The organism is Bordetella holmesii (genome assembly GCF_020735985.1).
Lineage (GTDB): Bacteria > Pseudomonadota > Gammaproteobacteria > Burkholderiales > Burkholderiaceae_B > Bordetella > Bordetella holmesii.
Genome location: NZ_CP085973.1, coordinates 397,730 through 453,565 on the forward strand (window position 1 = coordinate 397,730; position 55,836 = coordinate 453,565).

The window sequence follows — 55,836 nt, forward strand, 5'->3', positions numbered from 1 at the left end:
GCCAGGCGCAGGCGCGCGTACGCTCGGCTCAGAAGGTGGAAAAACGCAAGAGTTCGGGCGTGGCCGTGCTGCCGGGCAAGCTGACAGACTGCGAGGCCAGTGACGCCAGCCGCACCGAAGTGTTTCTCGTCGAGGGCGACTCCGCAGGCGGCTCGGCCAAGATGGGGCGCGACAAAGAATTCCAGGCCATTTTGCCCCTGCGCGGCAAGGTGCTCAATTCCTGGGAGGTCGATCGCGACCGCCTGTTCGCCAACAATGAAATCCACGATATTTCCGTGGCGATCGGCGTGGACCCGCACGGCCCGAATGACCATCCGGATCTGTCCGGTCTGCGCTATGGCCGCATCTGTATTCTGTCTGATGCCGACGTCGACGGTTCGCACATTCAGGTGTTGCTGCTGACGCTGTTCTTCAAACACTTCCCACGCCTGGTCGAAGCCGGGCACGTCTACGTGGCCAGGCCGCCGCTCTTTCGTCTGGATGTTCCCGCGCAGGGCAAGCGGCCGGCGCGCAAGATCTATTGTCTGGACGACGGCGAGCTCGAGGCGGCGCAGGACAAGTTGCGCAAAGAGGGCGTGCGCGAGGCGGCCTGGAGCGTGAGCCGCTTCAAGGGCCTGGGCGAAATGAACCCCGCGCAACTCTGGGAAACCACGATGAATCCGGACACCCGACGGCTGCTGCCGGTGGGCTATGGGAATCTGTCGCCATCGGATACGACACGCATGTTTGACATGCTTATGGGCAAAGGCGAGTCGGCACAACGGCGCACCTGGATCGAAGAGAAAGGCAATCTGGCGGAGCTGGACATCTGATGAGTGAGGTCGACAAGGCTGGCCTGTCCGTGGACCTGAAGGTCGAAGACTACGAGGCTTTCATTACCCACGCCCACACGCGCCGGGAGCTCAAACGCAAACGGCTGCGCAGCCATTTGCGGTTCGCCGGGCTGATGATCGTCGGCTTGTTGCTGCTGATGGTTTCGCGCACCCGTGATGCCGAAGGTCATATGGATTGGGGGGCGGCCATGCCCGCCTTTTTCCAGGCTGCCGTCGTGGCCGCGGTGGCGCTCGTTTTGCTCAGCCTTGTTTTCGAACGGCTCATTCCGGCGCTGGCGCGAAAGAACGTGCGCCGCGCGTTCAAACGCGACCCGGAAAATCCTTTTCTGGGCGAGCATCGCCTGGATTTCAGGCCGGAGGGCGTGACCGACGCCGGTGAGCGAGCCAGCGGCAGCCTGCCGTGGGATCTGGTGCGCGAGGTCGAGGAAACCTCCGACTACCTTTTTCTTTTCATTGCTCCCACGCAGGGCGTCATCGTCCCCAAGCGCGGTCAGAGCGAGCAAGACTTGCGAGCCGTGCGCGACGTGCTGCGCGCCCATGTGCCACGCGCCGTCTTGAGTTATTGATACGACACACACCATGACTGACAGCAATCAAGCGGGGCTGTTCGATGCTCCGTCCGGCGGCGATGATGCCGCCATCACGCTGGGCCTGTATGCCGAGCAGGCCTATCTCGACTATGCCGTCTCGGTGGTGCGCGGTCGTGCGCTGCCCGATGTCGGCGACGGTCAGAAGCCTGTGCAGCGCCGGATTCTGTACGCCATGCAGGCCATGGGCCTGCAAAGTGGCTCCAAGCCCGTGAAGTCCGCCCGGGTGGTCGGCGATGTGTTGGGCAAGTACCATCCGCATGGCGATCAAGCCGCCTATGACGCTATGGTGCGCATGGCCCAGGACTTCTCCTTGCGATATCCCTTGATCGACGGGCAGGGCAACTTCGGGTCGCGCGACGGCGACAACGCGGCGGCCATGCGCTATACCGAAGCGCGGCTGACCCCGATCGCCCGGCTGCTGCTCGACGAGCTCGATGAGGGTACGGTCGACTTCGTTCCCAACTACGACGGCAGCCAGCAAGAGCCGCAGATGTTGCCCGCTCGTCTGCCTGTCATGTTGCTCAACGGGGCTTCGGGCATTGCGGTGGGCATGGCGACTGAGATTCCCTCGCACAATTTGCGCGAGGTGGCGCAGGCATGCGTGGCCTTGATCCGTAATCCCAAGCTGCCCGATGCGGAGATTCTGCAGATCATCCCGGGGCCGGACTTCGCAGGTGGCGGGCAGATCATCACGCCGGCGACCGACATCGCTCAGATTTATGCCAATGGGCGTGGCTCACTCAAGGCTCGGGCTCGATGGCAGTTCGAAGAAATGGCTCGCGGCCAGTGGCAACTGGTCGTGCATGAGTTGCCGCCCGGCACCTCCTGCCAGAAAGTGCTCGAAGAAATCGAAGAATTGACCAATCCCAAGGTCAAGACGGGCAAGAAAGCCCTGACGCCGGAGCAGCAACAGAGCAAGGCCATGATGTTGGCGCTGCTGGATGCCGTGCGGGACGAGTCGGGCAAGGACGCGGCGGTGCGTTTGGTGTTCGAGCCCAAGACATCGAGGGTGGATCGCGACGAGTTCGTCAACACCCTGCTGGCTCAGACCAGCATGGAAAGCAACGTGCCGATCAATCTCGTGTGCATCGGCACCGACAGCCGGCCGCGCCAGAAAGGGCTGCGCGACATCCTCGAAGAGTGGGTGGCTTTCCGCACAGATACCGTTTTGCGCCGCACGCGCTACCGGCTCGATAAAGTGCTGGACCGTATCCATGTGCTGGAAGGCCGCATGGTGGTCTACCTCAATGTCGACGAGGTCATTCAGACCATACGCGAGTCCGATGAGCCGCGTCAGGCACTCATGACGCGTTTCAACCTGACCGAGCGTCAGGCGGAGGACATCCTGGAGATGCGCCTGCGCCAATTGGCGCGGCTGGAAGGCTTCAAAATCGAGCAGGAGCTTGCCGACAAGCGCGAAGAGCAAGTCCGTCTGCAGGACTTGCTGGAGAATCCCAGCTCGCTCAAGCGTACGCTCATCAAGGAAATCGAAAGCGATGCCAAGCAGTTCGGGGACGAACGCCGCACGCTCATCGAAAGCGCCGAACGTGCCGTGCTGGAAACCAAGGTGGTCGACGAGCCGGTGACGGTCATCGTCTCGTGCAATGGCTGGCTGCGGGCCCGGCAGGGGCATGGGCACGATGCCGGCCAATTCAGTTTCAAACAGGGCGATGATCTGTACGGCGCTTTTGAATGCCGCACCACCGATACGCTGATTGCCGTTGGCGACAATGGACGGGTTTACTCGGTCGCCGTTTCGGCCTTGCCCTCGGCGCGTGGCGATGGCCAGCCCGTGACGACCATGATCGACCTCGAGGCCGGCACGCGCATCATGCATACCATCGCCGCCGCCACGGATAGCCGCTGGTTGCTGGCCACGCGCAGCGGCTATGGCTTTGCCACGAAGCTGTCGGATATGAGCAGCCGTCAGCGCGGTGGCAAACAGTTCGTGACGCTGGACAAGGGCGATGCGCTGTTGCGGCCGGTGCCGCTGTTCGAGGGCGCTCGTCAGTTGGCTTTGCTTTCTTCCAAGGGCAAGTTGCTGGTGTTTGGTCTGGATGAGCTAAAGAGCTTGTCCGGAGGCGGACGGGGCACCATTTTGATGGGACTGGAGGCTAACGATCCCTTGGATCAGGCCGTGCCGATCGGCGCGGGTGGCCTGCGGGCAGCCGGCATTTATCGCAACAAGGCCACCGAAGACATTCTGGTGGGCGCCACGCTTGCTCCTTATCTGGGCAAGCGTGCCCGCAAGGGACGCGCGCTGGACGTGCGCCCCAAACAGCCATTGCTCTCGCCTGTGTTGTAAACCGGCGGGGGCGCGCCGCCCCCGCCATCTTTTGCTCTCATGACGTCTTCTCGCCTGCCGTCGCTCGATGCCCTGCGCGGATTCGCGCTGCTGGGCATTGTGGTGGTGAATTACCAAGTTTTTGCCTTGCCATATCTGGGGTCAGGCCTGATGGCTCCCGGATTTGACCGTCCCGTGGACTGGCTGGTCCAGGGGCTGGTCGCCCTGTTTTTCGAAACCAAGTTCTATCTGCTTTTTTCATTCCTGTTTGGTTACAGCTTTGTGCTGCAGATCGACCGCGCACGCATCGAGGGTGCGGATCCGGTCGTGCGCCTGCGGCGCCGTTGCCTTGCGCTCATGGTCGTAGGGCTGTTGCACGCAGTCCTGCTCTACCAGGGTGACATTCTGCTGGCTTATGGCGTGTTTGGCCTCGTATTGCTGAGTTGTCGCGATTGGCCGGCGCGGCGTGCATGGAGGGTGGCGCTGGGGCTCGTCGCCACGGGTTCTGCGTTGTGGCTGGCTGTCGGCCTGCTGGCGCTCGATCAGCCATGGCCGCGCGATGCGCTTCTGGCGCAAATCGCCGGCATCGAGGCCGCTGCGGCGGCTTATCGCAGCGGCGTGCAACAACTCATCGCCCAGCATTGGCGCGACCTGACGGGGGACGTTTGGCGGACGATTTTTTATGTCCAGGGCCCGAATGTACTGGCGATGTTTCTGGCAGGTATGGCTCTGTGCAAACGCCAGGCCCTGACCCATGCGCCTGCCGCTTTGCTGCGGGGGCTGGTTTGGCTGGGATTGCCTCTGGGCTTGGCAGGTGCCGCGCTTTACGCGCTGGGCACTCAGCCGCCCTGGGCGCCGGCCTGGAGCCTGGCGGGGCTGGGTCTTGGACTTTTCACTGCGCCCTTGCTTGCGCTGGGGTATGGCGCGCTCTTTCTACTGGCATGCCGTAAATGGCCGGCCCTTCAAGAAACATTCGCTCCGGCAGGCCGTATGGCGCTGTCCAACTATCTGCTGCAGTCGTTGGTGGGGGCCTGGCTGTACTCGGCGTGGGGGCTGGCGTTGATCGGACATGTCTCGCCGGGTGTGGTGGTGGCCCAAGCGCTGGCGGTATTTGCCGTGCAACTGCCGTTGTCCGCCTGGTGGCTGCATCGGCATGTTTACGGACCGGCGGAGTGGATGCTACGGGCGGTTACCCTCGGCGCTGGCCCGCTTGGCTGCGGGCCTCTTAGCCGGCTGGCAGGTCCCGGGATTGTCTCCAGGCGCTTTGTCGGCCGAGTGTCATCCGGCGATGGCCGCATCGATGGCGCCATGCAACCGCTCAGTGAGCTGATCGAGCTCATCGTCGCTGATGATGAACGGCGGGGCGATGAGAATGTGGTCTCCCTGCCGGCCGTCGATGGTACCCCCCATGGGGTAGACCATCAGCCCGCGGGCCATGGCTTCGCGCTTGACGCGCGCGTGCAGATTCAGCGCTGGATCGAATGCGGTTTTGTCGTCGCGCTCGGCGACCAGTTCTACGCCGACGAAGAGGCCCCGTCCCCGGATGTCGCCCACATGAGGATGCTCGCCCAAAGCGGCGTGCAGGCGTTGCATCAGGCCTTCGCCCTGCAGGCGCACGCGAGCCAGCAATTGATCGCGGCGGATGACGTCCTGCACGGCGAGCGCCGCTGCGCAAGCCACGGCATGGCCCAGATAAGTGTGGCCGTGCTGGAAGAACCCGCTTCCAGTGCGCATCGCCTCGACAATGTGATGCTGCACCATGACCGCGCCTATCGGTTGGAAGCCCCCTCCGAGTCCTTTGGCAATGGTGATCAGGTCGGGCGTGATTGACTCTTGTTCAACGGCATACAGGCTGCCGGTGCGGCCCATGCCGCACATGACCTCGTCAGCGATGAGCAACACGCCGTGACGGTTGCATACCTCGCGCACCTTGCGGAAGTAGCCTGGAACGGGAGGTACGGCGCCTGCCGTGGCACCGACCACCGGTTCGGCCACGAAGGCCATGACGGATGCAGGTCCCAGTGCCTGGAAAGCCTCCTCCAATTCGGCGGCCAAGCGATCGGTGTAATGGTCGTCAGTTTCTCCCGGCAGTTGGTCCCGATAGGCATAGCAAGGCGAGACGTGGCTGACCTCGATCAACAGCGGTGCAAACTGGGCTCTGCGCCACGCATTGCCGCCCACGGCCAAAGCGCTTAGCGTATTGCCGTGATAACTCTGGCGGCGTGCGACGATGTGACGCCGCTCGGGCTGGCCGATCTCCACAAAATACTGTCGGGCCATTTTTAACGCTGCCTCGATGGCTTCGGAGCCGCCGGAGACGAAATAGGCATGGCTGGTGCCCGCGGGCGCATCGGCCACCAGTCGGTCGGCCAGTCTTTCTGCGACGTCCGTCGTGAAAAAACTCGTATGGGCATACGAGATGGCGTCGATCTGCGCATGCATGGCGGCCTGCACATCAGGGTGGTTGTGGCCCAGGCAGGAAACCGCCGCGCCGCCCGAGCCGTCGAGATAGGAGCGGCCTGCGTTGTCGTGGATCCAGACGCCCGACCCCCGTATCGCCACGGAAGGCGTCTGGCGCAAGGACCGGTGCAGTATATGGGTGTTGCTCATGATGGGATGCCCCAGGAACGTTTATGAACTGACATGCTCAGCCTGCCGCCGTGCGTCTGGTCGGCGCCCAATACACGTGCTCTTCGGCCAGCCGGGCCTCGACGTCGCTCAAACGTTGAAGTGCCTGAGGCCCGCCCAGCGTGGCAACGCGCGCGATGACATGCTCGGCCAGGCCCAGCAGCCCTGCCGTAGTGTGAAAGAAAGACCCCTGTCCTGAGTGCGTCGCCGCGTTGTCGGCCTGTTTCGCCGCCGTGAAGCACAAGGTGTGAAGGGCACCGGTGGCCACCGGCGATAGCGGGCTGTCGGTCAGTGCCACCACCGTCACACCTCGGAGGATGCCTGGCGGGCCAGGCGAACGCAGGCCGTGGGGTAGGGCGCTTGGGAGATGACCACAAGTGCGTCGCCTTCCTGCAAGAGGTCTGCCTCCTCGGCTGTCATGCCGCCCAGTCCGTCGAGCAGCAGACCGTTGCTGCGCAGCATCTGAAAGGCATAGCGCATCTGGTAGGCGATGCCAAAAGCGGACCTCGTGCCCAGGAAAACCCAACGTGCGGCTCGTTGCAACTCCGGCGGTAGATGATCGAGGCGGGCGCGCGGCGTCATGGGCAGTTCGGCGGGCAAGCGTGGTTCCTCACGAAACAGAAAACAAATGATAAAACCCCGCCATAGAAAAAACATACGTTTTATCTGACTAGGGGAAATCGCCAATAAACACGTCCCTAATTATTTTTCTGAAATGCCCAAGCTACTGAGATAACGGTATTTTTTGCGATCTTCATGGCATCGGTGTCCATTTAATTACATCGTGCACGGAATTTTGGTTTGACTTGAATAACATCGACCCATATCATTAGTATAGAAATTAATTTTCGAATCATGAATATGAACAGCGTCAACACGACGGATCCCTCGCAGCAGTACGACTTGCGCATCCTGCGCGCCTTGCGCCGGATTACCCGCTCGATCGCATTGCATTCGCGCCAGTTGGCCGCGGTCAGCCATATCACCGCGCCCCAGCTCATGTGCCTGCGCACGGTGATTGCCAATGGCCCCTTGACGGCCACGGCCATCAGCCGCGAGATCCACGTCAGCCCCAGCACGGTGGTTGGCATTCTGGATCGCCTGGAAGACAAGGGCTCCATTCGCCGGGAGCGCGGTCGTGAGGATCGCCGTATTGTGTTTGTCACTGCCACCGACGCCGGCCGAGAGCTGGCGTCCCAGGCGCCTTCGCCGTTGCAGAAGCATCTGGCGGATGCCCTTAACGCGCTGCCCGAACTGGAGCAGGCCACGATCACGCTTTCACTCGAACGCATCGTGGCCCTGATGGAAGAGGAGGGACATGTGGCCGAAGCCCATGGTGATCCTGCCTCACCCATTCTCGAGGTTCCGACGGGGGGAGCGCCGCCGGAATCGGGGTTGGTTGTATGAGAACTATAGACACAGAGACACGCACTACCTCTTCACCTCAATCGGCCGCGCCCGGCGCGGCCCGTCAAACCGAGAGCCATCTGCTGCGGGCCCCCCGCCTGAATGATGGCGCTGCCATCCACCGGTTGGTTGCCGACTGCCCGCCGCTGGATCTCAATTCTCTCTATGCCTATCTGCTCCTGTGTGAGCATCACGGCGCGACCTGCGTACTCGCAGAAAGCGCCGGCGGGAGCATTGATGGGTTTATTTCTGCTTATCAGCCGCCGACCCGGCAGGACGTTCTGTTCGTCTGGCAGGTCGCGGTTCACGAAAGAGCGCGAGGCCAGAAACTGGCCCGCGCGATGCTGAATGCATTGCTGCGTCGCGATGCGCTCAGCCAGGTTCGCCATCTCGAAACCACAGTGGGGCCGGATAACCACGCCTCGCGCCGTACGTTCGCCGGCCTGGCCGCCGAATTGGGCGCCCACATCGCCGAACAGCCGTATTTCGACCGGCAGACGTTCGGCGGCGCGGACCATGATGACGAGATGTTGTTGAAGATTGGCCCGTTTGCACCAGTGTCCAACTAGCCCTTAGCCGGGCAGGGGCCGCACGGTCCTGCAACACCCTCAGGATGTCGATCCCGCTGGTCCCGTAAGGGAGCGGCGCGGGATTTGTCGTCTCTCAACTACAGATAGGGAGGATCACATGGATTTGAAGATTTTTGATCGGATGGAGTCTGAAGTGCGTGGCTACATTCGGTCCTTTCCGGTGATATTCAGCCAGGCCCGCGGGTCGGTGCTGATAGATGAAGAAGGCCGCGAGTACATCGACTTCTTCAGTGGCGCGGGTACGCTGAACTACGGCCACAACAATCCCGTCTTCAAGGAAAAATTGCTCGACTACCTCGCTGCCGACGGCGTGGTGCATGGGCTGGATATGGCCACCAGCGCCAAAAAGCGCTTCCTGGAGACTTTCGAGCGAGTGCTGCTCAAACCCCGCAACTGGAAGTACACGCTGCAATTCACTGGTCCGACCGGCACTAACGCCGTCGAGGCGGCGTTGAAGATCGCGCGCCAGGTCAAGGGACGCTCGAACATCATTTCCTTTACCCATGGCTTTCACGGTGTCAGCGGCGGCTCGCTGTCCGTCACGGCCAACATGAAGTTTCGCGACGCGGCGGGTTACGCGTTGGGCAATACGACCTTCATGCCTTATGACGGTTACTTCGGACCCGACGTCGACACCATCGCCTATCTGGAGCGGATGCTGGACGATCCCAGCAGCGGCCTGGACAAGCCGGCCGGTGTGATTGTCGAGACGGTGCAGGGAGAGGGCGGTGTCAACGTGGCCACCCTGCGCTGGCTCAAAGAGCTGGAAAAACTCTGCCGCCGTCACGACATGCTGCTCATAGTCGATGACATTCAAGTCGGTTGCGGGCGCACAGGCAGCTTCTTCAGTTTTGAGTCGGCGGGCATTCGTCCCGACATCATCACACTGTCGAAGTCTTTGTCCGGGTTCGGCTTGCCCATGTCACTGGTACTCATGAAGCCTGAGCTCGACATCTGGAAGCCGGGGGCGCATAGCGGCACCTTCCGAGGCAACGACCTGGCGTTCGTCACGGCGGCGCAGGCGCTGGACAGCTACTGGGCCAGTGACGCCTTCTCCACCGAGGTTCAGCGCAAGGAGCGCGTCGTTCGCGACTGGCTGGAGAATCTGGCTCACAGCTATCCCAACGCCGGTTTGGCGGTGCGCGGCCGGGGTCTGATTCAGGGGTTGGTGGCCACCACCACGCCGGAGTTGGCCAACGAAATCGCGCGTAAGGCATTTGAGCGCGGCGTGGTCATCGAAACCTCGGGTGCGCACGACGAGGTACTCAAGGTGTTGCCGGCGCTAACCATCGAGGACGACCTCCTCGCCCGCGGCCTGGACGTCATCGAAGCCAGTGTCGCCGAAGCCCTGGGGCAGAAACAGTCCTCGGCCCGTGTTCTCAAATTTGGAGGTAAACGCTAATGATCGTTCGTAACGTAAAAGACGTGATCGGAACCCCCGATGAAGTACGCACCGATACCTGGATGAGCCGCCGAGTGCTGCTCAAGAAAGACAATATGGGCTTCTCGTTTCACGAGACCACGATCTTTCCGGGCACTCGTACGCACATCCACTACAAGAACCATCTTGAAGCGGTGTGGTGCATCGAAGGGGATGGTTCGATCGAGACCATCGCTGACGGCAAACGTTATGACCTTGGGCCCGGCGTGGTCTATGCCCTGAACGAGCACGACGAGCATTGGCTGTGCGGCGGCAAGGAGCCGTTGCGAGTGATCTGCGTGTTCAACCCGCCGTTGACCGGCCAGGAAGTGCATGACGCCGATGGCGTTTACGCGTTGCCGCAAGCCGAGGCGGCCTGACTATATATAGGAGGCTGATGATGATTTCAACTGCGCAGGACCCATACGCGTCGCGGACCGACCGTGCCGCAGCCATCATTGCGCGCCAGGATCCGGTGGTCTACGGAGACGGCTCGTATGCCGATGCGTTGAGCTCGGAGCAGGTTCAGTCGTACGAGAACAATGGTTTTCTGCTGCTCGAGAACCTTTTCTCATCTGAGGAAGTCGCTGCCTTATTGGCCGAAGTCGAGCGCATGACTCGCGATCCGGCCATTGTGCGTCGCGAAGAGGCCATCACCGAGCCCGGCAGCAATGCCGTGCGCTCAGTGTTCATGGTGCACGTGCTCAGTCCCATTCTGGCTCGTCTGTCGCGCGACCCGCGCGTGGCCAATGTGGCCCGCCAGATTCTGGGATCGGAAGTCTATATCCACCAGTCGCGCGCCAACATGAAGCCCGGCTTCAAGGGTAAGGAGTTTTACTGGCACTCCGATTTCGAGATTTGGCATGTCGAGGATGGCATGCCCGCCATGCGCGCGTTGAGTTGCTCGGTGCTGCTGTCGGATAACAACGAGACCAATGGGCCGCTGATGTTGGTGCCAGGCTCGCACCGCCAATTCATTTCATGCGTTGGCCAGACGCCGCGCGAGCACTATAAACACTCGCTCAAGAAGCAGGAGTATGGCGTGCCAGATCCGGTCAGCCTGCAATTGCTGGCCGAGCAGGGCGGCGTGCAGACCATGATGGCGCCCGCCGGCTCGGTGGTGTTTTTCGACTGCAACACGATGCATGGCTCCAACAGCAATATCTCGCCGTGGCCACGTTCGAATGTGTTCATGGTCTACAACAGCATGGAAAACACGCTCACGGCCCCCCGGTACGGGCTCGACCCGCGACCGGAGCATATCGCCACGCGTAAGGCCTTCAAGGCCGTCACGCCGCTGGACGCGCTCAAACTGGTCGAGCGTTGAGCTAGGCACCGCGGGTGTGAGGGCTCGCGGTCGCATTTGACCCCGGCGCTTGGCGTCGGGGATTTTTTTCTACGGGCCAACTGCGACCATTTCCGGGGGCGTGGCACCACGTATCGGCGTGTTCTGGCTCCATGGCCCTCTGCTATGCTTGCGCGGTCCATTCGACTGTCCGCCAGCCATCATGTCGCTTACCGTCCGCAGCCTGCATATCTATCCCATCAAGTCATGTCATGGCATCGATCTGGCGCAAAGCCAGATCGGGCGCGCCGGCCTGGCCCATGATCGTCGCTGGCTGATCGTGACCGCAGCGGGTCAATTCATGACGCAGCGGCAATGGCCCCGGATGACGTTGATACACACGGCATTGACTGGCTCCGCCTTGTACTTGAGCGCACCCGGCATGGACGACATCGAGGTGGCTCTTGATGGCAGCCAGTTGGCCTCGGAGGTCGAACTGGTAACGGTCTGGCGCGACAGCATACCCGCGCGGGCCGAAAGTGCGGCGCTGGCAGGTTGGATGAGCCGCTTTTTGGGGGAGCCTTGCCGCCTCATGAGGGTCGATCAGCAAGCCTGCCGACCAGCCCGCGATGAGTGGGTCAAGGGTTGGCGCGAGCGTCATCCGCAGGCGGCGGACGTATTCGAGGGAGACCATTTTTTTGGCTTCGCCGATGGTTTCCCGCTGCTGGTGACCAACCAGGCATCGCTGGACGACTTGAATCAGCGTTTGGCTGCCAAGGGGCACGCTCCGGTGCCCATGGACCGTTTCCGGCCGAATATCGTGCTCGAGGGGGACGACTGGGCGGCTTTCGACGAAGACCTGACTGTCACGATCGATTTTGGCCACCTGCGGGTGGCGCTGGTCAAACCATGCACGCGCTGCAGCATTCCGGATGTCGATCAGGCCACCGCCGTGGCCAACCCGGAGCCGGGCCAGACCTTGGCCGCCTATCGCAATCTGGACATCGGCGTGGTATTTGGGCAAAACGGCATCGTGGATGTCCGGGCCGAGACGACCTTGCGAGTGGGCGACAGCGCTGAAATCGAGTTGAACTTCTGAGCGCTCAGCCGCTGGCCAGCTTCAGGCCGATCAGGCCCGCGACAATGAGCAGCACGCTAATGACACGCAGTCCGTTGAGGGCTTCCCCGAACAACACGATGCCGGCAACAAACGCGCCGATAGTGCCTATGCCAACCCAGACCGCGTACGCGGTGCCAAGCGGCAGGCTTTTCATGGCCGTCGACAGAAGCCAGAAGCTCACCAGCATGCCGCCCACGGTGATGAGCGACGGCACCAGGCGCGTGAAACCGTGCGTGTATTTGAGACCGACCGCCCAGACGACCTCAAAGAGGCCCGCAAAGACCAGAATGATCCAGGTCATGATGATGCTCGCGAAGACTGGGCAGGCAGGCCGCCCAGGGGGCCGTCCCCGGATGTAACTCAGGCTCAGGGTCGTCCCCAAGCGCAAAGATTATAAAATACCCCCCGGTAGGGAACCAGCCGGAACTCCCCACGGCCGCGGTTGTCCCTTTGGACGACATGGCAACACTCGCGGTCCGGCCCGCATACCCAGGAACATTTTTTATGCAACGCATCATGCTGCGTGCAAAGCTGCACCGCGTCACGGTCACCGAAGCCGACCTCCATTACGAGGGATCTTGTGGCATCGATGAAGATCTTCTCGATGCTGCCGGCATGCGTGAGTTCGAACGCATCGAACTCTATAACGTCACTAATGGCGAGCGCTTCGATACCTACATCATCAAAGCTGCCCGTGGCAGCGGCGCTATTTCCCTCAATGGTGCGGCAGCCCGCCGTGCCCAGGTCGGCGACCTGATGATCATCTGCACCTATGGTCCGATGTCCGAAGAGGATTCGGCTCGTCACAAGCCGACGGTCGTGCTGGTCGGCGACGGCAACCGCGTCAAAGAAATCCGCAAGTTTCCTGACTGATATCGCGGGCGCCCGAAAGGGCGCCTGTTTCATTTCTCCACCGATTCGTATTCTCTATGAGCTTCCAGGTCACCATTGAACCCAGCCAGCATCAGTTTCCGGTCGAGCCGGGCCAGACGGTGCTCGATGCGGCACTGGCCGCCGGCATCGTGCTGCCCTATAGCTGCCGCACCGGCGCTTGTTCGACCTGCAAGGGCAAGGTGGTGACAGGCGAGTTCGATGCGGGCAATACGCCAGCGCAAGTTTTGTCGCCCGAGCAATTGGCCGAAGGGTACACGCTGTTCTGTCAGGCCCGGCCGCAAACTGACCTGGTGATCGAGTCCGCCGAGGTGCGCCTGGCCAGTGACATTCAGATCCGAAAAATACCCACCCGCGTCCAGAGTCTCACGCTGCTGGCGCCGGATGTGATGGAAATCAAGCTGCAACTGCCGGCTTCCGAGCAGTTTCGTTATTACGCGGGACAGTACATCGAACTCATCCTCAAGGATGGCAGACGGCGCAGTTACTCGATGGCCACAGCCCCCCACAAGGGCAGCCCGCTTGAGCTGCACATCCGCCACATGCCTGGAGGCGTGTTTACCGATCATGTTTTTGGCGCTGCCGCCACGCAGATGAAGGAGCGCGAGATTCTGCGCATGGAGGGGCCTTTCGGCTCTTTCTTCTTGCGTGAGGACTCCGGCAAGCCCATCGTGTTGCTGGCCAGCGGCACGGGCTTTGCGCCGGTCAAGGCCATGGTCGAGCACATGGCGCATAACGACATACGCAGGCCGGTGACCTTATATTGGGGCGGGCGGCGTCCACGTGATCTCTATATGTGTGAGTTGGCCCAGGCATGGGCGGCTAGCCTGCCCGATTTCCGCTTTGTCCCGGTCATCTCCAACGCGTTGCAAGAGGATGCCTGGGCGGGTCGGGAGGGTTTCGTTCACGAGGCTGTGATGCAGGATATCCCCGATATGTCGGGCTATCAGGTCTACGCCTGCGGCGCCCCGCCCATGGTCGATGCTGCCCGGCGCGAGTTCAGCTTGCAGTGCGGTTTGCCTGCCGAAGAGTTCTATGCCGATGCCTTTACCTCGGAGGCCGACCTGGCTAAGGGCTGAGCGTTAATATAGGTACGGGAAACAGGGGGGGCTATCCGGGTCGCACGCGACCGGGATGCAACCCTTTTTTTCGAAATATAGGCGCGTCGCGGCGGCAAGAGTAAACTGCCCGACCAGTGTTTAAGCGGGAACCTGGCCGCGAGCACGATGTTGGCGTTTGGCCGGGACACACGGAGTGATTGGCGCATGAAAGTAGCGGTTTTGGGCAGCGGCATCATAGGAATCTCAAGCGCCTGGTGGCTCAGGCAGGCAGGCCATGACGTCGTGGTCATTGACCGCTCCACCGGGCCGGCCCAGGAAACCAGCCTGGCCAACGGTTCGCAGATATCGGTTTCCTACGCCGAGCCTTGGGCCAATCCGCAGGCACCCTTGAAGCTGCTCAGGTGGATGTTCCAGGACAATGCTCCGCTGTTGTTCCGCCCGCAATTGGATTGGCGGCAGTGGATGTGGGGGCTGGCCTTTCTGCGGGAGTGCCTGCCTTCGCGCCTGGCACCCAATATCCGGGCCATGGTCCGGATGGCCGAGTACAGCCGATCGACGCTGCAAGGCATGCGCGCCGAGCTTGGCATTCAGTATGACCACCTCGAGCGCGGCATCCTGAATTTTTATCGCGATCCCCACGAATTCGAAACCTCCCAACGCGCCGCGGGCCTTATGCGTGACTTTGGCGTCGAGCGCCGCGTGGTCAATGCCGATGAGGTCATCGCCATTGAGCCGGCGCTGGCCCCTCAACGGGCCAATATCGTAGGGGGGGATTACACACCTGAAGACGAAAGTGGCGACGTGCACCTGTTCGCCGTGGGGCTGGCGCAGCGATGCGAAGCCGCCGGTGTGGAGTTCCTCTACAGCACACGGGTTACGCGTTTGCTGAGCGAAGGTGGGCAGGTGCTGGGTGTGGAAATCATCCAGCCTGACGGCCGCTATGGCCGTGTGCAGGCCGATGCCTACGTCGTGGCCATGGGCAGTTACAGCCCCCAATTGGTACGGCCTTTAGGGGTTCCTTGCAATGTGTATCCTGCCAAAGGGTATTCGGCGACTTGTCCTATACTGAACCCGGCGGCTGCTCCGACGGCCAGTCTTACTGACAGCAGCCACAAAGTCGTTTTTTCGCGCCTGGGCAATCGGCTGCGCATGGCTGGAACGGCTGAGCTTTCGGGGTACTCCCGCGAGCTCAACTCTAACCGGTGCGTGGCGCTGACCAACTTGGCGCGTGAGCTTTTCCCTGACGCGCTTGATTTCCAGGGCGTCAGTTATTGGTCGGGTCTTCGTCCGTCGACTCCATCGAATGTGCCACTCATCGGCCGTACTCGCATCGCCAACCTGTATTTGAATACCGGGCACGGCACGCTGGGATGGACGATGGGGGTGGGTTCGGGCCGGGCCCTGGCTGATCTGTTGAGTGGACGCCGGCCGGAGCCGGAATTTCCTTTTCTTGGTCTATGAACCTATGAAGAAACTGCAATTTACGGGCGTAGCCCGTGCCATGACCGCCAGCCGGCGCGCGTGGGTGTTTGGCTTGGCCATGGCGGCCGCCGGCGTGGCGCATGCTGACGTCACCCAGATTCAGGTCTGGCATACGTTGGTTGGCGCAAACAAGGCCGAGTTCGAGAAACTGGCCAAGCAATACAACAAAGAACAGAACGAAGTGGAGGTCAAACTGCGCGACTTCCCCACGCAAGCGGCCCTGCAACAGGAGACCGCTGCGGCGCTCAAGGCCAAGAAGGGCCCGAATCTTATTCAGTTGGCCGACAATCATTCGCCCGAAGTCGTGGCCGAACACAAGGCCATCCTGCCGATGTACCAGTTGTTGGCGAAGTATCCGGTCAAGGACCTCAACTGGTTCCTGCCCAATACCTCCAGCTTCACGCGCGACGGCAAGGGCCGCCTGCTGGCCTTCCCCTGGATGGCCGAGGTTCCGGTAATGTTCTTCAACACCGCCCTCTACAAAAAGGCGGGTTTGAACCCCGATCAGCCGGCGCGCACCTGGACAGCCCTGCAGGGCGAGCTGCTCAAGTTGCGTGACGTGGCGGACATCGATTGCCCGTACGCTTCCAGCAACCAGGTATTGGTGCACCTGGAGAACCTGGCTCCGATGAACAACCAGCTCTATGCCAGCAACAGCAATGGTCTGGCAGCAGCCAAGCAGGCCCCTGCCATGCAGTTCGACACGCTGTATATGCGCCACATCTCGTTGATGGTGAGCTGGAAGCGTTCGTTGCTGTTGACCGCGTACGCCAATGACAACAAACCCGACTCTCAGTTTGCCAAGGGTGAGTGCGGTGTGTTGACCGCAGGCTCCTCAGCCTTCGGCGCGCTGAACAACACCCGTGGCTTGTCTTTCGGTGTGGCACCCCTGCCGTACTACGACCAGGTCACGCAAACCCCGGGGCGTCCTTTCGTCAGCGGCTCCGCCCTCTGGACGCTCGAGGGCAATCCGGCTTCGCAGGAAAAGGCCACCGCGCAGTTCCTGGCCTGGCTGTCCAAGCCTGTCGTGGCCGCCGAATGGCATCAGCGCACGGGTTATCTGCCGTTGACCGAGGCCGCTTTCCGGGCCTCCGACGTCTCGTTCTACAACAAGATTCCGGGCGCCCAGCAGCTCGTGGCATCGTTGCGCGCGCAGCAGGTAGCGCCGCAGGCGCGCGGCTTCCGCATCGCCAATTACGATCGCATCGAGAACGTGCTCAACACGCAGTTGACTGATGCACTCGACGGCAAAACACCGCCCGTCTCCGCGCTGAACAATGCCGTGGACCAGGCGCGCAACCTCGCCGCGCAGCGTTAAATCCCGGTTGCGGGCAAGCAAAGCCGCCCTGGCTGAGCAGACCCCTGAAAGTTGGATATGGATCCAGCTTTCAGGGGTTTTTACTTGGTTCCGTACCACGAGCAGACCAAGTTAAAGGTGGTTGCGGGAGTGCCTGACTGGCACTGAGAGTTATTCGCGGTGCACTTCGTGCAGGGCAAGGTGACGTTGAGGGCGAGGCGTGGCTTTGTCCTTGCGTACATGCCGGTCTGGCGGCGCATCGTATGTTTATCGATCATGACTCTGTTCTGCCCTACAGAGTCAACGCGATGTGTCGTCTCCTTCCCTGGATTTTTCTTCTGTTGATAGGGGGCTGCCAGTGACCTGCTCCCCGTGATTAGTACGAAATCGATGTAGAGTCCGTTCCCAAAGGAATGGCAATGAAGAAACGATTTACGGAAGAGCAAATCATCGGCGTGCTCAAGGAAGCCGATGCAGGTGCCAAGCCCGCAGAGTTGTGCCGCAAGCACGGAATCTCCGAGGCAACGTACTACAACTGGAAGGCGAAGTTCGGTGGCATGACGGTGTCGGACGCTCAGAGGCTCAAGGAGCTGGAGCAGGAGAACAACAAGCTCAAGAAGCTGTTGGCCGAGTCGATGCTGGACAAGGCGGCGCTTCAGGATCTGCTAAGCCGAAAGTAGTCAGCCCGCAGGCCAAACGCGAGGCGGTCAGGACATTAATGACCGAGCGCAGCATGGGTGTTACCCGGGCCTGTGGGCTGGTAGGAATTTCGCGGTCGCTGTTTGCCTACGAGAGCACACGCTCAGGCGATGCTGCGCTGACCGAGCGCATGAAAGAGATGGCAGTGGCGAAACGACGCTACGGCTATCGGAGGATCCATGTGCTCTTACGTCGCGAAGGCTGGCAAGCAAATCACAAGCGAATCTGGCGGCTGTACAGTCTGGCAGGGTTAAGCGTGCGAAAACGAAAGCGTAAGCGAATCGCGGCGACCGAGCGCGTGGTTCGCCCAGCGGCAATCGCGCCGAATCAGAGTTGGTCAATGGACTTTGTGGCCGACGGCCTAGCCTATGGCCGCCGATTCCGCTGTTTGACTATCGTCGATGACTACACTCGCGAATGCCTGGCCATCGAGGTCGATACGTCGTTGCCGGGACTGCGTGTTGCCATGGTGCTGCAACGGCTGGCGGAGATGCGTGGCCTGCCGCGATCTATTACCGTGGACAACGGGCCAGAGTTCGCCGGAAGAGCCTTGGACGCCTGGGCCTACCAAGCAGGCGTAAAGCTGTCGTTTATTCGGCCGGGTAAGCCGGTGGAGAACGCTTATATCGAAAGTTTCAACGGCAAGTTCCGCGACGAATGCCTTAACGAGCACTGGTTCTTGTCCCTGCGACAGGCTAAAAGCTTGATCGAAAACTGGCGAGTCGAGTACAACACCGATCGGCCTCACAGCGCGCTCGGATATTTAACGCCGGCGCAATTCGTGCAGGCTCATCAGAAAGAAGGTCTTTTACCCCTGGGCTCTATGTCGGTGCCGTACTAAATCTGGGGGCAGGTCACCAGTCCTCGACGCCTCCGACCTGGCAAGCCGCCGCGCAGCACTTTGATTTCCGCTGGCACCTGAGCGGTGACGCCGAGGTCGCGCCGCTGCAGGTGTTTGCAGGCAGCCACGAGGTCTGGCTGCAATTCGCTTCGGGGCAGGCCTGGCCTGCCATCTTCGGGTTAGGTCCCTCTGGCGAGCAGCCGTTGCCGTACTCGCGCCGCGAGCCCTATGCCGTCGTGGCGGGGCAGTGGCAAACCCTGATCATGCGCGGAGGCCATCACGTCGCTTATGCGCGCAAGGTTTCTCAGGATGAACCCGCCGCCGTCGCTGTGACAAGTGCATCACCGCAGCCCGTCCCGCCCGTCGAGCCCGAGATTCCGGTACCTGCCCCGTCGGCAACCGCTAGCCCCGTGTTCTTTGCCGGCCCACCCGACGGCACCTTGCGTGCGGTGCTGGCTCGTTGGGCAGCTCAGGCCGGATGGACGTTCGCGGCCGAGCACTGGGTGCTCAGCGTCGATATTCCTTTGCAAGGCCAGGCCCGATTCGAGGGCGATTTCAAGACCGCAGTGCGCGAGCTCTTACGTTCCATCGAGCTCGCAGATCGGCCGGCTCAACCCTGCTTCTATGCCAATCAGGTACTGCGGGTGGTGCCTTTGGCACAGAGTTGCGACCGCAGCCGCGGAGCTTCCGCATGAGGGCGGTGTTTTTTCGTTTGCCGGTGTTAGCTTGCTGCCTGAGTCTGAGCGGATGCGCTCTGCAGGCCCAGTGGCAAAGCCTGCGCGAGATGCTCGGGCGGTCGCGTGATGAGGTGCAGGCGCTGCACGAGGCGCAGGCCCGAGCGACGAATGCCGAGGCCGCTCGGAGCCTGCGCGAAGCCGCGCAAGACGTGGGCAAACCCTGGCTTGCCGGTCCGGCCCAGGCGCTGGCCCGTGAGGTGGCCCTGCCCGCGCCACTGCGCGCCCGGGTCGATACGACGCTCATTTTTGCCGAGCGGGCAGGGTTGGCCGTAATTGCCGAGCGGCTGCATAGGGCTACCGGCATTGCCGTGCGCGTTCTGCCAGAGGCCTTGCTGCCGCCTGAACTCTTTCTGCCTCGCCTGGCCGACAATGCCGCGCTGGTGATACCCGCCCAACCGCAGGTTGAGCTGCATGAGGGGCCAAAGCCGTTGGCCGACATTCTGGATGCTCTGGCAGCACGATTGCTTGTCTGGTGGCGATACCGCGATGGCGCCATCGAGTTCTATCGCAGCCAGACTCAGGCTTTCGACTTGCGTATGTTGCCTTTGTCGGTGCAATCCCAGGCCCAGCTGGGGCGGCGCGTGGCCGAGGCCGAAGGATTCGACAACGCCATCCAGGCCAGCGTCGAGGTCAAGCTTCCTTCGCCAACTCAGATGTTGCGTGCCCAGATCGAGCCCTTTCTCTCGCGCTCCGGGGTGGCCTCACTGGCCGGGACAGAGGCTACGCTGGTTGTCACGGACACTCCGGCCGTCCTGGCGCGTATCGAGGCCTTCATCGCGCAACAGAATGCGCGGGCAGGGCGCCGCGTGCGTCTGCTCTTCGAAGAAATCACGCTTCTTATGCACAACAGCGCGGAAGGGGCCATCGATTGGCGTGTCTTGCATGCCAGTGCACGCGCGGCGCTCGAAGGGGTGTTCCCCTCCGTGGCCCGCACGATCTCGCCCGGCCTGAGCGCGGGCTTGCCGCAAGGACCATGGGGCGGCTCGAAAGCACTGCTTAGCGCGTTGGCCCAGTTTGGCGCCGTTCGTCACCATCGCTCGATTCCGTTGCTCACCCTCAACCGTCGGCCTGTGACGTACGCGGTGCACAGCACGTTTTCCTACATTGATCAGGTGCAGAGTTTGCAGGCCGGGCCAGGCAAATCCGAGCTGCCTGCCGTGTCCATCAACCAAAAGCGCGTCACGGTGGGAACCTTCCTGACGCTGCTGCCCGATGCTCAGGACGACGGCAGCATCCTGCTGTCCATCGGGTATGACAATACTTCGGCTCAACCGCTCAAAACACTGGCCTTCGGCGATGACGACCTGCCTTTGCAATTGCAGCAGCTCAATCTCGACGGCAATGGCAGCGTACAACAGGTGCGCGTGCGGCCAGGACAAGCCGTGCTGCTGTCGGGCTTCGACCGCAGTGTAGACAGCTACGATCGACAGCGGTTGACGCCCGATGCTCCCTTGGTGGTTGGCGGCAAAGATCAGGCGCGCCAGGAGCGCCTGCTCACCGTGATCGTGCTCAGCGCCCAGCTGGAGGAAGCCGATGGCTGACCTCTGCCTGCGGCAGGTCGGTGCTCACGGCCAGTGGGTGCACGGCTTGTCCTGGTTTGCCGTAGTGGGCAGCCATGCACGTGCGCTGGCCCGTCTGCGCGCCAGGCAGATGCGGGCCAGCCATTATCTGCTTGGCGGAGATCGCGCCATGACGGCGGGTTGCGCAAGGGTGCCAGGACGTGGGCCGCGCTATTCCGCAGCACAGCAAGTGGCGTCCCGCTACGGTTCAGAAACCTTTGCGGCTATCGTGACGCTGGATCAGGGGCATTGGCTGGTCGCCGTCCAGGATGGCGCCGTACTGGTCGGAGGCGATCAGATGTTCTCCGATAAAACACAGGCGCTTGCGGCGTTGGAGGCATTTGATCTGCCAGAGATCGCTTCGCCTGATGCGATCTCCCTGGCCTTGCAGATTGCGCCATTGCCGGCTGCGCGGTTGCGGGCGTTGCCACCACGGCCTTCGCGCTGGTTGGGAGGGCTGCTCGTAGCGCTCGGCTGCGCGGTGGCGTGGTCGGCCTTCATGGGGGAGCCAGTCAAGCCAGCGCGGCAGGTGGCAAGCGTTTCTGCCGAACGTCCGTTCCGGCCAGCGCTGTGTCTCGGGCCGGTGCTGGGTAGCTTATACCGCTTGCCTATGCGTACGGCCGGTTGGCGGCTTTCCGGAGCGCAGTGCTCGCCACAGCAGCAGTGGCAGTGCCAGGCCCGCTATCAGCCAGAGTCGGCCCAAGCATTGAGCGTGGACTTTCAAAATCGGGTGAGTGACCAATGGCAGGTGGATTTTCCGGGTCTGGACGAGGCGGTTCTGCATTGGACGGCCGGCAGTGTCTGTCGCGCGGATCCGCAGCCCCTGGAGCGACGCTGGATGCAGGCTTTGCAACCTTGGCGCGGCGCGTTCTCCGAAATGCGCATCGGCCCATGGGCCGACACCCCTGATGGGCGGCTGCGGCTTTTGCGCCTGGCCGGCCCGCTGCGCTCTTATTCCTTACCCGTCTGGGAGATTCTGCCCGCGCATTGGCAAGGGCTGCGCTTGCAGGTCGATCTTTCGCAGAGGGTCGATGCCCGGCGCAGCCCTCTGACTCTGCATCTCGAAGGAGAAATTCATGCCGACACATCCCTGCCTTGACGGTTGGTCACGCGTGGTGCTTTTCCGCACAGGGTGCGCGCTGTTGGCTTGCCTGATCATGTCGCCCGCTTCCGGCGCCCATGCCGATGCCTTGAGTCAGAGCGTGCAGCAATGGTTGCAGCAGGAAATCCAGACCCACGCGGGCGCAGAAGCCGAGCCGGAGGCAGGCTCGGACGCCGTGAAGTCGAGTGCTCCCCTGGAGTTGCGGGCCGTCTACGGTGTGGGGTCCAGGTTGACCGCAGAGTTCTTCGCATCGGGCCAGGTTTTTGTCGCGCGTTCTGATGCGCCGCGCCTGCAAGGCTCCACCACAATGGATGAAACGTCAGTGGCGCTGCTTGGCGTGCGCGGCCCCTGCGCCAAGTTGAAACAGGCTTCAGGCGCCCTGATCCAGGCCTGCATCCTGCCGCGGGAAGCAAGTCATGAATGAGGCTGTCGTCTCTCTGCATGCAGTGGCGCAGTTGCAGCCGCCCCTGAAGCGGGTTCTGGATGCCGAGCTCGAACTGGGCGGGCTCAGGGGGCATATTTGCCCTGTTCTGCTGGCTAATGGCCAGGTCGCCGTGCTGGCCCAGGCTCGCTATGTCCGCGGCGCGTGGATGAATGAAATCCTCCGTCAACTTGATGACAAGGGTTATTCGCTTGCCCGTCCGGTCTGCTACCAAGTGGACGCCGCCTTGTTGCTGGATCTGCTGCGTCCCTTCCGCGCCCCAAGTGCTCTGCCGTTGGCGCCGCGCGAGTCGGTGCCACCAGGAGGAAGGCCAACGCTGGCGCTGCTGTTCGAAGACATCGTCCGTGCGGGGCTAGGCGCCGGAGCAAGCGATATTCACCTCAATGTGTTGGGGCAGGATCGCGCCGAAGTGCGCTACAGCATAGACGGACGCTATGTGAGCCTGCCGGAGGTGCGTGCCCTGACACGGGCCACCACGCTGGCCACCCTGTTACGCGGCCTGTCCCGCACCCGAAAAATCATCACCCTGGAGGATCCCGTCGAGATACGCATCACGGATGCGCTGCAGAACACCGTGGGCCGCGGGCTGGACGCCGATCATGATGGTGTCTTCGACGCCAAGCTCAAGACCATCAAGCGCAGCGCAATGAATGATGTCTATCTCGGTGAAGTGCGTGATCGAGAAACCGGACGAGCCTTCATGGATCTCGCGGGCTCGGGAGTGAGTGTCTATACCACCGTACATGCCGGATCCGCGCAAGGCATACCGGCCCGGCTGTCGTCGGACTTCATCGGCATACCCGCAGATTTCCTTCAGATGCGCGGGGTGCTGAAACTGCTGGTCTATTAGGAGTTGTTGCCTCGCCCCTGTCCTCTCTGCGCACGGGGGGTCGAGGTCTTGTTGCGCGGCCCACGGGCCGCAGATTGGGCACGGATATTCGAGGCATTGCCGACCGCCGGCGTGCGGGGCCGCCGCGCCCATGGCTGCCGCCATTGCGCCTGCGGGCCTCGGCTGCTGCACGGCTATAGCGGGCGCAGCGTGGCTGCTGAACTGATTCAGGGGCCGGGGGGCGATGGTATGCCTTGGACCGATGTGCTCATGGCCAAGGTGTTGCGCGGCGACCTCGATCCCCGGCATTGGGCGGTCCAGGCAGGAGGAGTCCGGGCGCTGGCAGCGGCACTGGAGGCTGCGCGTGCGTGAGTCCTGGTGGTTGCTGCGACTGGATGCCTGGCGGTTTCAGCGGTCTCGCGCCGACTACTACGCCTACCTGAGTGCACTGCTGCGGGCCAGCGACGGCCGCCTGGCGTTGCGTGAAGTCTTTGCCAATGACGCCGCGCGCTATGGACGGGGCCACTGGCGCGGACGGTTGGCGTTGCGTTGGGCAAAGGCCAGCGGGGTCTATGGCGGGAATCTGGCTGCGCTATGGGCCGGGGTGGCGCCCGCCCAGGACTGCCTCATGCTGGCTACCGCTCAGGCCGCTGGCAGCGCTGCGCTGGCGCAGGGTCTGCAGGATCTGGCCCAGGCTTGCCAGCTTGCCGAGGCCGCCCGCAAGCAATTGAGCGCCAGCCTGCGAGCGGTGGTCGTGGCACTGGCGGTACTGGTAGGCACGGTGTGGGCGGTGCCGCTGTTCACCGTGCCGCATCTGGCGCAGGTGTTTGGTGATTTGCCCTACGAGTATCACGGCCCGCAGACGCGTCTGCTGTTCTGGTTTGCCGCTCATGTCGTCTGGTGGGGACCGTTGGCTGCCGTGGGGGCGTCAACGGGGTTGACTTTGTGGGTCTGGTCGCTGGCGAACTGGCGAGGACGATGGCGGCGGCACTGTTATGCGATCGGCCCGTGGCGTCTTTATCGGGATGCTCAGGCCATACGGTTCTTGAGCCTGCTGGAGGTGCTCATTCGCGATGGGGCCAGCATGGATACCCGGCTACGGATGGCGCTGACCGCCTTGCGGCAATACGCCACGCCGTGGCTGGCCGGGCACATCACGCACATGCTCGAGCGTGTCGAAGCCGGGCAGGTGGATGCCTCCACGTTCGATACGGGGCTGTTCGATCGGCAACTGTGGTGGTTCATGAGCGACATGATTGCCGCCCACGGTATCGAGGCTGGCATGTCGCGCGCGCGGGAGCGGATCGAGCAGGCTTGGTTGCCGCGCCTGGCCGCACAGGCCTTGTTCTGGCGTTGGGTGTTGTTGTTGTCGACCGTGGCTGCCATGTTGGGGCTGGTGCTGTGGCATTACGGGGTGATCGATGAGCTCAGGCATGGCCTGACACATTTTTATTCCGCGTACTGACGCGTTTTTACGGGAGGTGATCTATGTCTGATTTTCTGCGACCCAGGTGGTCGTGCCAGCAAGGTTTTTCGTTGATCGAGATATCCGTCGTTGCAGCGATTCTGCTTATCGTGGCCGTAATAGGCGTGCCCGCCATTCAGGGGTATGTGGTCGAGAGCCGGGTACCCAAATTGGCTGAGGCTCTGCAGCGCTTCGTGGTACGCGCCAGAATCGCTGGCACGGGAGCACCGGCGCCGTATGCAGGGATGGAAACACCCATACTGGCCGAGGCGCTACGCGAGTCCGGGGTAGTGACGGTGACAGGGCAGGGAGCTGGCGCGCAGGTTCTCCATGGATTGAACGACGGCACGATCAGTCTGGCCGCCGCGGCGCGGCCGGGCCAGGCGGCGGGTTCGGCCTTCACTCTTACGCTTGATCGCGTGCATGCAGCTGCTTGCCCTGGCCTGGCTGCGGCCATGCAGTTGCTGGCTTCACGGGTAAGTGTGCAGGGCAGGGGAGCCGCGGTGCTGGTCAAAAATGCCGACGCCAGTCCCGCGCAAGCCTACGATGGTTTGCGGGCGGCGGCGCAATGCACGGCATCCAATACTTTTGTCTTTACCTTTCCATGAGCCGCAGGCAGCAGGGGTTTGCGCTGCTCGAACTCGTCGTGGCGCTGAGTATCGGGCTGTTGGTGGCCGTATATGCGGCCGGGCAGTGGGCGCGGCAAGCCGAAGAAGCCGCTGCGCGGGCCAGCGGGCAGTGGATGGAGCAGGTGAGGTTGGCCCTGGAGCAGGCGTTAGCGCGCGACCTTGGAGGCTGGGCGGGCGGTACGTCGACGACAGCCTTATTCGCTGATCCGCGTACGCCAACCCTTGATGAGCTAAAAAAACACGGACTGTTACCCGTAGGCTTCCCGGTTCTGTCGCCTTTGGGTTTTGGGGTGCGGATGCTCGTGTTGTCCAGCGAGCAGTGTCCCTCTGAGCATTGCAGGGTGGACGGTCTGGTCGTGGCAGACCGCGCCTTGCGTACGCGTTCCGGGCAGGCAGACCTGATGCGCCTCGGTGCGCTGTTGCAGCCTTTGGGGGCGGCCGGGGGGTACGCCCGGCCAGCCTTGCAGGGAGCGCAGTTCAGCTACCCCAACCCACCCCGCGCGGATCTGCCAGTCGTACCGTTGGGCACGCCCTTGGGGTGGGCCGGCTCGCATGGCGGGCTGGATCCGCGTTATGTCAGAGTGGGCGATGATCGCGATCCGCGCCTGCAGGCTGGGTTGACGGTCGCAGGCTCGATAGTGGCTGGCGATCGTTTGAGCGCGGGCGGATATTTGCAGGCAGGTGCCAGGAGGGTCTTGGGTCGTGCTTGCGGCACTCACGAGACGGGCGCACTCGCCCAGGGGGATCAGGGCGAGCTGCTGCAGTGCCATCGCGGCCGATGGCGCCCCGGCGAGGGCAGTTTCGGGGGCACTTACGGCTATAACAACCGTACCCGGTGCGCCCTGCATACGGGACAGTCCATGCTTAATCCTGTGTCCGGTGGCTGCCACTGCCCGACCGGCTTCAAGGCCGTGCCCGTGTCGTACGGCGGGAAATGGACTGAAACCGAGGGTTGGACGACGGGTTTTGTTTGCGTGCGTCCCGTCGACAGCGGGCCGTGATGCCCGCTTTCCCTGGGCTTTTCTGGCAAGGGCTCGCCTACCCTCTATAATCAAAGATTCGCCCAAATCCCGATTCATCCACGATGAAATCCTCCGAGATTCGCCAGAAGTTCCTGCAATTCTTCCAGTCCAAGGGCCACACCATAGTGCCGTCCTCGTCGCTGGTCCCGGGTAATGACCCTACACTGCTCTTCACCAACTCGGGGATGGTGCAGTTCAAGGACGTCTTTACCGGCAAGGAAAAGCGCCCCTATTCCCGAGCCACTTCGTCGCAGCGCAGCGTGCGCGCCGGAGGAAAGCATAACGACCTGGAAAATGTCGGCTATACGGCGCGGCACCATACCTTTTTCGAGATGCTGGGTAATTTCAGCTTCGGCGATTATTTCAAGCAGGATGCCATCCGCTATGCCTGGGAGCTGTTGACCACGGTCTACAAACTGCCGGTCGAGAAGCTCTGGGTGACGGTATACCAGGAAGACGACGAAGCCTACGACATCTGGGCCAAGGAAGTCGGCGTGCCGGCCGAACGGATCATCCGCATCGGTGATAACAAAGGCGCGCGCTACGCTTCGGATAATTTCTGGCAGATGGGCGATACCGGCCCTTGCGGCCCGTGTACAGAGATTTTCTACGATCACGGCGCAGATATCTGGGGGGGGCCTCCCGGCTCTGCCGAAGAGGATGGCGATCGCTATATCGAGATCTGGAACCTCGTATTCATGCAGTTCGAGCGTGATGCGGCCGGGACCATGACGCGTCTGCCCAAGCCTTGCGTGGATACGGGCATGGGTCTGGAGCGTATTGCCGCTGTGTTGCAGGGCGTGCATTCCAACTACGAGATCGACCTCTTCCAGAAGCTGATCGCCGCGGCGGCCCGCGAAACCGGTATCAACGATCTCGAGGACAATTCGCTCAAGGTCATCGCCGACCATATCCGCGCCTGCTCCTTCCTCATCGTCGATGGCGTGATCCCCAGCAATGAGGGGCGTGGTTACGTGTTGCGGCGCATTGTGCGCCGCGCGTTGCGCCATGGTTACAAGCTTGGACAGACCAAGCCTTTCTTCTATCGTCTGGTGCCGGATCTGGTGGCCGAGATGGGTGAGGCCTATCCCGAACTGGCCACCACGGCACAGCGCGTGGCCCAGGTACTCAAGCAGGAAGAAGAGCGCTTCGGTGAAACGCTCGAGCACGGCATGAAGATCCTGGACGTTGCGCTGGCTCAGGTTCCCAAAGGTGGCCAGCTCGATGGCACGACGCTTTTCACGCTCTATGACACCTACGGTTTTCCGGTTGATCTGACGGCTGACATCTGTCGCGAACGCGAGGTCGAGATCGACATGCCCGGATTCGAGGCGGCCATGGAGCGTCAGCGCGACCAGGCACGCGCGGCGGGCAAGTTCAAGATGGCCGAGGGCTTGAGCTACGAAGGCGCGCAGACGCGCTTCGAAGGCTATGAACAACTCGAACTCAGCGGCGTTCATGTGACGGCGCTGTATGTTGGCGGCACGCAAGTTGATGCGGTGCAGGCAGGTCAGCAGGCGGTGGTCGTGCTTGATGCGACACCCTTCTACGCGGAGTCGGGAGGCCAGGTCGGAGACACGGGCTTGCTGCAGGCCGATGGCCTGCGTTTCGCCGTGGGTGACACGCTGAAGATCCAAGCCGGTGTGTTCGGTCATCACGGCGTACTCGAAGAGGGAACGCTCAAGGTCGGTGCGACGCTATTGGCTCGCGTCGACCCGGTGCGCCGCGGCCGTACGGTACGCAACCATTCGGCCACTCACCTGATGCACAAAGCGCTGCGTGAAGTGCTGGGCTCCCACGTTCAGCAGCGCGGCTCTCTCGTCGACCCCGATAAGACCCGGTTCGACTTCGCGCACGATGCGCCCATGACCGCCGAGCAGATCGCCCGTGTGGAGGGTATCGTCAACGCCGAAGTGCTGGCCAACCAGCCGGCTCAGGCCCGTGTCATGGCGTATGACGACGCGGTCAAGGGCGGTGCGATGGCCTTGTTCGGCGAGAAGTATGGCGATACGGTCCGCGTGCTGGATATCGGCTTTTCGCGCGAGCTCTGCGGCGGCACCCACGTCAGCCGCACCGGTGACATTGGCCTGTTCAAGATTGTGTCCGAAGGGGGCGTTGCTGCGGGTGTGCGCCGCGTCGAAGCCATCACCGGCGACAACGCGCTCGTGTGGGTGCAGGAGCAGAACGCGTTGCTGCAGCGCGCTGCTGGCGTGTTGCGTGCTCCGTCAGCCGAGCTGCCCGAACGTATCGCCCAGGTCCAGGAACAGGTCAAAGCACTGGAAAAAGAACTGGAGCAGGCGCGTTCCAAACTGGCAGCCAGCGCAGGCAATGATCTGGTCGATAAGGGCACGGTCGAGATCAAGGGTGTCAAGGTCTTGGCCGCGGCCATTGCCGACGTCGATCCGAAGGCGTTGCGTGGCATGGTCGATAGTCTCAAGGATAAGCTCAAGCCCGCTGTCGTGTTGCTGGCGGCCAGTGCCGACGGCAAGATCAGCCTGGCCGGTGGTGTGACCGCCGACCTGACCAGCAAGGTCAAGGCCGGAGATCTGGTTGGCTTCGTTGCCGCTCAGGTCGGTGGCAAGGGTGGTGGCCGTCCCGATATGGCCATGGGCGGAGGTACAGACGCTTCGGCATTGCCAGCGGCTATCGCCAGCGTGCAGGGTTGGGTCAATGAGCGACTCTGATTTCGCCGCGCTGCCCGTTGCGTCGGAGCTCGATGTCAGCGGGCTGACGTGCCCGTTGCCGATTCTGCGTGCCAAGAAGGCCTTGACGCAGTTGGAAAGCGGCCAGACCCTGCGGGTCATCACGACCGATCCCAAGGCTGAGCGCGATTTCCAGGCGTTCTGCCAGCAAAGCGGGAATCTTTTGCTCGGTCAGGACGTGCAGGGCGATAGCATCGCCCACTATGTGCGGCGGCGCTGAGTTCGATCGATCGGGCTCGGCCTAGCAAACAGGGCAGCCGTCAGGCTGCCCTGTTTACGTCGGTCTCGGGTAATGCGGGTTCGCGTGCTGTGCAGAACCTGCAGAACTGGGGGAAAGCCCCGCGGTTCGCCGATGTCTTAGCCGGGGTAGGGGTAGATGGCTCGCGGGGGTTTCCGGATCGGGGTGCGCTGGCCGGCTGCCTTGAAAAAGCCAGACGGTGTATGCTTGCGCCTAGCCGAGCAGGTGTCATGCACCCACTCGTCATACATCCGGCCAGCATCGCATGGGCCGGTACCGGTCTTGCGATCCATCCGCGTGGCATTTGCCCCGTGAAGCGATTGCGGTGCCTATGGTGGAACATGAGCCGAAATGCCCCTGCGGGAGGCAATGCGCCGCGCCAGCACCTTGTATGTCGCTAAAAAACGGCAGGCTATTTGCCAGGGGCCGCGTATGGATGCTAGAATTTCCCGTTTTTCACATCTAATTCAAGGGATTACCTATGGTGGTGATTCGTCTGGCCCGTGGAGGCTCGAAGAAGCGTCCGTTTTACAATCTGGTGGCAACTGACTCGCGCAATCGCCGCGACGGCCGTTTCGTCGAGCGTGTGGGTTTTTACAACCCCGTCGGCGCTGATGGCTCGGAAAACCTGCGCATTGCGCTGGACCGCGTCAAATACTGGACCGACAACGGCGCCCAGCTCTCGCCTGCTGTCGAGCGTCTGGTCAAAGGTTACTCGGCCAAGGTTTCGGCTGCTGCCTAAACCGGATTTGGCTTGCCTGCTCCATGAGCTGGGTCAAGCCCTGATCCAGGGTTGGCATTGTTGCCGATCCTATAAAGCTTAAAGCACGGATATTGCCAGGACGCCGGTCGAAGGCCAGTTCTTTGTCGCGTCTTCGCTTGTCTGGCCTCTCTGAGGCCGCATGGTTTCCGTGCTGTGGACTCGGCCACGCCTTGTGCGTGGCTTTGTCTTCTGCGCCGTTTGCGTACATGCGCCGCGCCTTGCCATCGGGCAGGGCGCTTGGGCGCGAATATTGATTTCTAGGATCTGCTCATGTCCAAACACGCGGACGCGCTGCCTGACGACCTGGTCGAGCTCGGCCGTGTGGTGTCGGCTTATGGCGTCAAGGGTTGGGTCAAAGTCCAGCCGCACTCCGCTCAGGCCGATGTGCTGCGAGCCGTCGCTCGTTGGTGGCTGGTTGCTCCCGGGCCTGCGGGGCGCCCCAGTGCCGCCGCGCGCGCTTTTTCGGTGCAGCAGTGCCGGGTGCATGGTGCCAGCGCCGTTGCTCAGATCGAAGGGATAGCAGACCGTGACCAGGCCGAAGCGCTCAAGGGCTGCTCGGTGTGGGTGTCGCGCTCGGCCTTTCCGAAGGCTGCCGACGACGAGTATTACTGGGTTGATCTGATCGGTTGCGCTTTCTTCAGCAAAGCCGAGGGTCAGGCGCGCCGCGTGGGTGTGGTCGAAGATGTGCTGGAGAATGCGGCCCACGCGATTTTGCGGGTGGCTTGCCAGACCGAGGATGGTCAACCGTTGCTCGACCTCAAGGGTCGGGCGCGCGAAATGCTAGTGCCTTTCGTGCGGGCCCACGTTCATGCGGTGGATCTGCAGGCGCGCCGTATCGATAGCGACTGGCCGCTGGAGGACTGATGCGTATCGACGTCATCACCCTGTTTCCCGAAATGTTCGGGGTGGTGCGTGATCTCGGCGTGACGGGGCGCGCGCATGGTCAAGGTCTCTGGTCATTGCATACCTGGAACCCGCGCGATTTCACGACGGATGTGCACCGCACGGTGGACGATCGCCCTTATGGCGGTGGTCCGGGCATGGTGATGATGGCGCCGCCGCTTGAGGCAGCAGTGTGTGCCGCACAGGCGCAGCGCCAGGAACAGGGTCTGGACAAGGCGCCGGTGGCGCTGCTGGCCCCGGTTGGCCGGCGCTATGATCAGGCTGCGGCTCAAGGAATCGCGGCCAGCAGCGGGCTTATCCTTGTCTGCGGCCGCTACGAGGGGCTGGATCAGCGCTTCATCGATCGTTGTGTCACCCTCGAAATCTCCCTAGGCGATTTTGTGCTGTCCGGCGGCGAGATCGCCGCCTTGGCCGTCATCGACGCCGCCGTGCGGTTGTTGCCGGGCGCGCTGGGTGATAGCGACTCCGCATTGCAGGATTCGTTCAACGACAGCTTATCCGGCTTGCTGGATAGTCCGCACTACACCCGCCCCGAAGCGTATGAGGGTCAGGCCGTGCCGGCCGAACTGCTCAGTGGCCACCATGCGCGCATTGCACGCTGGCGGCGTGATCAGTCCTTGCGGCTTACGTTGGCCCGGCGCCCAGAGCTCATTGGGCAGGCTCGTGCCAACGGTTGGCTGGATCACGCCGATGAGTGCCAGCTCGCGCTACTGCAGGGGCTGGAGCCGCCAGTCGATCCGCGCAAGCGCCGGCGCCGCAAGCCCACAGGCATGATCCATGCGAAAAAAAAGGTTCATCGCGGAATAGCGTGGAGCCGTGCTTGATTGCCGTTACGCTTGATCCTTGATTTTTCAAGGATCAAGGCCGGGATCATGCTGGACCGCAAGACGATCGAGAGGTTGGATGGGTGGGAAGGTTATCGGGTGGAGCGGGTCGTGTGGCCTGAAGGTGAGAGCCGGACGGTCACGATTTACCTGAAGCCTTCAGCGCGAACGATGCACTGCGAGCACTGCGGCAACCGATGTCGGCAGGTGCATGAGACGACCACGCGCCGGGTGCGGGATCTGCCGCTAATGGCGCTGCGAGTGACGCTGGTAGTGCCGCGTCGGCGGGTCTGGTGCGAGCAGTGCGGTGGACCGCATCTGGAGAGGCTGAGCTGGCTGGGCCGTTACCAGCGAGTGACCGACCGGCTGGCCGAGGCGGTCAGCCAGTTGCTTGAGTCCAGCAACATTCTGGCCGTGGCGCGCTTCTTCCAACTGGGTTGGCACACGGTCAAGGCGCTGGACAAGGCCCTGCTGCGACGGGCGATCCAAGAGCCGGACTGGAGCCAGATCCACTACCTAGCGATGGACGAGTTCGCTCTACACAAGGGCCATCGTTATGCCACGGTCGTTGTCGATCCGATCCGCCGTCAGGTGCTATGGATCGGTGATGGCCGCTCGCGCGAGACGGCCAGAGCCTTCTTCGAACAACTGCCAACTGGGGTTGCCCAGCAGATCCGGGCCGTAGCGATCGACATGACGACGGCCTATGAGCTGGAGATCCAGGCCAACTGCCCCAACGCCGAGATCGTCTACGACCTGTTCCACGTCGTGGCCAAGTACGGCCGTGAAGTGATAGACCGGGTGCGTGTAGACCAAGCGAACCAGTTGCGGCACGACAAGCCGGCCCGCCGGGTGATCAAGTCCAGTCGCTGGCTACTGCTGCGCAATCGCAAAAACCTCGATCCGTGCCAATCGGTAAAGTTGGACGAGTTGCTCCAGGCCAACCAGCCCTTGCTCACCGCTTATCTGATGCGCGATGAGCTCAAACAGCTGTGGTTCTACCAACACCCCGGCTACGCCCGCCAGGCATGGGATCACTGGCTGCAACAGGCTCAGGGCAGCGGCATCGCCGCCTTGGCTCACTTCGCGCTCAAGCTAAAAGCCTATCTGCACGGGATTCTGTCTCGCTGTCGCCACCGGCTCAACACCAGCATCGTCGAGGGCATCAACAACACCATCAAAGTCATCAAGCGCCGCGCCTACGGCTACCGCGATCAGGAGTACTTCTTCCTCAAGATCCGGTCTGCATTCCCCGGTATTCCTCGATGAACCAAAAAAAATCCCCCGTCTGATTGCCAGCGGGGGATTTTTCATTGGAGCGCTTAATTACCCAGCTTGCCGCGCTGGTCGCGCACCTTGGCCAGCGTTTCGTTGAACTGGGCCACGCGGGCCTTTTCTTGTTCAACCACGGCGGCTGGCGCCCGTTCGACAAAACTGGGGTTGCTCAGTTTGCCGGCAGCTTTGCCGATCTCGCCCTCCAGGCGGGCGATCTCCTTGTCCAGGCGCGCGCGCTCGGCCACGACGTCGACTTCGACATGCAGCATGAGCCTGGCCTTTCCCACCACCTGCACAGGGGCTCCGGCGTCGGGCAGCGTGTCGGCAACATCGACCTGGCTGAGTTTGGCAAGCGCCGCGAGATACGGCGCATTGCGGCGCAGCAGGGCGGCGTCACCCTGCGCGATCAGCGGGACGCGCTGCGCCGGCGACAGGCCCATCTCGCCGCGCAGCGCGCGCACGGCTTCGATCTGGGCCTTGAGTTCAGCGACTTCGGCTTCCGCCTCGAGGTCGATCGCGGCGGGATTGGCGCGCGGGTAGGGCTGCACGCTGACGCTGTCGGCGTGGCCGGCGATGCGTTTGCCGGCGACGACCGAAACTTTCTGCCAGAGCTCTTCCGTAATGAATGGGATGATGGGGTGAGCCAGGCGCAGGACGACTTCCAGCACGCGGATGAGCGTGCGGCGAGTGCCCAGTTGCTGGGCAGGGGTGCCGGTCTGGATCTGAACCTTGGCCAGTTCGAGATACCAGTCGCAGTACTCATCCCAGACGTAGCGATACAACGCATTGGCGATATTGTCGAAGCGGTAGTCGTCAAAGCCGCGCGCAATGTCTGCTTCCAACGCTTGCAATTGGCTGACGATCCAACGATCCGCAAAGGACAGCTCGCCTTGCTCGGTGCCATGCAGAGCGTGGCCTTCCGTGTTCATCAGCACGAAGCGGGTAGCGTTCCAGAGCTTGTTGCAGAAGTTGCGGTAACCCTCGCAGCACTTGAGGTCGAAATTGATATTGCGGCCCAGCGTGGCGTAGGCCGCCATGGTAAAGCGCAGTGCGTCCGTACCGAAAGCCGGAATGCCATCGGGGAACTGGCGGCGCGTGGCCTTTTCAATCGAGCCGGCCTGCTTTGGGTTCATCAAGCCATAGGTGCGCTTGGCTACGAGCTGTTCCAGGTCGATGCCGTCGATGAGGTCGACGGGATCCAGCGTGTTGCCTTTGGATTTGCTCATCTTATGGCCGTCGGCATCGCGGATCAGTCCATGCACGTAAACGTGCTTGAACGGAATGTTGCCGGTCATGTGCATGGTGAGCATCACCATGCGCGCGACCCAGAAGAAAATGATGTCAAAGCCCGTGACCAGCACGCTGGACGGCAGATAGCGGGCCAGGTCTTCGGTCTTCTCGGGCCAGCCAAGCGTCGTAAACGGTACGAGGCCGGAGGAAAACCAGGTGTCCAATACATCCGGGTCACGTGTCAGCGGACCGGTCACGCCAGCGGCGCGGGCCAACTCCAGTGCCTCTTCTTCGGAGTGGGCCACAAAGCAACGGCCGTCCTCGGCATACCACGCAGGAATCTGGTGGCCCCACCACAACTGGCGGGAGATGCACCAATCCTGGATATTGTTGAGCCACTGGTTATAGATAGTGGTCCAGTTCTCGGGATAGAACTGAATACTACCGTCGGCCACGGCCTGCAATGCCACCTCGGTGATGCTCTTGCCGGGATTGAACGTGCCCTCCGGGGCCGGTTCGCTCATGGCGACGAACCACTGATCGGTCAGCATGGGTTCGAGCACCACACCAGTGCGATCGCCCTTGGGCTGCATCATCTTGTGCGGCTCGACCTTGACCAGGTATCCTTTTTGCTCAAGCTCGGCGACGACGGCCTTGCGGGCTTCGTAGCGCTCCAGACCCTGGAATTGCGTGGGGCCGTTTTCGTTGATGTGAGCGTCGAGCGTAAAGATGACGATCAACGGCAGTTTGTGGCGCAACGCGCAGGCGTAGTCGTTGAAATCATGCGCCCCGGTGATCTTCACGCAGCCGGTGCCGAATTTCGGATCGACGAAGTCGTCTGCGATGATGGGGATGTTGCGGTCGCACAGGGGCAGTTCGACCAGCTTGCCCACCAGGTGCTTGTAGCGCGGGTCGTCGGGATGCACGCACAGGGCCCCATCGGCGAGCATGGTCTCGGGGCGGGTGGTCGCGATGGTCATGCCGCGCAGGGTGACCGGATTGCCTTCCTCGTCGATGATGGTTTGCGGGCCGTCGACGAAGGGGTAGAGGATGTGCCACATGTGGCCATCGGTCTCCTCGGATTGCACCTCGAGGTCGGAGACGGCGGTCAGCAGCTTGGGATCCCAATTCACCAGCCGCTTGCCGCGGTAGATAAGGCCCTGGCGGTAGAGCTCAACGAACGTCTGGACGACGCCGCGCGACATGCGGTCGTCCATCGTGAAGTACTCGCGTGGCCAGTCCGCCGAGGCGCCCAGGCGGCGCACTTGGCTGGTGATGGTGTTGCCGGACTGTTCTTTCCATTCCCACACTTTCTCGACGAAGCGCTCGCGCCCCAAGTCGTGGCGCGAGAGTTTCTGCGCGTCCAGTTGGCGTTCGACCACGATCTGCGTGGCGATGCCGGCGTGATCGGTGCCAGGGATGAAAACGGTGTCATCGCCCGTCATGCGGTGGTAGCGGATCAGGCCATCCATGATGGTCTGATTGAAGGCATGGCCCATATGCAGCGTGCCCGTCACGTTCGGCGGCGGGAACTGGATGCAATAGGGCTGAGGGTCGGTCCCTGTTTCTACGTGGCGGCCTGCCTGGAAGTAGCCGCGAAGGTTCCATTCGTCATACCAGCGTGATTCGATATCGGTGGGCTCGAAGCTCTTTGAGAGCTCCGCAGTGTCGTTTTTGGGGTCGGCAGCTTGAGTCATTACGGGGTTCCGGCAGACAGGGGGCCAGCAAAAGCCGGCCAGGCAAACCACTGATTTTAAGATGTAATAGGTTTTTGTCGCCGTGCTAGAATGTTGGGTTACTGTAAACCTTTTAGAAGTCCCTGTTTTTATTGGAGAAATCTGACTGGTTGGCAGTGCCGAATCCGGGTTTTGACGAGTTCGGGCGCGTGATTGCGTCCTTGCCTGCGCAAAACGGCCAGGCGCAAGAGATGCAGCGAAGCCATTCGCGGAACGCTTTGTCCGGACTCGCGTCAAATTCCCTCAGCATAAAACTGTCTCAGCAGACTTTGGAGTTTCCATGTCGATTCAACGTACCCTCTCGATCATCAAGCCTGATGCCGTCGCCAAGAACGTCATCGGTCAGATCGTTGCCCGCTTCGAGCAGGCCGGCCTGAAGGTCATCGCCGCCCGCTTGCAGCAACTGTCGCGCGCCGATGCCGAGCGCTTCTACGCCGTGCACAAAGAACGCCCCTTCTTCAAGGACCTGGTCGACTTCATGGTCTCCGGTCCCGTGTTCATCCAGGTTCTCGAAGGCGAAAACGCCATCCAGACCAACCGTGACCTGATGGGTGCCACCGATCCCAAGAAGGCCGCCCCGGGCACCATCCGCGCCGACTTCGCCGACAGCATCGATGCCAACGCCGTGCACGGTTCGGATGCTCCGGAAACCGCCGCCGTGGAAGTCGCGTTCTTCTTCCCCGAGATCAACATCCACAGCCGTTGATATTCGATAGCTGCTTTACTCTGTAAGTCATGGACAACGCCGAATCAATCAATCTGCTGGGCATGGATGCCAAGGCACTGGCCGACCTGGTTGGCCAGTGGGGTGGCAAGCCTTTTCGCGCCCGGCAGTTGCAGCGCTGGATACACCAGCGCGGCGTGGATTCGTTCGACGCCATGAGCGACCTTGCGCGCGATTTTCGCGCGCAATTGACAGAGCGATGCGTCATCGAGGCGCTGCCGGTAAACATCGAGCAGCGCTCGGCCGACGGTACGCGCAAGTGGCTGTTCGACGTCGGGCAGGGCAATGCCATCGAGACCGTGTTCATCCCCGAGGATGATCGCGGCACGCTGTGCATTTCCAGCCAGGCAGGTTGTGTGGTCAATTGTCGTTTCTGTTCGACTGGACACCAGGGCTTTAACCGTAATCTCAAAACCAGCGAGATCATCGGGCAGCTCTGGTGGGCCAAGCGTGTGCTCGAGGCCGACGTCGGCAGCGCGCGGCTGGCACAGGCCAGTGGCGAAGATACGCGCGTCATCAGTAACGTGGTCATGATGGGCATGGGTGAGCCCCTGCTCAATTATGATCAGGTTCTGCCGGCGCTGCGCATGATGCTCGACGACAATGGCTACGGCCTGTCGCGCCGCCGGGTCACCGTCTCCACCTCGGGCGTCGTGCCCATGATGGACCGCCTGTCGCAGGACTGCCCCGTGGCGTTGGCCGTCTCGCTGCATGCGCCGAATGATGCGCTGCGCGACGACCTGGTGCCGCTGAACAAGAAGTACCCGCTGAAAGAGCTGCTGGCCGCCTGCGAGCGTTATCTTGCCCATGCACCGCGCGATTTCATCACTTTCGAATACTGCATGTTGGACGGCATCAACGATACCGACCAGCATGCGCGGGAGCTGATCCAGTTGGCCCGCCAGGTGCGCTGCAAGCTGAATCTCATTCCCTTTAATCCCTTTCCCGCTTCCGGTCTGAAACGTTCGCCGGCGCCGAGAGTAAGGGTTTTCGCCCAGCGCCTGATGGACGCGGGCATCATCACCACCGTGCGCAAGACGCGGGGAGACGACATCGACGCCGCCTGTGGTCAATTGGCCGGTGAAGTCAAAGATCGCACCCGCATCACTGAACGTAACGCCGCCGCCCGTTCCATTCCCATCAGACAGGTGCATGCATGACGCAGGATCTCGCTTCGGCTGTTCAACCCTCAGCGGCAACGCCCGCGCAAGGCGGCAGCGTCGGGGCGGCCCTGCAAAGTCTGAGGCAAGCCAAGGGCTGGTCGCTCGAAGAGGTTTCCAGTCGGATCAAGTTCTCCACGCGTCAGCTCGAGGCCCTTGAGGCCGAACGTTGGGATGAGCTGCCTACGGGCGTGTCCTTGCGTGGTCTGATTCGTAATTATGCCCGTCTGCTGGGTGCCGACCCGACGGCCATCGTCGGTTCGCTCGACGGTCAGGTGCGTGCCACGGCTCCCGCCAGACTAGGTGCCAGCCGCTCCCTGCATGGCAATGGCCTGGCGGTGGATGAAGAACGGACCGCCAGCTCATGGGGCTGGATAGTCGTCATCATCGCTTTGCTGGCCGTGGGGGTTGCTTACGCATTCTGGCAAGGCTGGCTGCCGCAGCACTGGCTGCCATCCCAGTGGTTTTCCAAGTTGAGCCAGTAACTCCGGACCAACATGCAAGATTTGCCCAATCCCTGCGAGGACACGCCGCCACCGGCCGCGGGTTCTTTGCCGCGTCGCGCCACGCGTGCGGTCCAAGTCAAATGGGGTGAACGGGTCGTCACCGTCGGTGGCGGCAATCCGGTCGTCGTGCAATCCATGACGAATACCGATACCGCCGACCCCATTGCCACCGCGATCCAGGTCAAGGAGCTGGTGCAAGCCGGCTCCGAGATCGTGCGCATCACGGTCAATACACCCGAAGCGGCACGCGAAGTCATCGCCATCCGCGAGCAGCTCGACCGCATGAATGTGTCGGTGCCGCTGGTGGGCGATTTTCACTATAACGGGCACAAGTTGTTGACGCAGTTTCCCGACTGCGCTCAGGCTTTGTCCAAGTACCGCATCAACCCCGGCAACATGGGCGGGGGCAAGCGGCGCGACGATAACTTCGCGCAAATGATTGACGTGGCCTGCCGTCACGACAAGCCGGTACGCATCGGCGTGAACTGGGGTAGCCTGGACCACGAACTCATGGCCCGCAAGATGGACGAGAACAGCCGGCGCGCCCGTCCTTGGGAGGCGCAGGCGGTGATGCGCGATGCGTTGGTGATTTCAGCTATCACCAATGCGCAACGCGCCCAGGAGCTGGGTCTGCGCGGCGACGCCATTATTCTGTCGTGCAAGGTCAGTCACGTGCAGGACCTCATCGCGGTCTACCGTGATCTGTCCTCGCGATGTGACTATCCGCTGCATCTGGGCTTGACTGAGGCGGGCATGGGCAGCAAGGGCATCGTGGCCTCCACTGCCGCCCTGGCCGTGCTGTTGCAGGAAGGTATCGGAGATACCATTCGCATATCGCTCACCCCTGAGCCGGGCGGAGATCGGGGGCGTGAATCCATCGTGGCGCAGGAAATCCTGCAGACCATGGGCTTGCGTGCGTTCACGCCCATGGTCGTGGCCTGCCCCGGTTGTGGCCGCACCAGCAGCACGTTCTTCCAAGAGTTGGCCGACAGCATCCAGACTTTCTTGCGCCGCCAGATGCCAATCTGGCGTAGCCGCTATCCCGGTGTGGAAAGCATGAACGTCGCTGTCATGGGCTGTGTGGTCAACGGTCCCGGAGAAAGCCGTCATGCCGATATCGGCATCAGCTTGCCCGGCACCGGTGAAGTGCCCGCGGCGCCCGTTTTCATCGACGGTGAGCGCACGGTTACGCTCAAGGGCGACCATATCGCCGAAGAGTTCCAGGCCATTGTCGAAGACTACGTCGCGCGCCGTTATGGCGCCGCTGTTTCCCATTAAGTACAAGGACAGGCGGGTGGTTCGCCGCCGGCATGACAGAAATGACGCAAGCTTTTCAGAAAGTCTCCGCGATTCGCGGGATGAATGATGTATTGCCTGACACGAGCGCCCAATGGGAGCGTTTCGAGGAGATCGTGCGCGATTGGTTGCAGGGCTACGGCTACCGCAACGTGCGAACACCCATTCTCGAGCAGACCCGGTTGTTTACGCGTGGTATCGGCGAAGTGACGGACATCGTCGAAAAAGAGATGTACACCTTCACCGATGCGCTCAATGGCGAGTCGTTGACGATGCGTCCGGAGATGACGGCTGGCGTGGTGCGCGCCGCCATCGAGCACAACTTGCTCTATGATCGCCCGCAGCGCGTCTACTCGATCGGTCCGGTCTTTCGCCATGAGCGTCCTCAGCGTGGCCGTTATCGCCAGTTTCATCAGATCGATGTCGAGGCGCTGGGTTTCGCCGGCCCGGATATCGACGCCGAACTTATCGTCATGTTGGCGCGCTTGTGGAAAAAACTGGGCCTGACGGACATCCGCCTTGAACTCAATTCACTGGGCCAGCCCGCCGAACGCGCCGCCCATCGCGCCGCGTTGATCGAATACCTGGAAAAGCACGCCGACATCCTGGATGAGGATGGCAAGCGGCGCCTCTACACCAATCCGCTGCGAGTGCTGGACACCAAGAATCCGGCGCTGCAGGATATGGCTAATGGCGCGCCGCGACTGTTCGATTTCCTGGGTGAGGAGTCGCGCGCGCATTTTGACGGCGTCTGCCAGCGTCTGGACGAAGCCGGCATCGCCTTTCGCCTGAATCCGCGTCTGGTGCGCGGTCTGGATTACTACAATCTCACGGTGTTCGAGTGGGTGACCGACCGTCTCGGTGCCCAGGGCACGGTGTGCGGCGGCGGACGCTACGACGGGTTGATCGAGTTGTTGGGTGGCAAGGCGGCGGCTGCCGTCGGGTTCGCCATCGGCATGGAGCGTCTGCTGGATTTGTGGGAGCAAAGCGCAGGTGTGCAGGTGCGCGCCGAATGCGAGGTCTACATCGTGCATCAGGGCGAGCAAGCTCAGCGTCTGGCCGCGAAGGTGGGCGAAGACTTGCGCGATGCAGGGCTGTCGGTCGTCGTGCATGCCGGAACGGGCAGTTTCAAGTCCCAGTTCAAACGTGCTGATGCCAGCGGTGCCCGCGTTGCGGTTATTCTTGGCGACGACGAAGTGGCCACCCAGACCGCAAGTGTCAAATATTTGCGCGCCGATGCCGGTGGTGAAGGCGCTCAGGAAAAAGTCTCGCTGGCGATGCTGGCTGGCGTGTTGGAATCCAAGGGTTAACGCATGGCATACGATCTCGAAGAACAGGAAAAACTGGACGCTCTCAAGGCATGGTGGTCGCGCTACGGCACGCTGCTGCTGTCGGTGGCGACCGTTGTCGTGGTGGTCTGGGGCGGCTGGAGCGGCTGGAAGGCCTATCAGACCTATCGTGCCAATCAGGCCATGGGCTATTTTGAGGCGCTCGAGGATGCTGCCCGGCTGGGCGGTACCGATTCTGCGGCGCGCATCAAGGCTGCGGTCAACACGCTGCGTACCGATTACCCTCACACCGGATATGCTGGGCGTGGGGTGCTGATCGCGGCCAATGCGCTGGCCGAGCAAAAGGATGTCGATGGCGCGCGTCAGCAGCTGGAATGGCTGGCCGCCCAGGACAAGCAGCCCGCTTTGCAGCCGGTGGCGCGTCTGCGTCTGGCTGGCCTGCTGCTGGAGCAGAAGCAGTACGACGCGGCGCTGGGGCAGTTGAACAATCCTCCGGCGGCCTTCGCGGCGTTGTTCGCAGACCGCCGTGGCGATATTCTTGCAGCGCAAGGCAAGCGCGAGCAGGCTCGCGCTGCTTGGCAACAGGCTATTGACGGCCTGGGTACCAACAACCCGTTGACCCAGGTCGTGCAACTGAAACTCGATGCTTTGACCGGAGCTTGAACGCGATGCGCATTTCCCTTTCCGGCCGCGCCCGACGCGGTGCAGTGGTGGTCTGCGGACTGTTGGCCCTTTCCGGGTGCTCACTTTTTTCCAGCTCGGACACCCGCTATGATCCTGCCCCGCTGACGGAGTACGTCGCCGGCATGTCGGTGCGCACCGTCTGGTCGCAGTCGATCGGCAGCGGTTCGGGCCTGGGCTTTGCGCCAACGGTTCTGGGCGATGCGGCGTACGCCGCATCGCCCGATGGTTCCGTAGCCAAACTGGATCTGCTTAGCGGCCGCATCCTCTGGAAGGCCGCCGCCGGATCTTCGTTGTCGGCCGGCGCCGGCAGTGATGGCACCACGACCGCCGTTGCCTCCCCGGGCGGCATGATCATCGCCTTTGATGAGACGGGCAAGGTCAAGTGGCGCGCTCAGGCAACCAGCGATGTGGCGATTCCTCCGGTGGTCGGGTATGGCGTCGTTGTCGTGCGTAGCGGCGACTACCGTATCCAGGCGTTTGATGCCAATAGCGGCGAACGCCTCTGGAGCCTGCAACGACCCGGTCCGGCGCTCGCCTTGCGTAGCGTCTCCGAGATGATAATGGCCGAAGGCATGGTCATCACCGGTTTGCCGGGCGGCAAACTTTTGGCCATCAATGCCGCGTCGGGCAATGTCCAATGGGAAGGCACCGTTGCTACACCCAAGGGTGCCAGCGACCTGGAGCGCCTGACCGATGTGGTTGGCTCGCCCCGTATCGCGGGCCCGTTGCTGTGCGCCGTTGCCTATCAGGGGCGTATCGTCTGCTTTGATGTGACGCAAGGCGGCCGGCCGGTATGGGCCAAGGATTTCTCCAGCTCCACTGGCATGAGCATCGACCAGCGCTTTGCCTTTGCGTCCGATCAGTACAGCGTCGTGCACGCTTTCGATCTGACCAACGGCAACAATGCCTGGAAACAGTCCGCCCTGAAGAATCGCGGACTGACTGCGCCGGCCTTCCTCGGTGAAGGCATGGCCGTGGGTGACAATGAAGGTTACGTGCACTTCCTGTCGCGCAGCGACGGCCATCTGCTTGCCCGTTTGTCCGTGGGTGGCGGAGCCGTCCTATCGCCGCCGCAATCGACGCCCCAGGGTGTCCTGGTCCAGACCGGCAACGGCAATCTGGTCCTCATCGGCACTAACTGAACCTCTTAGAGCAAGCCTTACACCGTGTCCTTCAAGCCTGTTGTTGCCCTGGTGGGCCGACCCAATGTGGGCAAGTCCACCCTCTTTAATCGCCTGACGCGCTCCCGCGCGGCGTTAGTGGCCGACTATTCCGGCCTCACCCGCGATCGGCATTATGGTGAGGGCAGGGTGGGCGACATTCCGTTCATCGTGATCGATACGGGCGGTTTCGAACCGGTTGCCAAGGATGGGATTCTGGCCGAAATGGCACGTCAGACCCGTCAGGCGATTGCCGAAGCCGACGTCGTGGTCTTTCTGGTCGACGCCCGTGCCGGTCTTAATGCCCATGATCATGAAATCGCCCGTTTGCTGCGTAAGTCCGGTCAGCAGCGTGTGCTGTTGGCGGTCAACAAGGCCGAGGGCATGAATGAAGGCAAGGCCATCTCCGAGTTCTACGAGCTGGGCCTGGGCGAGCCACATCCCATCTCGGCTGCGCATGGCGACGGCATCGGCGACTTGATCGAGGTTGCGCTGCAAGACTTGGCTGCACCCGAGGAAGAGGTCGAACCGAGCGAGCAGGACGGAGTCGAACACCGTATCAAGCTGGCCATCGTCGGTCGTCCCAATGTGGGCAAATCCACATTGATCAATACCTTGATGGGCGAAGAGCGGGTCATTGCCTTTGACCTGCCGGGTACCACCAGGGATGCCATCGAGATCGATTTCGAGCGCGATGGGCGCAAGTACACCCTCATCGATACCGCCGGCTTGCGCAAGCGCGGCAAGGTGTTCGAGGCGGTCGAGAAGTTTTCGGTCATCAAGACACTGCAAGCCATCGAGGCTAGCAATGTGGTGCTGTTGATGCTGGACGCCCAATCCGAGATTTCCGAGCAGGATGCCCACATCGCCGGCTTCGTGCTGGAGACCGGGCGCGCGGTCGTCGTGGCCATCAATAAATGGGATGGCCTGGACGACGAGCAGCGCGAACGCATCGAACGCGAGTTCCAGCGCAAGCTGCGCTTTCTGTCGTTTGCGCGCATGCACACGATTTCCGCGCTCAAGGGCCAGGGCATTCGTCCTTTGCTCAAGTCGGTCAATGCGGCGCACGCCGCGGCCTTTGCCAAGCTGTCCACGCCCAAGCTTACGCGCGAGCTGCAGGCGGCGGTCGAGCAGCAGCAGCCGCCGCGCAAGGGAATTTTCCGCCCCAAGATGCGCTACGCGCACCAGGGTGGCCAAAACCCGCCGCTTATCGTCGTGCACGGCAGCGCGCTGGATGCCATTCCCGATTCTTATCGCCGCTATCTGGAGACGCGTTTCCGTAACGCCTTCGATTTGGCCGGCACGCCATTGCGCATTGAGTTCAAGGCTTCGCGCAACCCTTATGCCCAGGATAAGGAATGAGCCAGTACTGGAGTCCCGTGGTCGCCACGCTGAGCCCCTACGTACCCGGCGAGCAGCCCAAGTTGCAGAACCTGGTCAAGCTCAACACCAACGAAAATCCCTATCCTCCCTCACCGAAAGTGCTGCAAGCCATCCGGGCTGCCGCTAGCGATGCGCTTCGACTCTATCCGTACCCTACGTCCGAAGGGTTGTGTCAGGCCGTAGCCCGGGCACTGGCCGTGGAGCCGGATCAGGTATTTGTGGGAAACGGATCCGACGAAATTCTGGCTCACGCCTTCCAGGCTTTCTTCAAGCATGATGGCCGTCCGCTGCTGTTTCCGGACATAAGCTACAGCTTCTACCCCGTTTATTGCGGGCTCTACCAGATCGAGCATCAGACGATCCCGCTGGATGAGTCATATGGTGTGGTGGTTGACGACTACTTGCCGCGCGCGGGCTGCCAGGCAGGCGGAGTAATCCTGCCCAATCCCAATGCGCCTACCGGCCGCGCGTTGTCTTTGACCGACATTGAGAGGCTGGTTACGGGCAATCCGCAGTGCGTAGTGTTGATCGATGAGGCCTATGTCGATTTCGGTGCCGACTCTGCTGTCGCGCTGGTGGGCCGGCACCCCAATCTGCTGGTCGTGCAGACGCTGTCCAAATCGCGCTCCCTGGCCGGCTTGCGGGTGGGTTTCGCTATCGGTCATCCGGCACTCATCGATGGCCTCAAACGCGTCAAGGACAGCTTTAATTCCTACCCGATAGACCGAATTGCTGCCGTGGGCGCGACCGCCGCCATGGATGACAAGGCTTACTTCGAGCGCACTCGCCAGGCGGTGATGGCCAGCCGGCAGCGTCTGGTTGCCGGGTTGGAAGAGTTGGGTTTTGACGTGCTGCCGTCCGCAGCCAATTTCGTGTTTGCGCGGCATCCCGCGCACGATGGGGGCCAACTGGCCGCGCAACTGCGCGAGCGCAACATCATCGTGCGGCACTTCAAACGGCCGCGCATAGACCAGTTTCTACGTATTACGGTGGGGACGGACGCTGACTGCTCCAGTTTGATCGCAGCGTTGAAGACCCTATTGAATTGACACTGCCCCGGAATCGCGCCGCCCGTGGTGATCTTTGTTTTTTAAAGATTTCCATCGGTCCGGGGAGTTGAAATCTCTCGTGGCAATTCCATTTTTGGCCAAGTGGCACGGGCCGGGAAAACCCTGTAGAGTACACATTTCGGCGTTTGCCACCACTCAAAACAAACAAATGGAGCCTGGCCAATGAGCAATAAAGGGCAAACTTTGCAAGATCCGTTTTTGAACACACTGCGCAAGGAACACGTGCCGGTGTCGATCTATCTGGTAAACGGCATCAAGCTTCAGGGGCAGATCGAATCTTTTGATCAATACGTTGTGCTCTTGCGCAACACTGTCACGCAGATGGTATACAAGCATGCCATCTCCACGGTTGTGCCGGCCCGTGCCGTCAACTTTCAGGTGGAAGTTCCCGCTGAATAAACGTCTCGCTCCAGCTTTACCTCTTGCTGCCCGCCGCACGTCACGTGCAGGCGGGCATTTTCGCTGTGGTTCCAAAATGGAGCATCCATGCGCGCATTGATCATCAGTGTTGACCTCGGAGATCCTGATCATCAGGCGCACGCCGATGAGTTTCTCATGCTGGCCGAAGGCGCCGGCGCCGAGATCGTCGGGACGCTGAATGCGCGTCGCGACAGGCCTGACGCCAAATACTTCATCGGTTCCGGCAAGGTGGAGGAGGGCGTGGCGCTGGCGGGGGCCGCTCTGGCCGACATCGTTCTTTTCGATCAACCGCTTTCCCCTGCGCAGCAGCGCAACCTCGAACGCGAGTTCAATCTGCGCGTGGTCGATCGGGTCGCGCTCATTCTCGATATCTTTGCGCTCAGAGCCAAGAGCCACGAAGGCAAGTTGCAGGTCGAGCTGGCCCAGTTGCAGCATCTGTCTACCCGCTTGACCCGGATGTGGAGTCACCTGGAGAGGCAGCGCGGCGGCATAGGTATGCGTGGCCCGGGCGAGTCCCAGCTGGAAATGGATCGCCGCATGATCGGGGCCAAGGTCAAAATGCTGCGCGAGCGCCTGGATCGTGTCGAACGCCAGCGCGTCACCCAGCGACGCGCCCGAGCCCGCGGTGGTGCATTGTCCGTGTCGTTGGTCGGCTATACCAACGCCGGCAAGTCGACGCTGTTCAACTCCCTGACGCGTGCCGGCGCCTATGCTGCCGATCAGCTTTTTGCCACGCTCGATACGACCACACGGCGCATCTGGATCGAGGGGGCGGGTTCGGTAGTGCTCTCGGACACGGTGGGGTTCATTCGTGATCTGCCGCCCAATCTCATCGCGGCGTTTCGGGCCACTCTTGAAGAAACCGTGCATGCCGATCTGCTATTGCATGTCGTCGATGCTGCGAGCCCGCAGCGCGACGAACAGGTTTTCGAGGTCAACAAAGTCCTTGCGGAGATTGGTGCAGCAGAGGTCCCGACAATTCTGGTATACAACAAGATTGATCGCGCCGGCCTCGAACCTCGGGTCGAGCGAGATGCACATGGTACGATTGCGCGAGTATTTGTAAGCGCGACCGAGCGCGCTGGTCTGGATGCGTTGCGCGGGGCAATTGCAGAGATCAGTCAGATTGCGGGAAACAATGCCTCGAATCACCAAACTCTTCAATCTGAATGACCCCGGTTGGGGTCGTGGAAACAACAATGGCTCCGAGCCGCCGAAGCGGCCGCAGGGCAACGGAGACGGTCCGCCGGATCTGGACGAGGTCTGGCGCGATTTCAATAATCGCCTGGGTTCATTGTTCGGGCGCAAGGGCGGGGGCGGCAATCGTCCGAATCCGCCGCGTGGCGGTGGTTTCTCCGGGCCATCTCCCAAGGGAGCTCGCATCGGCTTAGGGGTCATCGCCCTGGTGCTGGTTGCGCTTTGGTTGGCCAGCGGCTTTTTCATCGTGCAGGAAGGCCAGGTTGCCGTCGTGACCCAGTTCGGCAAGTACAAGAGTACTGCGCCTGCTGGTTTTCAGTGGCGCCTGCCTTATCCCATTCAGAGCCAGGAGCTCGTCAATATCTCGCAGTTGCGCACCTTCGAGGTGGGCTTTCGCGGCGGCTCACGCAATAAGGTGCTGCCAGAGGCGCTGATGCTCACCACCGACGAGAACATCGTCGATATGCAGTTTGTGGTGCAGTATCGTCTGCGCGCCGACGGAGCACCGGACTATCTGTTCAAGATGCGGGATCCGGACGAAGCCGTGCGTCAGGCCGCCGAAACCGCCATGCGCGAAATCGTCGGCAGAAAGCCCATGGATTTCGTGCTGTACGAAGGCCGCACCGAGGTCGCCGGCGAAGTGCAAGCGCTGATGCAGCAGATTCTTGATCGTTACAGTGCCGGCATTCAGATCAGCACGGTGGCCATCCAGAACGTGCAGCCGCCCGAGCAGGTTCAGGCCGCCTTCGATGACGCCGTCAAGGCCGGTCAGGACCGCGAACGCCAGATCAACGAGGGTCAGGCTTATGCCAACCAGGTTGTGCCATTGGCCAGTGGTCAGGCCTCGCGCATGCTCGAGCAGGCCGAGGGCTACAGGGCCAAGGTAGTGGGCGATGCGCAAGGTAATACCGCGCGCTTTTCCTTCATCCTGGGGGAGTATCAGAAGGCGCCGCAAATCATGCGCGATCGCATGTATCTCGAGACGATGCAAGAGATCTTCGCGCGCTCGAGCAAGGTCATGGTCGATGCCGGCAAGTCCAACAATATGTTGTATTTGCCCTTGGACAAGATCATGCAGCAAGCCGCGCAGGACGCAGGCTGTCCGGGTAATGCGCTGAGTGTCCCGGGGGCTGCTCAGCCCGCGGTGCCGTCGGCCCCCACCCGCGCCAGCACGCCCGCTAGCTCATCCGGCAGTAGCGGCAGCGCAACGAGCAATACGCTGCCTCGCGACCGCATGTCGCGCTAACCGGAGGAGTCCAGATCATGCAACGTTTCATGCCCTACCTGGTCGGCCTTCTCATCATTCTGGCCGTCTTGTCATCTTGCGTTTTCGTCGTACGCGAACGCGATTACGCCTTGCAGTTCACCTTGGGTGAGGTCCGCAAGGTCATCAGCGAGCCGGGTCTGTATTTCAAGGCCCCCCCGCCGTTTCAGAATATCGTCACCTTGGACAAGCGCATCCTGACGATTGAGTCGAGCGATGCCGAGCGCATCCAGACTTCCGAAAAGAAGAACCTGCTGATCGACTCCTACGTCAAATGGCGTATTGCTGATCCGCGTCTGTTCTACGTGACCTTCGGAGGCAATGAGCGCGCCGCTCAGGAGCGTCTGCAGGCGCAAATCCGTGATGCGCTCAACGCCTCGGTCAACGTGCGCACGGTCAAGGATGTGGTCTCGACTGAGCGCGATAAAATCATGTCCGAGATCCTGGCTAACGTGGCCAAGCGCGCCGAGCCGCTGGGTGTGCACATCGTCGACGTGCGCCTGCGCCGTATCGAGTTCGCACCCGAGATTTCCGAGTCGGTATATCGCCGCATGGAAGCCGAGCGGACCCGGGTAGCCAACGAACTGCGCTCCATCGGTGCAGCGGAAAGCGAGCGCATCCGCGCCGAGGCGGATCGTCAGCGCGAAGTCATCGTGGCTGAGGCGTATGCCAAGGCCCAGGGTGTCATGGGGCAGGGAGATGCTCAGGCCAGCGCGATCTATAGCGACGCCTACAGCAAGAACCCCGATTTCTATCAGTACTACAAGAGCCTTGAAGGCTATCGCGCGGCGTTCTCCAAGCCAAGCGATGTGTTGCTGGTAGACCCCTCTTCGGACTTCTTCCGTTTCTTGAAAGGGCCGCAAGGCCAGCCCGCAACGGCCAAGTAATCGTGAAAACCACATCGGCGCCCTCGGGCGCCGATGTGGTTTCCGCCCATCAAAAAATGGTTCATCGAGGAATACCGGGGAATGCAGACCGGATCTTGAGGAAGAAGTACTCCTGATCGCGGTAGCCGTAGGCGCGGCGCTTGATGACTTTGATGGTGTTGTTGATGCCCTCGACGATGCTGGTGTTGAGCCGGTGGCGACAGCGAGACAGAATCCCGTGCAGATAGGCTTTTAGCTTGAGCGCGAAGTGAGCCAAGGCGGCGATGCCGCTGCCCTGAGCCTGTTGCAGCCAGTGATCCCATGCCTGGCGGGCGTAGCCGGGGTGTTGGTAGAACCACAGCTGTTTGAGCTCATCGCGCATCAGATAAGCGGTGAGCAAGGGCTGGTTGGCCTGGAGCAACTCGTCCAACTTTACCGATTGGCACGGATCGAGGTTTTTGCGATTGCGCAGCAGTAGCCAGCGACTGGACTTGATCACCCGGCGGGCCGGCTTGTCGTGCCGCAACTGGTTCGCTTGGTCTACACGCACCCGGTCTATCACTTCACGGCCGTACTTGGCCACGACGTGGAACAGGTCGTAGACGATCTCGGCGTTGGGGCAGTTGGCCTGGATCTCCAGCTCATAGGCCGTCGTCATGTCGATCGCTACGGCCCGGATCTGCTGGGCAACTCCTGTTGGCAGTTGTTCGAAGAAGGCTCTGGCCGTCTCGCGCGAGCGGCCATCACCGATCCATAGCACCTGACGGCGGATCGGATCGACAACGACCGTGGCATAACGATGGCCCTTGTGTAGAGCGAACTCGTCCATCGCTAGGTAGTGGATCTGGCTCCAGTCCGGCTCTTGGATCGCCCGTCGCAGCAGGGCCTTGTCCAGCGCCTTGACCGTGTGCCAACCCAGTTGGAAGAAGCGCGCCACGGCCAGAATGTTGCTGGACTCAAGCAACTGGCTGACCGCCTCGGCCAGCCGGTCGGTCACTCGCTGGTAACGGCCCAGCCAGCTCAGCCTCTCCAGATGCGGTCCACCGCACTGCTCGCACCAGACCCGCCGACGCGGCACTACCAGCGTCACTCGCAGCGCCATTAGCGGCAGATCCCGCACCCGGCGCGTGGTCGTCTCATGCACCTGCCGACATCGGTTGCCGCAGTGCTCGCAGTGCATCGTTCGCGCTGAAGGCTTCAGGTAAATCGTGACCGTCCGGCTCTCACCTTCAGGCCACACGACCCGCTCCACCCGATAACCTTCCCACCCACCCAACCTCTCGATCGTCTTGCGGTCCAGCATGATCCCGGCCTTGATCCTTGAAAAATCAAGGATCAAGCGTAACGGCAATCAAGCACGGCTCCACGCTATTCCGCGATGAACCATAAAAATTGGGTTGACCTGCTCCCCGTGATTAGTACGAAATCGATGTAGAGTCCGTTCCCAAAGGAATGGCAATGAAGAAACGATTTACGGAAGAGCAAATCATCGGCGTGCTCAAGGAAGCCGATGCAGGTGCCAAGCCCGCAGAGTTGTGCCGCAAGCACGGAATCTCCGAGGCAACGTACTACAACTGGAAGGCGAAGTTCGGTGGCATGACGGTGTCGGACGCTCAGAGGCTCAAGGAGCTGGAGCAGGAGAACAACAAGCTCAAGAAGCTGTTGGCCGAGTCGATGCTGGACAAGGCGGCGCTTCAGGATCTGCTAAGCCGAAAGTAGTCAGCCCGCAGGCCAAACGCGAGGCGGTCAGGACATTAATGACCGAGCGCAGCATGGGTGTTACCCGGGCCTGTGGGCTGGTAGGAATTTCGCGGTCGCTGTTTGCCTACGAGAGCACACGCTCAGGCGATGCTGCGCTGACCGAGCGCATGAAAGAGATGGCAGTGGCGAAACGACGCTACGGCTATCGGAGGATCCATGTGCTCTTACGTCGCGAAGGCTGGCAAGCAAATCACAAGCGAATCTGGCGGCTGTACAGTCTGGCAGGGTTAAGCGTGCGAAAACGAAAGCGTAAGCGAATCGCGGCGACCGAGCGCGTGGTTCGCCCAGCGGCAATCGCGCCGAATCAGAGTTGGTCAATGGACTTTGTGGCCGACGGCCTAGCCTATGGCCGCCGATTCCGCTGTTTGACTATCGTCGATGACTACACTCACGAATGCCTGGCCATCGAGGTCGATACGTCGTTGCCGGGACTGCGTGTTGCCATGGTGCTGCAACGGCTGGCGGAGATGCGTGGCCTGCCGCGATCTATTACCGTGGACAACGGGCCAGAGTTCGCCGGAAGAGCCTTGGACGCCTGGGGGCCTACCAAGCAGGCGTAAAGCTGTCGTTTATTCGGCCGGGTAAGCCGGTGGAGAACGCTTATATCGAAAGTTTCAACGGCAAGTTCCGCGACGAATGCCTTAACGAGCACTGGTTCTTGTCCCTGCGACAGGCTAAAAGCTTGATCGAAAACTGGCGAGTCGAGTACAACACCGATCGGCCTCACAGCGCGCTCGGATATTTAACGCCGGCGCAATTCGTGCAGGCTCATCAGAAAGAAGGTCTTTTACCCCTGGGCTCTATGTCGGTGCCGTACTAAATCTGGGGGCAGGTCAGGGTAGCGCAAAGGTAAACAGATAAGACGTGCCATTGAAGCTGGGCTGCAATGCGCCTAGTTTGATGGTGATGGTCCGGCCTTCGGCGCCATCGAACTTCTCTGGCGCGACGCTCTTGATGTAGCGGATGGTGTCGGCAATGCGTGTGCGCAGCGCGTCCAATGTGGTTTCGGTGTCAGCAAAGCTGGGGGCGGCCACGCCGCTCAGTCGCTGGACGGCGAATTTGGAGGTGTCGCTTGCCCGCTGTATCTGCCCGGCCAGCGGGTACATATCGTCGGCCAGTCCGGCTTGTACGAGGGCGGCCGCATCCAGCCCGGCAGCCTGGGCATGGGCTTCGGCCTTGTCCAGAAGCGCAACCAGCGTGTTGAGGCCGCGCACGAAAACGGGCACCGAAGCTTGATAAATCGAAATGGGCATATAGTCTCCTGGACCCCTGTTGGCTATACCATCTTAGCTCTAGTCCTAGCCCCGGCAACGATGTGGCCGCCGCGGGCAAGCGGCGGGGCGCAGGCCTCGTGATCAGATTGAAGGAAGAAGAATGAAGCTCAAGCAGATAATGCGGGGCCTATGCGCCGCTGCAGCGCTCGCGCTCGGTGCCGCACAGGCCGCCACAGAGCGACCTTTGGTGCTCGTCGTACCTTACCCGCCGGGAGGCAGCACGGATATTCTGGCGCGCATCATGCAGCCGCGTCTGTCGCAGGAACTCGGCGGGCGCCCCGTCGTGGTGGAAAACCGCGTGGGTGCGGCCAGCCAGATCGCTTCGGCGTTCGTGGCGCGGTCCGAGCCAGACGGCAACACGCTGTTGGTCAGTTTTGATAATCACGCCATCAACCCCGCCGTCCGCAACAATCTGCCTTATGACACCTTCAAGGATTTCAAAGGCATCAGTCAAACGGTGCGGTTTCCGCTGGTCATCGGTGCCAACCCCAAGGTGCCGGGGAAAAACCTGGCGGAGTTTCTGGCTGTCGCCGGCAAAGAGCCCGCCAATAAATACAACTACGCCTCCACGGGCGTGGGTTCGTTGAATCACCTCGCGCCCGAGGAGCTCAAACAGCGCTCCAAGGTCGATTTGCTGCATGTGCCCTATAGCGGCGCCGGTCCGGCGGTGCAGGCCGTGGTGGGCGGGCAGGCCGATATGACCTGGCTGAGCTTTGCTGCCCTGCGCGGACAGATCCAGGCGGGCAAGATCAAGCCGCTGGCCGTGGCCGGTGAAAAGCGCCTGCCCGATTTACCTGACGTCCCCACGCTGGGCGAATCGGGTTTTCCGGGCCTGGTGGCTTACTCGTGGAGTGGCATGTTTGCACCGGCCGGCACGCCCGAGCCGGTCATCAAGACGCTGACCACGGCGTTTCAGACCGTGCTCAAGGACAGCGAGGTCCGCCACAAGCTGGAGGAAGCCGGCTTTGAGGTGGTGGGATCGGATGGGCCGGCCCTGGATGCCTACGTCAAGGGTGAGTTTGAGCGCTGGGATGCATTTATCAAGGACAGCAAGATCAGTCTGGAGAACTGATCGCCGCTTCGGTGTCGGGCTGAGTCGCGGCCGGCGGCACCGTGATGTTGACGCCGGTGGCGATGTCCGCTTGCGGCACGCCATAGATATGAAGCGAGATGGCGGTCTGCGGGTCGGCGTTGCCCAACTGATGGATCTGCTGCAGGCCAGGCATGGCCGTGACAATCTCGCCGGGGCGGCGGCGTTTGCCGCCGGCAGGCTGTGCCAGGCCGCTGCGGGCGTCCCAACGGAAGTGCCGTTCGTTGAGCTGGCCTTGCAGCACGCGGTAGGTACACCATGTCTTGTGGCCGTGTACGGGGCTGAACTGCCCTTGCCGTCAGATGAGATAGGCGATGGTGTAGCGGCCATGCGGATCCGCATAGGCGATATGGCGGGTATAGCTGTCGGGCCGGCCCTGGCGCAAATCGATGGGCAGATGAGCCAACATGCCATCGGTTGTCGCGACGCCCTCGGCCAGTTCGGCCAGCAGGCTGGCAGCGGCCTTTTGCGCGGCAAGGTCGACGAGACGACAGCGTTCGCCTAGAGGCGAAGCGGTGCGGGTCTGAGGCATGGGATAGGACGGGGACGACAGCATGGCCTCTATCCTAGGCAGGCTGGCCGAGTATGGTTTTGCCAATTGCAGGCCGGGCAGCGACTTTTTTAGAAATTTTTTCCCGCTGCGCGACCGGTGAGCGCTTGTGCCGATGGACTCGGCGGCGGGGAACGTGCAAGATGGGTGCGGTGCGCGGGGCGCGCTGATAGCCCGGTCAGGCGGCAAAGTATTTGGGAAAGGGTGCAGTGGACCAGACCGACATCAAGATTCTGAGCTTGCTACAACAGGATGCCACCCGTTCGGTGGCGGAGATCGCCGATCAGGTGAATCTGTCGGTTACCCCTTGCTGGCGGCGCATCCAGAAGCTCAAGGACGACGGCGTCATCGCCCGCAACGCCATTCTTCTGGATCCGGCCGCGCTGGGTTTGAATCTCACCGTGTTCGTCACCATCAAGACCAGCCAGCACAACGCAAAATGGACACAGGCCTTGATCGGCGCGGTGATGGCGCTGCCCAATGTGGTGGAGTTTCATCGCATGGCGGGCGATATCGACTATCTGCTCAAAGTCGTCGTCGAAGACATGGCCGCCTATGACCGCTTTTACCTCCGGCTGATCGACGCCGTGGATCTGCTCGACGTCAGCGCCAGTTTCTCGATGGAAGTCATAAAAAGCACGACCGAACTGCCGCTGCCCGGCATCTGAAGGGGCGCTTGAGAATTTTTTTTCAGCCAGGAAGGCTCGCGCGGATGAGATTTTTATTTCAATGGTTTGCGCAGTGCCCAGGTGGCAATCCATTTGCGCCAGTGCCGGCTTAGCATATCTCCCATTCTGACCCGGTTGCCGCCGCTACGCACTTCCCGCCATGATGTTCCCGCCCTCGGCCTTCTGCGCCGAACCTGCTTCCGTCGACGATCTGCTGCGCGGCTGGAATCGCTCCGAAGATCTCTGGGTCTTTGCCTACGGATCGCTCATATGGCGACCGAGCTTTAACTGGGTTGAGCGGCGTCTGGCTACGGTCCGGGGCTACCACCGCTCGCTTTGTTTATGGTCGCATGATCATCGCGGCTCGCCGGACCTGCCCGGGCTGGTTTTCGGTCTGGATCGTGGAGGCTGTTGCCGCGGCGTGGCCTATCGGATCGCCGCGGCCGACGTGGCCGATACGTTCGAGATGTTGTGGGCGCGCGAGATGCCGCGCGGCGCCTATGTCCCGCGCTGGCTGAGTTGCGAAACCGACGCGCACGCCGTGCGCGGACTGGTGTTTCTGCTCAACCGCCGTTGCGGCGATTATGCGCGTGGCATCTCCGAAGACCTCTTGCTGGACTCGGTACGGCGCGCCGTGGGGCAATCCGGGCGTTGCCTGGATTATGTGGTGCAGACGGAGCAGGCGTTGCGCGAAAGCGGCATCGACGATGGGCGGCTGGGCGCGCTGGTGCGCCGGCTGGTGCAGGCGGCAGGCTGAGCCAGCCGGGGCTCAGAAGTGCCAGCGTCCGAAAACGAACAAGACGTTGCCATTGCCCTTGCCGCCGGGGATGTAGGTGGCGTAGAGCATGGCATCTTTGTAGCCGGCGCCCACCAGAGGAAGAATCCCCGGGAAGGGCACGTAGCTCATGATGTCGTGGCGTGCCGTCATGAAAACCGTGTAGCCCGTGCCCAGGCGGAAGTTTTCGCTGACCTTGCCGATTTTCAGAAAGCCATAGCCCGCGATGGGCTCGACCTTGCGATGCGAATCCAGAAACGCCATGGCGTACAGGCCCTGCCAATCGCCGTCTTCGTCGTACAGACTGCGCCCCCCAGCCGCCACCCCAGGCTTTTTCGTTGAAGGAGCGGATCTTGGAGGCGCTGTACATCGAACGGTTATGCCAGGCGTAGCCCGACACATACAGATCGTCGCCGCCTTCAGTCCAGATCTGGTCCAGCCGCTGACAGGCGGATTGCGCCCAGGAGGGCAAGCTGTCACAGGCGTGGGAAAGGGCGGGCAGGCAAAGAATAAGCCCGATGAAGAAACGACGAAACACGGTTGGCACGGCAGCAATACACCAAACAGATGACAAAATTACTGCTGTAAATGTACACCGATTACGTCTTTTCTCCTGTCGCGTTTTTACAGCAGAAAGATGGTGGCTAAGCCCAGAAAAATGAAGAACCCCAGCGAGTCGGTCGCGAAGGTCAGCAAGACCGAGGAGCCGATGGCAGGGTCTTTGCCAAAGCGTGCGCGCACCATAGGCACGAGCACGCCGACGCCGGCGCCGACCAGCATGTTGCAGATCATGGCCGCCATCATGACCAGCGCGA

54 protein-coding genes and 4 pseudogenes (2 of these 58 only partly in view) are annotated in these 55,836 nt (G+C 61.7%); 47 read left to right on the forward strand and 11 right to left on the reverse strand.

Features of this window, described 5'->3' with window-relative positions; translation table 11 throughout:
• The 3 genes in view from parE to parC are tightly spaced (at most 13 nt apart) and all read left to right on the forward strand, a layout consistent with a single transcriptional unit that may run on beyond the window.
• On the forward strand, positions 1 to 812 hold the final stretch of the coding sequence (gene parE, locus LK440_RS01830; protein ID WP_050427738.1) for a DNA topoisomerase IV subunit B. 1,201 nt of this gene lie to the left of the window's left edge; 812 of the gene's 2,013 nt are visible here — the last part of the coding sequence; the start codon falls outside the window, past its left edge; it ends in the stop codon at positions 810 to 812.
• The gene (locus LK440_RS01835; RefSeq protein ID WP_005015967.1) at positions 812 to 1,399 is read left to right on the forward strand and encodes a YcxB family protein; all 588 of its coding nucleotides are present in this window, start codon (positions 812 to 814) and stop codon (positions 1,397 to 1,399) included. Before parE ends, LK440_RS01835 begins: the two co-directional genes overlap by 1 nt.
• Positions 1,400 to 1,412: 13 nt before the next feature.
• A complete protein-coding gene (gene parC, locus LK440_RS01840) occupies positions 1,413 to 3,728 on the forward strand; it encodes a DNA topoisomerase IV subunit A (RefSeq protein ID WP_005015965.1) in 2,316 nt (771 codons plus the stop codon).
• 237 nt (positions 3,729 to 3,965) lie between these two features.
• Here parC and LK440_RS01845 read toward each other — a convergent pair whose 3' ends face one another.
• Positions 3,966 to 4,349: a hypothetical protein gene (locus LK440_RS01845; protein ID WP_227944849.1), complete on the reverse strand. Its 384-nt coding sequence runs from the start codon at positions 4,347 to 4,349 to the stop codon at positions 3,966 to 3,968.
• 81 nt (positions 4,350 to 4,430) lie between these two features.
• Here LK440_RS01845 and LK440_RS01850 point away from each other — a divergent pair.
• Positions 4,431 to 4,847 (forward strand): annotated as a pseudogene (locus tag LK440_RS01850) (DUF418 domain-containing protein); the annotation flags it as partial.
• Positions 4,848 to 4,985: 138 nt separating this feature from the next.
• Here LK440_RS01850 and LK440_RS01855 read toward each other — a convergent pair.
• The 3 genes from LK440_RS01855 to LK440_RS18030 are packed head-to-tail and all read right to left on the reverse strand — an operon-like array spanning position 4,986 to position 6,935.
• Positions 4,986 to 6,317 carry an aspartate aminotransferase family protein gene (locus LK440_RS01855; protein WP_005015961.1) on the reverse strand — a complete coding sequence of 444 codons (1,332 nt, stop codon included), beginning with the start codon at positions 6,315 to 6,317 and terminating at the stop codon, positions 4,986 to 4,988.
• 37 nt (positions 6,318 to 6,354) lie between these two features.
• Positions 6,355 to 6,633, reverse strand: a complete 279-nt coding sequence (locus LK440_RS18025; protein ID WP_370510741.1) for a MurR/RpiR family transcriptional regulator — start codon at positions 6,631 to 6,633, stop codon at positions 6,355 to 6,357.
• A gap of 5 nt (positions 6,634 to 6,638) precedes the next feature.
• A complete protein-coding gene (locus tag LK440_RS18030; RefSeq protein ID WP_370510740.1) occupies positions 6,639 to 6,935 on the reverse strand; it encodes a MurR/RpiR family transcriptional regulator in 297 nt (98 codons plus the stop codon).
• Positions 6,936 to 7,196: 261 nt separating this feature from the next.
• Between LK440_RS18030 and LK440_RS01865 the strand changes: the two genes are divergently transcribed.
• The 6 genes from LK440_RS01865 (at position 7,197) to LK440_RS01890 (ending at position 12,136) form a co-directional block, all read left to right on the forward strand.
• Positions 7,197 to 7,742 (forward strand): MarR family winged helix-turn-helix transcriptional regulator, encoded by a 546-nt coding sequence (locus tag LK440_RS01865; protein WP_025341229.1) that lies wholly within the window; start codon positions 7,197 to 7,199, stop codon positions 7,740 to 7,742.
• Positions 7,739 to 8,311: a diaminobutyrate acetyltransferase gene (ectA, locus tag LK440_RS01870; RefSeq protein WP_005015956.1), complete on the forward strand. Its 573-nt coding sequence runs from the start codon at positions 7,739 to 7,741 to the stop codon at positions 8,309 to 8,311. The genes LK440_RS01865 and ectA overlap by 4 nt, the downstream gene beginning before the upstream one ends.
• A gap of 118 nt (positions 8,312 to 8,429) precedes the next feature.
• Positions 8,430 to 9,734 carry a diaminobutyrate--2-oxoglutarate transaminase gene (gene ectB / locus LK440_RS01875; RefSeq protein ID WP_005015949.1) on the forward strand — a complete coding sequence of 435 codons (1,305 nt, stop codon included), beginning with the start codon at positions 8,430 to 8,432 and terminating at the stop codon, positions 9,732 to 9,734.
• Positions 9,734 to 10,132, forward strand: a complete 399-nt coding sequence (locus LK440_RS01880; RefSeq protein ID WP_005015948.1) for an ectoine synthase — start codon at positions 9,734 to 9,736, stop codon at positions 10,130 to 10,132. Before ectB ends, LK440_RS01880 begins: the two co-directional genes overlap by 1 nt.
• 20 nt (positions 10,133 to 10,152) lie before the next feature.
• A complete protein-coding gene (thpD, locus tag LK440_RS01885) occupies positions 10,153 to 11,079 on the forward strand; it encodes an ectoine hydroxylase (RefSeq protein WP_005015944.1) in 927 nt (308 codons plus the stop codon).
• Positions 11,080 to 11,260: 181 nt separating this feature from the next.
• Complete coding sequence (locus LK440_RS01890; protein WP_005015940.1) at positions 11,261 to 12,136, forward strand: MOSC domain-containing protein; 876 nt, start codon at positions 11,261 to 11,263, stop codon at positions 12,134 to 12,136.
• A gap of 4 nt (positions 12,137 to 12,140) precedes the next feature.
• On the opposite strand, the gene sugE is transcribed toward LK440_RS01890, so the two are convergent.
• On the reverse strand, positions 12,141 to 12,458 hold the full coding sequence (gene sugE, locus LK440_RS01895) for a quaternary ammonium compound efflux SMR transporter SugE (protein ID WP_005015938.1): 318 nt from the start codon (positions 12,456 to 12,458) through the stop codon (positions 12,141 to 12,143).
• A 203-nt stretch (positions 12,459 to 12,661) separates the two neighbouring features.
• On the opposite strand from sugE, the gene panD reads away from it, so the two are divergent.
• The 20 genes from panD (at position 12,662) to LK440_RS01990 (ending at position 32,912) form a co-directional block, all read left to right on the forward strand.
• Positions 12,662 to 13,030, forward strand: coding sequence for an aspartate 1-decarboxylase (gene panD / locus LK440_RS01900; RefSeq protein ID WP_005015934.1), 369 nt, complete (start codon positions 12,662 to 12,664; stop codon positions 13,028 to 13,030).
• A gap of 56 nt (positions 13,031 to 13,086) precedes the next feature.
• Positions 13,087 to 14,127, forward strand: a complete 1,041-nt coding sequence (locus LK440_RS01905) for a CDP-6-deoxy-delta-3,4-glucoseen reductase (protein WP_005015933.1) — start codon at positions 13,087 to 13,089, stop codon at positions 14,125 to 14,127.
• A gap of 186 nt (positions 14,128 to 14,313) precedes the next feature.
• On the forward strand, positions 14,314 to 15,570 hold the full coding sequence (locus LK440_RS01910; RefSeq protein ID WP_005015930.1) for a D-amino acid dehydrogenase: 1,257 nt from the start codon (positions 14,314 to 14,316) through the stop codon (positions 15,568 to 15,570).
• A gap of 4 nt (positions 15,571 to 15,574) precedes the next feature.
• Positions 15,575 to 16,909 carry an extracellular solute-binding protein gene (locus LK440_RS01915; protein ID WP_005015928.1) on the forward strand — a complete coding sequence of 445 codons (1,335 nt, stop codon included), beginning with the start codon at positions 15,575 to 15,577 and terminating at the stop codon, positions 16,907 to 16,909.
• Between the two features lie 398 nt (positions 16,910 to 17,307).
• Positions 17,308 to 18,428 (forward strand): IS3 family transposase gene (locus LK440_RS01920; protein WP_101557886.1). Its coding sequence is split into 2 segments (ribosomal slippage): positions 17,308 to 17,560 and positions 17,560 to 18,428, totalling 1,122 coding nucleotides; the frame shifts between segments, so codons are not numbered across the junction.
• A gap of 2 nt (positions 18,429 to 18,430) precedes the next feature.
• On the forward strand, positions 18,431 to 19,123 hold the full coding sequence (locus LK440_RS01925; RefSeq protein ID WP_080601050.1) for a TcpQ domain-containing protein: 693 nt from the start codon (positions 18,431 to 18,433) through the stop codon (positions 19,121 to 19,123).
• Positions 19,120 to 20,706 carry a pilus assembly protein gene (locus LK440_RS01930; protein WP_005015920.1) on the forward strand — a complete coding sequence of 529 codons (1,587 nt, stop codon included), beginning with the start codon at positions 19,120 to 19,122 and terminating at the stop codon, positions 20,704 to 20,706. Before LK440_RS01925 ends, LK440_RS01930 begins: the two co-directional genes overlap by 4 nt.
• Entirely contained in the window at positions 20,699 to 21,823 is a 1,125-nt protein-coding gene (locus LK440_RS01935) for a type 4b pilus protein PilO2 (protein WP_005015916.1), read from the forward strand. The genes LK440_RS01930 and LK440_RS01935 overlap by 8 nt, the downstream gene beginning before the upstream one ends.
• A complete protein-coding gene (locus tag LK440_RS01940; protein ID WP_005015914.1) occupies positions 21,801 to 22,250 on the forward strand; it encodes a hypothetical protein in 450 nt (149 codons plus the stop codon). Before LK440_RS01935 ends, LK440_RS01940 begins: the two co-directional genes overlap by 23 nt.
• Positions 22,243 to 23,118 (forward strand): ATPase, T2SS/T4P/T4SS family, encoded by an 876-nt coding sequence (locus LK440_RS01945; RefSeq protein ID WP_005015912.1) that lies wholly within the window; start codon positions 22,243 to 22,245, stop codon positions 23,116 to 23,118. The genes LK440_RS01940 and LK440_RS01945 overlap by 8 nt, the downstream gene beginning before the upstream one ends.
• 228 nt (positions 23,119 to 23,346) lie before the next feature.
• A complete protein-coding gene (locus LK440_RS17820) occupies positions 23,347 to 23,469 on the forward strand; it encodes a hypothetical protein (protein WP_256374644.1) in 123 nt (40 codons plus the stop codon).
• Complete coding sequence (locus LK440_RS01950; RefSeq protein WP_005015906.1) at positions 23,462 to 24,562, forward strand: type II secretion system F family protein; 1,101 nt, start codon at positions 23,462 to 23,464, stop codon at positions 24,560 to 24,562. The genes LK440_RS17820 and LK440_RS01950 overlap by 8 nt, the downstream gene beginning before the upstream one ends.
• 23 nt (positions 24,563 to 24,585) lie before the next feature.
• Entirely contained in the window at positions 24,586 to 25,170 is a 585-nt protein-coding gene (locus LK440_RS01955; protein ID WP_005015904.1) for a pilin, read from the forward strand.
• Complete coding sequence (locus LK440_RS01960) at positions 25,167 to 26,192, forward strand: PilW family protein (RefSeq protein WP_005015902.1); 1,026 nt, start codon at positions 25,167 to 25,169, stop codon at positions 26,190 to 26,192. The genes LK440_RS01955 and LK440_RS01960 overlap by 4 nt, the downstream gene beginning before the upstream one ends.
• Positions 26,193 to 26,275: 83 nt before the next feature.
• Positions 26,276 to 28,897: an alanine--tRNA ligase gene (gene alaS, locus LK440_RS01965; protein ID WP_005020050.1), complete on the forward strand. Its 2,622-nt coding sequence runs from the start codon at positions 26,276 to 26,278 to the stop codon at positions 28,895 to 28,897.
• On the forward strand, positions 28,884 to 29,135 hold the full coding sequence (locus tag LK440_RS01970; RefSeq protein WP_005015899.1) for a sulfurtransferase TusA family protein: 252 nt from the start codon (positions 28,884 to 28,886) through the stop codon (positions 29,133 to 29,135). Before alaS ends, LK440_RS01970 begins: the two co-directional genes overlap by 14 nt.
• A gap of 499 nt (positions 29,136 to 29,634) precedes the next feature.
• Entirely contained in the window at positions 29,635 to 29,895 is a 261-nt protein-coding gene (rpsP, locus tag LK440_RS01975) for a 30S ribosomal protein S16 (protein ID WP_005015897.1), read from the forward strand.
• 291 nt (positions 29,896 to 30,186) lie between these two features.
• Positions 30,187 to 30,780: a ribosome maturation factor RimM gene (rimM, locus tag LK440_RS01980; RefSeq protein ID WP_005015895.1), complete on the forward strand. Its 594-nt coding sequence runs from the start codon at positions 30,187 to 30,189 to the stop codon at positions 30,778 to 30,780.
• A complete protein-coding gene (gene trmD / locus LK440_RS01985; RefSeq protein WP_005015892.1) occupies positions 30,780 to 31,643 on the forward strand; it encodes a tRNA (guanosine(37)-N1)-methyltransferase TrmD in 864 nt (287 codons plus the stop codon). The genes rimM and trmD overlap by 1 nt, the downstream gene beginning before the upstream one ends.
• Positions 31,644 to 31,691: 48 nt before the next feature.
• The gene (locus LK440_RS01990; RefSeq protein ID WP_005015889.1) at positions 31,692 to 32,912 is read left to right on the forward strand and encodes an ISL3 family transposase; all 1,221 of its coding nucleotides are present in this window, start codon (positions 31,692 to 31,694) and stop codon (positions 32,910 to 32,912) included.
• A 53-nt stretch (positions 32,913 to 32,965) separates the two neighbouring features.
• Here the strand turns inward: LK440_RS01990 and LK440_RS01995 are convergent, their stop codons facing one another.
• Positions 32,966 to 35,845, reverse strand: a complete 2,880-nt coding sequence (locus LK440_RS01995; protein ID WP_005015887.1) for a valine--tRNA ligase — start codon at positions 35,843 to 35,845, stop codon at positions 32,966 to 32,968.
• Positions 35,846 to 36,164: 319 nt separating this feature from the next.
• On the opposite strand from LK440_RS01995, the gene ndk reads away from it, so the two are divergent.
• The 13 genes from ndk to hflC all read left to right on the forward strand — a co-directional run bounded on the left by ndk (position 36,165) and on the right by hflC (position 48,924).
• The gene (gene ndk, locus LK440_RS02000) at positions 36,165 to 36,590 is read left to right on the forward strand and encodes a nucleoside-diphosphate kinase (protein ID WP_005015883.1); all 426 of its coding nucleotides are present in this window, start codon (positions 36,165 to 36,167) and stop codon (positions 36,588 to 36,590) included.
• Positions 36,591 to 36,619: 29 nt separating this feature from the next.
• Positions 36,620 to 37,768, forward strand: coding sequence for a 23S rRNA (adenine(2503)-C(2))-methyltransferase RlmN (gene rlmN, locus LK440_RS02005; RefSeq protein ID WP_005015881.1), 1,149 nt, complete (start codon positions 36,620 to 36,622; stop codon positions 37,766 to 37,768).
• Positions 37,765 to 38,253, forward strand: a complete 489-nt coding sequence (locus tag LK440_RS02010) for a helix-turn-helix domain-containing protein (RefSeq protein WP_005015878.1) — start codon at positions 37,765 to 37,767, stop codon at positions 38,251 to 38,253. The genes rlmN and LK440_RS02010 overlap by 4 nt, the downstream gene beginning before the upstream one ends.
• Positions 38,254 to 38,265: 12 nt before the next feature.
• On the forward strand, positions 38,266 to 39,552 hold the full coding sequence (gene ispG / locus LK440_RS02015) for a flavodoxin-dependent (E)-4-hydroxy-3-methylbut-2-enyl-diphosphate synthase (RefSeq protein WP_005015875.1): 1,287 nt from the start codon (positions 38,266 to 38,268) through the stop codon (positions 39,550 to 39,552).
• Between the two features lie 41 nt (positions 39,553 to 39,593).
• On the forward strand, positions 39,594 to 40,880 hold the full coding sequence (hisS, locus tag LK440_RS02020; protein WP_017685512.1) for a histidine--tRNA ligase: 1,287 nt from the start codon (positions 39,594 to 39,596) through the stop codon (positions 40,878 to 40,880).
• Between the two features lie 3 nt (positions 40,881 to 40,883).
• Complete coding sequence (locus LK440_RS02025) at positions 40,884 to 41,522, forward strand: YfgM family protein (protein ID WP_005015870.1); 639 nt, start codon at positions 40,884 to 40,886, stop codon at positions 41,520 to 41,522.
• A 5-nt stretch (positions 41,523 to 41,527) separates the two neighbouring features.
• Positions 41,528 to 42,685, forward strand: a complete 1,158-nt coding sequence (gene bamB, locus LK440_RS02030) for an outer membrane protein assembly factor BamB (protein WP_005015868.1) — start codon at positions 41,528 to 41,530, stop codon at positions 42,683 to 42,685.
• A 24-nt stretch (positions 42,686 to 42,709) separates the two neighbouring features.
• The gene (der, locus tag LK440_RS02035) at positions 42,710 to 44,065 is read left to right on the forward strand and encodes a ribosome biogenesis GTPase Der (RefSeq protein WP_005015867.1); all 1,356 of its coding nucleotides are present in this window, start codon (positions 42,710 to 42,712) and stop codon (positions 44,063 to 44,065) included.
• Positions 44,062 to 45,135 (forward strand): histidinol-phosphate transaminase, encoded by a 1,074-nt coding sequence (gene hisC, locus LK440_RS02040; protein ID WP_005015866.1) that lies wholly within the window; start codon positions 44,062 to 44,064, stop codon positions 45,133 to 45,135. The genes der and hisC overlap by 4 nt, the downstream gene beginning before the upstream one ends.
• A gap of 183 nt (positions 45,136 to 45,318) precedes the next feature.
• Complete coding sequence (gene hfq, locus LK440_RS02045; protein ID WP_003810707.1) at positions 45,319 to 45,555, forward strand: RNA chaperone Hfq; 237 nt, start codon at positions 45,319 to 45,321, stop codon at positions 45,553 to 45,555.
• An 87-nt stretch (positions 45,556 to 45,642) separates the two neighbouring features.
• A complete protein-coding gene (hflX, locus tag LK440_RS02050; protein WP_005015862.1) occupies positions 45,643 to 46,749 on the forward strand; it encodes a GTPase HflX in 1,107 nt (368 codons plus the stop codon).
• Positions 46,715 to 48,019: an FtsH protease activity modulator HflK gene (hflK, locus tag LK440_RS02055; RefSeq protein ID WP_005020041.1), complete on the forward strand. Its 1,305-nt coding sequence runs from the start codon at positions 46,715 to 46,717 to the stop codon at positions 48,017 to 48,019. The genes hflX and hflK overlap by 35 nt, the downstream gene beginning before the upstream one ends.
• A 17-nt stretch (positions 48,020 to 48,036) precedes the next feature.
• Positions 48,037 to 48,924, forward strand: a complete 888-nt coding sequence (gene hflC, locus LK440_RS02060) for a protease modulator HflC (protein ID WP_005020040.1) — start codon at positions 48,037 to 48,039, stop codon at positions 48,922 to 48,924.
• 61 nt (positions 48,925 to 48,985) lie between these two features.
• Here hflC and LK440_RS02065 read toward each other — a convergent pair whose 3' ends face one another.
• Positions 48,986 to 50,206: an ISL3 family transposase gene (locus tag LK440_RS02065; protein WP_005011985.1), complete on the reverse strand. Its 1,221-nt coding sequence runs from the start codon at positions 50,204 to 50,206 to the stop codon at positions 48,986 to 48,988.
• Positions 50,207 to 50,361: 155 nt separating this feature from the next.
• Here LK440_RS02065 and LK440_RS02070 point away from each other — a divergent pair.
• A pseudogene (locus tag LK440_RS02070) lies at positions 50,362 to 51,484 on the forward strand (IS3 family transposase).
• A gap of 13 nt (positions 51,485 to 51,497) precedes the next feature.
• On the opposite strand, the gene LK440_RS02075 reads toward LK440_RS02070, so the two are convergent.
• Positions 51,498 to 51,917 (reverse strand): DUF1993 domain-containing protein, encoded by a 420-nt coding sequence (locus tag LK440_RS02075; RefSeq protein WP_005015849.1) that lies wholly within the window; start codon positions 51,915 to 51,917, stop codon positions 51,498 to 51,500.
• Positions 51,918 to 52,038: 121 nt separating this feature from the next.
• Between LK440_RS02075 and LK440_RS02080 the strand changes: the two genes are divergently transcribed.
• Positions 52,039 to 53,010 (forward strand): tripartite tricarboxylate transporter substrate binding protein, encoded by a 972-nt coding sequence (locus LK440_RS02080; protein ID WP_005015847.1) that lies wholly within the window; start codon positions 52,039 to 52,041, stop codon positions 53,008 to 53,010.
• Here LK440_RS02080 and LK440_RS02085 read toward each other — a convergent pair.
• Positions 52,994 to 53,584, reverse strand: a pseudogene (locus tag LK440_RS02085) (cysteine dioxygenase). The gene LK440_RS02080 and the pseudogene LK440_RS02085 overlap by 17 nt on opposite strands.
• 203 nt (positions 53,585 to 53,787) lie before the next feature.
• Here LK440_RS02085 and LK440_RS02090 point away from each other — a divergent pair.
• Together LK440_RS02090 and LK440_RS02095 are read left to right on the forward strand one after the other, a co-directional pair.
• Positions 53,788 to 54,246: an Lrp/AsnC family transcriptional regulator gene (locus LK440_RS02090; RefSeq protein ID WP_005015844.1), complete on the forward strand. Its 459-nt coding sequence runs from the start codon at positions 53,788 to 53,790 to the stop codon at positions 54,244 to 54,246.
• A 160-nt stretch (positions 54,247 to 54,406) separates the two neighbouring features.
• Positions 54,407 to 55,003, forward strand: coding sequence for a gamma-glutamylcyclotransferase (locus LK440_RS02095; RefSeq protein ID WP_005015841.1), 597 nt, complete (start codon positions 54,407 to 54,409; stop codon positions 55,001 to 55,003).
• 12 nt (positions 55,004 to 55,015) lie between these two features.
• On the opposite strand, the pseudogene pagP reads toward LK440_RS02095, so the two are convergent.
• Positions 55,016 to 55,559 (reverse strand): annotated as a pseudogene (gene pagP, locus LK440_RS02100) (lipid IV(A) palmitoyltransferase PagP).
• 86 nt (positions 55,560 to 55,645) lie between these two features.
• Positions 55,646 to 55,836 carry the 3' portion of a magnesium transporter gene (gene mgtE, locus LK440_RS02105; RefSeq protein WP_005015836.1) on the reverse strand. The gene runs 1,267 nt beyond the window's last position, so the window shows 191 of its 1,458 coding nt (coding positions 1,268–1,458); its start codon lies beyond the right edge, outside the window; its stop codon occupies positions 55,646 to 55,648.

What these genes read in the sequence shown, in the direction of transcription:
- LK440_RS02010 (WP_005015878.1), top strand. Translation starts at nt 37,765, where the DNA reads ATGACGCAGGATCTCGCTTCGGCTGTTCAACCCTCAGCGGCAACGCCC.
- LK440_RS02075 (WP_005015849.1), bottom strand. Translation starts at nt 51,917, where the DNA reads ATGCCCATTTCGATTTATCAAGCTTCGGTGCCCGTTTTCGTGCGCGGC.
- hisC (WP_005015866.1), top strand. Translation starts at nt 44,062, where the DNA reads ATGAGCCAGTACTGGAGTCCCGTGGTCGCCACGCTGAGCCCCTACGTA.
- hisS (WP_017685512.1), top strand. Translation starts at nt 39,594, where the DNA reads ATGACGCAAGCTTTTCAGAAAGTCTCCGCGATTCGCGGGATGAATGAT.
- thpD (WP_005015944.1), top strand. Translation starts at nt 10,153, where the DNA reads ATGATTTCAACTGCGCAGGACCCATACGCGTCGCGGACCGACCGTGCC.
- LK440_RS01880 (WP_005015948.1), top strand. Translation starts at nt 9,734, where the DNA reads ATGATCGTTCGTAACGTAAAAGACGTGATCGGAACCCCCGATGAAGTA.
- LK440_RS01955 (WP_005015904.1), top strand. Translation starts at nt 24,586, where the DNA reads ATGTCTGATTTTCTGCGACCCAGGTGGTCGTGCCAGCAAGGTTTTTCG.
- ectA (WP_005015956.1), top strand. Translation starts at nt 7,739, where the DNA reads ATGAGAACTATAGACACAGAGACACGCACTACCTCTTCACCTCAATCG.
- alaS (WP_005020050.1), top strand. Translation starts at nt 26,276, where the DNA reads ATGAAATCCTCCGAGATTCGCCAGAAGTTCCTGCAATTCTTCCAGTCC.
- LK440_RS01890 (WP_005015940.1), top strand. Translation starts at nt 11,261, where the DNA reads ATGTCGCTTACCGTCCGCAGCCTGCATATCTATCCCATCAAGTCATGT.
- LK440_RS01940 (WP_005015914.1), top strand. Translation starts at nt 21,801, where the DNA reads ATGCCGACACATCCCTGCCTTGACGGTTGGTCACGCGTGGTGCTTTTC.
- LK440_RS02065 (WP_005011985.1), bottom strand. Translation starts at nt 50,206, where the DNA reads ATGCTGGACCGCAAGACGATCGAGAGGTTGGGTGGGTGGGAAGGTTAT.
- LK440_RS01930 (WP_005015920.1), top strand. Translation starts at nt 19,120, where the DNA reads ATGAGGGCGGTGTTTTTTCGTTTGCCGGTGTTAGCTTGCTGCCTGAGT.
- rpsP (WP_005015897.1), top strand. Translation starts at nt 29,635, where the DNA reads ATGGTGGTGATTCGTCTGGCCCGTGGAGGCTCGAAGAAGCGTCCGTTT.
- LK440_RS01905 (WP_005015933.1), top strand. Translation starts at nt 13,087, where the DNA reads ATGAGCTTCCAGGTCACCATTGAACCCAGCCAGCATCAGTTTCCGGTC.
- hfq (WP_003810707.1), top strand. Translation starts at nt 45,319, where the DNA reads ATGAGCAATAAAGGGCAAACTTTGCAAGATCCGTTTTTGAACACACTG.
- bamB (WP_005015868.1), top strand. Translation starts at nt 41,528, where the DNA reads ATGCGCATTTCCCTTTCCGGCCGCGCCCGACGCGGTGCAGTGGTGGTC.
- hflC (WP_005020040.1), top strand. Translation starts at nt 48,037, where the DNA reads ATGCAACGTTTCATGCCCTACCTGGTCGGCCTTCTCATCATTCTGGCC.
- LK440_RS02025 (WP_005015870.1), top strand. Translation starts at nt 40,884, where the DNA reads ATGGCATACGATCTCGAAGAACAGGAAAAACTGGACGCTCTCAAGGCA.
- LK440_RS01915 (WP_005015928.1), top strand. Translation starts at nt 15,575, where the DNA reads ATGAAGAAACTGCAATTTACGGGCGTAGCCCGTGCCATGACCGCCAGC.
- ectB (WP_005015949.1), top strand. Translation starts at nt 8,430, where the DNA reads ATGGATTTGAAGATTTTTGATCGGATGGAGTCTGAAGTGCGTGGCTAC.
- LK440_RS01990 (WP_005015889.1), top strand. Translation starts at nt 31,692, where the DNA reads ATGCTGGACCGCAAGACGATCGAGAGGTTGGATGGGTGGGAAGGTTAT.
- rimM (WP_005015895.1), top strand. Translation starts at nt 30,187, where the DNA reads ATGTCCAAACACGCGGACGCGCTGCCTGACGACCTGGTCGAGCTCGGC.
- sugE (WP_005015938.1), bottom strand. Translation starts at nt 12,458, where the DNA reads ATGACCTGGATCATTCTGGTCTTTGCGGGCCTCTTTGAGGTCGTCTGG.
- hflX (WP_005015862.1), top strand. Translation starts at nt 45,643, where the DNA reads ATGCGCGCATTGATCATCAGTGTTGACCTCGGAGATCCTGATCATCAG.
- rlmN (WP_005015881.1), top strand. Translation starts at nt 36,620, where the DNA reads ATGGACAACGCCGAATCAATCAATCTGCTGGGCATGGATGCCAAGGCA.
- LK440_RS01910 (WP_005015930.1), top strand. Translation starts at nt 14,314, where the DNA reads ATGAAAGTAGCGGTTTTGGGCAGCGGCATCATAGGAATCTCAAGCGCC.
- LK440_RS01935 (WP_005015916.1), top strand. Translation starts at nt 20,699, where the DNA reads ATGGCTGACCTCTGCCTGCGGCAGGTCGGTGCTCACGGCCAGTGGGTG.
- LK440_RS17820 (WP_256374644.1), top strand. Translation starts at nt 23,347, where the DNA reads ATGCCTTGGACCGATGTGCTCATGGCCAAGGTGTTGCGCGGCGACCTC.
- LK440_RS02080 (WP_005015847.1), top strand. Translation starts at nt 52,039, where the DNA reads ATGAAGCTCAAGCAGATAATGCGGGGCCTATGCGCCGCTGCAGCGCTC.
- parC (WP_005015965.1), top strand. Translation starts at nt 1,413, where the DNA reads ATGACTGACAGCAATCAAGCGGGGCTGTTCGATGCTCCGTCCGGCGGC.
- LK440_RS01835 (WP_005015967.1), top strand. Translation starts at nt 812, where the DNA reads ATGAGTGAGGTCGACAAGGCTGGCCTGTCCGTGGACCTGAAGGTCGAA.
- LK440_RS01995 (WP_005015887.1), bottom strand. Translation starts at nt 35,845, where the DNA reads ATGACTCAAGCTGCCGACCCCAAAAACGACACTGCGGAGCTCTCAAAG.
- panD (WP_005015934.1), top strand. Translation starts at nt 12,662, where the DNA reads ATGCAACGCATCATGCTGCGTGCAAAGCTGCACCGCGTCACGGTCACC.
- LK440_RS01855 (WP_005015961.1), bottom strand. Translation starts at nt 6,317, where the DNA reads ATGAGCAACACCCATATACTGCACCGGTCCTTGCGCCAGACGCCTTCC.
- LK440_RS02095 (WP_005015841.1), top strand. Translation starts at nt 54,407, where the DNA reads ATGATGTTCCCGCCCTCGGCCTTCTGCGCCGAACCTGCTTCCGTCGAC.
- ispG (WP_005015875.1), top strand. Translation starts at nt 38,266, where the DNA reads ATGCAAGATTTGCCCAATCCCTGCGAGGACACGCCGCCACCGGCCGCG.
- trmD (WP_005015892.1), top strand. Translation starts at nt 30,780, where the DNA reads ATGCGTATCGACGTCATCACCCTGTTTCCCGAAATGTTCGGGGTGGTG.
- ndk (WP_005015883.1), top strand. Translation starts at nt 36,165, where the DNA reads ATGTCGATTCAACGTACCCTCTCGATCATCAAGCCTGATGCCGTCGCC.
- LK440_RS01945 (WP_005015912.1), top strand. Translation starts at nt 22,243, where the DNA reads ATGAATGAGGCTGTCGTCTCTCTGCATGCAGTGGCGCAGTTGCAGCCG.
- LK440_RS01960 (WP_005015902.1), top strand. Translation starts at nt 25,167, where the DNA reads ATGAGCCGCAGGCAGCAGGGGTTTGCGCTGCTCGAACTCGTCGTGGCG.
- LK440_RS01845 (WP_227944849.1), bottom strand. Translation starts at nt 4,349, where the DNA reads ATGCTGGGCGATGAGTTGTTGCACGCCGCTGCGATAAGCCGCCGCAGC.
- LK440_RS01865 (WP_025341229.1), top strand. Translation starts at nt 7,197, where the DNA reads ATGAACAGCGTCAACACGACGGATCCCTCGCAGCAGTACGACTTGCGC.
- LK440_RS01970 (WP_005015899.1), top strand. Translation starts at nt 28,884, where the DNA reads ATGAGCGACTCTGATTTCGCCGCGCTGCCCGTTGCGTCGGAGCTCGAT.
- hflK (WP_005020041.1), top strand. Translation starts at nt 46,715, where the DNA reads ATGCCTCGAATCACCAAACTCTTCAATCTGAATGACCCCGGTTGGGGT.